Here is a 57,671-nt window from a genome sequence, read left to right as displayed (position 1 = left end):
ACTTGTGAATAATATGAAGGTTAATCCATTAATAACTATAACTGTGTTTGGTGAAGGAACTGTCTATGCCATAAACGGTAGTGCTGCTGTAAGGCAGGACCCGCTAGAGGATGTTCCCTTTAAGATGTGCTGTTTTGATGTTGAAATTAAAGCGGTCCGCAACGCGCTTTTTTACGGCGCGCAGCTTGACTCCGCCCCAAGATATGCGAAAGTTTATGATGGACGTGCCGCTGAGAAGTTGGACGGACAAGTATTTGCTGCCATGAAAAAAGCCTAGTGAAAATATCACTGGGCTTTTTTTGAATTCTAAGGACTTCTTTTTTCCTTTATCCACTACTGTGCATTTCTTTGCGGCTTGGTATCATCTGGCAGCTGTGGCATGATTCGTCCGATAATATCAGCCAGCTCGGATGAGAATCCGGAAATCGGATGTCCCTTGGAGATATGGCGGCTCATTTCCGCTAATCTGCTGGAGAGATCCATATCCGCTGTGACAAGCGCCCGTACACTTCTTGGGTCTTTGCGGATAGCTTCTGCTACAGAATATTTGATGCTTCCTACACGTGAGCGGCCTAGAGAACCTTCTACATCAAGACCAACAATGGCAACTTTGTTCATGACTACACAGTGTGCGCCATTTACACCGGGAACTCTTTTGGCCAACTGTTCAAAATGATCCTTAAGTGCAATTTCATTTTCTCCATTAACATTGACGGCTTGACCAGCTTTTGAGGTGGCTTTAGGATTAGTCGCACCATCATTGGACAATTGCCGAACCTCATGGTTCCCCGTACCCTTTACAGCATTCGCAGATTGTTTATTCTGAGGAGAGGGTGATGTCTTTTTATTAGCGATACCGCAGCTTGTCAGTAGCAGCAGTACCAGCAACAGACATATTGATTTTCTCATATGTGATTACTCCTTTCAGCCAATGAATCGTTTCTGTACCTTATCTTTTCCCTTGGCGGAAAGAGTTATGTATGATCAATCAAACCAGGCGCTGTGGAGGGGATAATATGAACAAGATATTTGTGCTAGATACCAACGTGCTTTTGCACGACCCCAATTCAATTTTCTCTTTCAAGGAGCATGAGGTGGTTATTCCGGCTGTTGTGCTGGAAGAAATCGACTCCAAGAAGCGCAATGCTGACGAAATCGGTCGGAATGCCCGTACGGTATCCCGATTGCTCGATGGACTCCGGGAACTAGGTCATCTGCATAGCGGTGTGGAACTGGAGCATGGAGGCAAGCTGAAGGTAGAACTTAACCATCGCAGTTTTGTGAAGGTACAGGAAATGTTTGGTGAGGTGTCTAACGACAATCGGATTTTGGCTGTTGCTCTCAATTATTTGAATGAAGAGAATGAGAAGCCTGATCCGCGTCCCGTTGTGCTTGTGAGCAAGGATGTACTGGTTCGTATTAAAGCGGATGTACTTGGAATTACGCCAGAGGATTATTTGTCAGATCGTACTGGAGACTTAAATGAACTATACACTGGTTACCAATCTCTGCAGGTGCATCCCGCATTGATTGATGAATATTATAGTCACCGCTCTCTGACGGTAAAACAGCTCGCGTTGTCGTATCCGTTGTACCCTCATGAATTTGTGATTCTCAAGGATGAGATTGGCACTGGCAAATCAGCTCTTCTCAAAGTGAATAGTGATGCCACACGTCTGGAGCCACTCTATCTGGGCAATGATTCGGTTTGGGGGATTAGCGCCCGTAATGCTCAACAACGAATGGCACTGGAGCTGCTGCTAAATGATGAAATCCCGCTCGTAACGATCACGGGTAAGGCTGGGACAGGGAAGACGTTATTGGCGCTTGCAGCCGGACTATTCAAAGTGGAGGATGAACATAAATACAAAAAATTGCTTATCGCCCGTCCGGTTGTTCCTATGGGTAAGGACATTGGTTACTTGCCCGGTGAGAAGGATGAGAAGCTTAGACCCTGGATGCAGCCTATTTATGATAATCTGGAATTCCTGTTCGATACCAAAAAAGCTGGCGATATCGATAAAATCTTAATGGGGTTAGGCAGTATACAGGTAGAAGCCTTAACCTATATTCGCGGCCGTTCAATCCCATCACAGTTCATTATTATTGATGAGGCGCAGAACCTTTCCCGTCATGAGGTGAAGACCATTGTCTCCAGAGCGGGAGAAGGAAGTAAAGTCATTCTAATGGGCGATCCGGAGCAAATCGATCATCCATATCTGGATGCTGCGAGCAACGGACTGAGCTATATCGTCGAGAAGTTTAAGCAGCAAGGGATTAGCGGACATATTACTTTGGAAAAAGGTGAACGTTCCCGCTTGGCGCAATTGGCCGCGGATCTACTCTAGCCGTTCATGAATCCAATTTTCAGCCGGGAGAAGCAAACACTCCCGGCTTTTTCCTGCCCGCCCGGAAACGGCAGAGGAATTTAAAGTTGGTTGTGGTGATTAGAGCCATGGAAAGAAAGTTTGGAACTGTAGAAGCGAAGCGTTCGCCTTTATCCTCGGATTTTAACCGCATGATGCGGTAATTAAATCAGGAAATCTGAGGATAACAGCGATCGGAAGTCCAAAGCTTTCTTGTAATGGCGGTCAGATCACCTTCCTATTTTTAATGCCTCTGGCGTTTCACCCATATAATAGAAAGAGAACGGTTTCACAAACTAAAGACAAGCACCGGAGGGTTTGGTAAAATAGGGGAGACCAATCAAAAGGGAAGGTGGGAAATCGTGCTGAAACGCAAAAATTATTGGCTGCTTTTTGCAATTTTACTACTATCGCTGACAAGCCTGTCGCCCAGTATGGAATTGAGTACCAGTAACGATCCACGTCCTATGAAAAGACCGCAAAGTCAGTCGACCAATCCCTCTTCCGGAGATGAGGGAACTATAGATAGCTTACATATAAGAGTATCGTTAAATAGCGAAGAATTTAGTGAACTGGAGCTCCTTAGCAACCGTTATACCTTAGAAAGTGGAGTAAAGGTTATTTTAAGCAATGTAAATATTGAGGATGCCGATGAGGTATTGAAGCATGATTTAACGATCGGGGACAGCCCGGATATAGTCATGGCAGATGGACGAAGCATACTGGACTGGGCCACACGTGGATATTTATTGCCGATGGATGTGTATCAGAGCGTTCCGGGGAGTGCACCGTTAACACAGTTGATCCCCTTGATGCAGTGGAATGGATATAATTGGGGAGTCCCGTTAGATATAGATCCTTACGTGCTCGTTTATTCCCCACAACGGCTGGCGGAGCTGGGTTTTAATGCATTACCCAAAAGCCTCGAAGAGTGGAATATCCTGCTTCAGAATGTGCTTAAAGAGCAAGGAAAGTATTTACTCGCGATGGATACCCGTAATCCTTATGGATTGTCAGCGGTAATGGAGAGCATGAATAGCAGCTTGTTAGCAGATAACCAAGAAGTGTTGAATTGGACTCAGAACGCCCGCAGTTATTTTTATCTCACCAGCCGCTACAATAAAGATGTCTGGGATATGCTACAAGGAGGTAGTGTCGCGGTTGCTTCTTTACCGTTATCCGAGTGGCAGAAGCATGGTAATTCATCCCTTGCTGCTGTTCCGGCGCTGACTGCCAATAACGGAGGTGGGTTTGAATCCTGTTACAGTCGATCTTTTGCCCTTCCAGCTCAATCTCAAAGTCCAAAGGAAGCTGTGAATTGGCTGACTTTTATCACCTCAGAGGATGCTCAGTTGGATTGGTTGGAGAATACGGGGAGCTTGCCGGCGCTTGATGTTCTTTATCGTTCGGAGCATGCTTTTAAATACAAACTTCCTTTCGAGGTTGAGCTATTGCTGACAGAAGAAACCGCCCCGGAGGATGAGTCACAGGGCGGCTGGAGTAAGGTTGTTGAAGCTGTATCATTACTATTAACAGGGCAGATAGATGCGGAAGGCTACAAAGAATATCTAAAAGAAGGTCTAAAATGAAATGGAAAGCTTAACATGCAAGACGCCCTCTTGGCTATCTACTGCCGTGGCACGAAGGAAAGATACTATTTTTCCAGGATAAAAGCCTAAGTCAAATTCTTCTTCCAACGTTTTTCTTGTCGTGTCAGGCAATTCAAGACCATTAAATACAATATGATCGACTTGGAATATAAGGCCGTTGATCGGTTCTTCCTGAATGGTGTAGTGACCGGTCAGTGAAAGAGCTAGCGCTCCGCTTTTTCCAGTGGCAGTAATTGAACCGTCATTGAAATGAAAGGCGAAGTCTTTAAACAGCGAATTCTGTGATTGCAAAAATTCATTCAAATCCTCTTCCTTCAGGTTTAGCTCATAAGTCATTCCCTTTCGAGTCAGTACACCCTCTCGATTCTGAACAAACTGTGGTAGTTTATTCATTGCGGAGGATAACGCCTTGAAATATGTTTTTACCTCGTGCAGGCCGATATTCTCCCAATATAATGTGAATTCTTTAAGTAGAGTACTCATATTTTCAGGATCGCTGCTATTTTTAATCCCACCCTCAATTTCCTTGTTGAGCGCGTTTACCCGAACTTGCTGTTCCTCCAGAGCCGTGCGCAGCCGGGCGAGCTCTTCCGAGTTTCGCTTCGCAGTCTGAATGGTATCCTTCAAATCCTTATATTGTTCTTCATATTGTGAGAGAATATCGCGGTCATTCCCAATAATAATCTCATAATAATCGAACAGAGCCAGGAATCTGCTGATACTTTTTGCTGAAAAAAACGCGACCAGAAGATTATCTCTATCCCCCATATAATAAGAACGCACAACTGCACCTGCCCGTTCCTGTTGGTCCGCGATGGCTGTTTTTTTCTGGGTAGCTTGTCTGTTCAAGCTTTCTACCTTTTGTTCAAGCGCTTTTTGTTCGGCTGTAATCTTGATGATTTCACGTTCAATTTCTGCAGAAGACAAGGTCTGTTCAAGTAGTTTACGGGTTTCTTCATTATCTGGTATAGCAGAGTTGAAAAAATCACCGCTAGGATCGGCAGACAAGTACTTCACAGGTTGTAACGGAAACAAAGTACAGCAGAAGAGAATTAGTATGGTTGCAATCATGCGGCTTTGTAAATTGCGGGAGCGCACCACACCACCACCTTTTTTTTGAAATGATATATGTATGTACTAATAATATGTTTAACCCTTCTAAAATAGCATACAAACAAAAAAACGGAAGTGATCCTTATAAGATAAGGACCTCATCCGCTCCAAAAGAGTACTGCAATTTATAGTGGAAGACCCATTTGAAAGATCGTCCAATAACTAAATCCGGTGAAAGTCAGAATCATGTATGCCCAGAAGAGAAGAACATAAGTTTTTTCAGTAAATTTCATATAGCCAAGTATTACGAAAAATGCTGTTTGCAAAAAGAAAAGCAAGGCCATTTCTGTTAGACCTCCGGCGAAAGCCATCAATCCAATAGCTAATGTGAAAAAACCTAATACCCGAAACATGCGGTCCAAGAGAGAGTCCCCCTTCCAGTATGTATCTCACGAATATTCCTTCGATTTATTATACCCTCAACATAATTATGTGTAAACGAATTCATTGAAAAAAATGCACTAATCTTCAAAAAATGTGATTTTTATAATTGACCTGAGTGATTAGCGCTTTAAAAAAGAGAATTTATAGTTTTATGCGTATGATGTACGCAGATAATGGAAATACAAATTAGTATCAAATAGATTCTATGAACTCTATGAGAAGCATAGAAATGGAGTAAGCAGCTTTTATCCCTATTCACTACCCGGCAGAACTGCCGGTTATGGAGATGGTTATTTCATGACGTTGTTAGGAGGTTTGGCTTTATGACAGCCGTTAGACAGGACGCTTGGAGTGCAGAAGATGATCTAATATTGGCAGAAGTAACTTTGCGACACATTCGGGAGGGCAGCACACAGCTTGCCGCTTTTGAAGAGGTGGGCGAAAAAATCGGCAGAACATCGGCCGCTTGCGGATTCCGCTGGAACAGTTGTGTTCGGAAAAGTTATGAAGGTGCAATCGGTATTGCTAAAGGGCAGCGTCAAAAGCGTAGCTACCTGAAAAAGCAGCCGTCAGTAAGAGGAGCGCAAGTAGCTGGTCTGATTCTGGGTGATGTCGATGAGGAATTTGGGCGCGGTGAGGGATTAAGTGAAAACACATTATCCATTGATGCGGTCATTCGTTTCTTAAGACAATGGAAGGGTACGATCCAGGAAGCAGGACGTCAGCTGAAAATGCTGGAAAGAGACCTGCGCGAGAAGGAAGATGAATTAACAGAATTACGATCTGAGAATGAGCGGTTGTCTAAAGAGGTTAATCTTGCTCAAAGCGACTACCGGGTAGTTAACGATGATTACAAAGCTTTAATTCAGATTATGGATCGTGCTCGCAGGCTTGCTTTCTTAAATGAAGAAGAAGAAGAAATGAAGACTCGTTTCAAAATGGATGGTAACGGAAATTTAGAACGCATTGAATAAACGATAGGTTAACTAACAATCCCGCAAGTGGTCTGCTTTTTAAGCACCACTTGCGGGGTTTTTGGTATACTTAGAAAAATTGTGCTTAAGATCAGCAGGAGGGTTATATGAAAATTGATATAATTGGTGCAGGTTCACTCGGGCTGCTGCTGGCAGGGAGATTGATCCAAGCCGGGAATGATGTGAGACTGTGGTGCCGAGGGATAGAACAATGCCAACGATTAGGGCGTGATGGCTTAACGGTTACCTACGAGGATGAACGCGAGCCGATAACAATTTCGGAAGATCAGTTTGTATCCGCGCCAATAGGGGAGTTCGCTGGTGCTTATCTGGAAGAGCCGAGTGATTGGATCGTGGTGACGGTTAAACAGAATACTCTACATAATGATTTGCCTGAATTTCTATCCCTACTTAAGGAAGAGCAAGTACATATGATATGTTTTCAGAATGGTACAGGACATATGGAGATGTTGGGGGGCTTGTTGCCGGACGCCAATTTATATGTAGCTGTGACTACGGAGGCTGCGAAGCGCAAATCATTAACTGAGGTCATTCATGCAGGAGCAGGGGAGGTGTGGATAGGAAAATGGAGCTCAGGGGATGGACAAGCTCATAGCATACATAATGATTTAAAAGCGAATAATTTAATAGAAGTTCTCATAATGGCAGGATTCGCAGCCTTTTTGTCGAATGAAGTGGATACCATGATTTACCGGAAGCTCTTGATCAATGCCGTTATTAATCCACTCACGGCGATTTGGCGTATTCCAAATGGGGAGCTGCTGTCTTCAGAGCAACGCCTCCAATTAATGAAGGAAGTTTTTGAAGAAGCAACAATGGTGTATGATTTCTGTGAAATTACTTATGATAAGGATGCTTGGGATAACATCCTTCAGGTGTGCCGGTTAACGTCTGGCAATATTTCATCTATGCTGGCAGATGTACTTGCTTCAAGAACCACAGAAATTCGTTGGATCAATGGAAGTCTTGTAGAAATGGCAGAACGATCTGGAGTGTCGGCACCATTAAATCGCTGGCTCTGCCAATTAGTAGAAGGTATTGGGGTATGATCTCTGGGGAGAGGTGAAGCTATGGGACTGCTGATGGATTCGGTTATTACTTTAAGCGTTATTCCGATTGTGCCGTTTTTGATTGTTTTTTTCATTGGAAAAGGCTTAAAAAAAGATAAAAAGAAAACTTTTATGCTCGCTATGGACGTGACCACATTTTTTTTATTATTGTCGGTCTCCGCATTGTTTAATAACATCTTTAATTCCGGTTTTGGGTTTTACCTTATACTAATTATTGTATTAATATCCGCTGGACTGATTGGCGGAGCTCAAAATCGGATGAAAGGAAAGGTAGATGGGAAGCGGTTATTTCGGGCAGTTTGGAGACTTTCGTTCTTTTTTATGAGCGTCGGATATTTATTATTTATGTTTGTTGGGCTAATTACCTACATATCACAAGCGATGTAACGTTCCACTGCTTCGGTGAAGCGTCAACGTCACAAAAGTTTAAAGTTTTAAAAAAAAAATATTTTCTGAAAACATTGCACTAGATTTTTTTGACCACTGGTTGTATAATCATAAACCATATACCACATTCTATTTAGGGGGAACTGCTAGATGAAGAAGAGTAAAAGTCTATTGCTAATGATTGCATTAGTACTTGTTATCGGCACAGTGCTTGCTGGCTGCGGCGGAAACAATGCAAACAGCGGCAATAAAGGTAACAATGCTAACACTGGTAACACGGCAACTGGTAATGCAGCTACAGAAGAAAAATTGGCTGCTGACCAAACATTGAGAATTAACCTTAGTTCTGAGCCTCCAACATTTGACCCAGGATTGGCGCAAGATAGCCAAGCTAACACTGTCCTGAAAACAATGTACGAAGGTTTGACTCGCATGAATGATGAAACAGGTCAAGCTGAACCAGGTGTTGCTGAAAGCTGGGAAGTTTCCGCTGACGGTCTGGTATATACTTTCAAACTCCGTGATTCACAATGGAGTAACGGCGATCCTGTAACAACAGAAGATTTCGTTCGCGCTTGGAAACGCGTGCTCGATCCTGCTGCTGCATCTGCTGCGCCTTACGCTTATCAATTGTACTACATCAAAAATGCTGAAAAGTACTACAACAAGGAAATTACTGATTTCAGTCAAGTAGGTGTCAAAGCGATTGATGAGAAAACTCTTGAAGTTACTCTTGAATCCTCCACTCCTTACTTCCTTGGATTGCTTTCCTTCTACACTTATTACCCTGTACACAAATCCATTGAGAGTAATCCTAAATGGGCAACAAGCAAAGATTCTATGATCGTTAACGGTGCTTTCACTCTTACTGAGTGGACTACTGGTCAAACTCTTGTTGTAACTAAAAACGATAAATACTGGGATAAAGATTCCATTAAACTTAGCGCTATCGATTTCTCCCTTGTAAACAGCGGTGCAACTGAACTGCTCAGCTACAAGAACGGTGAATATGATCGTGCGGGCGGACCAACTGGTGAAATTCCATCAGAACAAATTCCAATCGTACAAAAAGAACTTCCTAACGAATTCAGCCGTAAAGGTATTGCTTCCGTATATTACTACGAATTCAATATCACTGAAAAACCATTTACAAACGCTAAAATCCGTAAAGCTCTTGCAATGGCGCTTAACCGCCAAGCTTTGATTGACAATGTAGTTCAAGGTGGACAATTCCCAGCATTCGGTTTTGTACCTCCAGGTATCGCTGGTGCTGATGGTGAATACCGTACAGCAGTTAAAGATAGCTACTTCACTGAAGATCTAGAACAAGCTAAAACATTGCTTGCTGAAGGTCTGAAAGAAGAAGGTATGGATAAACTGCCTACATTCTCCCTGACTTACAACACAAGTGAAGGTCACAAGAAAATCGCTTTGGCGATTGCTGATATGTGGAAAAACAATCTTGGTATCGACGTACAAACCGTTAACCAAGAGTGGGCTGTATTTATTGAAAACCGTCAAAACCTGAACTACCAAGTTGCTCGTGCTGGTTGGACTGCGGATTACAATGATCCAATGACTTTCCTTGATATGTGGGTAACAGGTGGCGGTAACAATGATACTGGTTACGCTAACCCTGAGTATGACAAATTGATCAGCGAAGCTAAAACAAGCACTGACTTGGCAGTACGTCAAGAAAAGTTTGCTGCAGCTGAAAAATTGCTCATCGAGCAAGATATGGTTCTGATTCCTTTGTACTACTACACTAACAACTCCCTGACTAAAGAGTACCTTAAAGGTGTTACTCTTGACTTTAGTGGTGCAATTGACTTGACTCGCGGATACTTGCTTGAGCACTAAGATATTGCTTTAGTAATTACAACAGAATAGTTAGTTGACTGAAGTTGCAGAATACTTCGGGATATATATGTGGAATTCCATATATATCCCTTTTTTTTGTACTCCTGTCTATTTGTTAATTAATGTTATTAATAACATATATAGAAAATAGACAAAAATCCGTTTTTTTCATAAAATCATTATTATGTGTATCAAAAATTGTCGGAGGAGGTGTGATGGGGATGGTTCGTTATGTCGCAAATAAGTTTTTCTATATGTTGGTTTCTCTATTTGTATTGATTTCAGCTACCTTTTTCTTGATGAAAGCTATTCCGGGGGATCCGTTTACTTCTGAAAAGAAGGTACCGCCAGAAATTAAAGCACGTCTGATGGAACAATATGGTCTGGACAAGCCGCTCTCTCATCAGTATTTTAAGTATTTAGGTGATATTATCCAAGGTGACCTAGGTGTCTCAATGAAACGCCTAAATCAAGATGTATCACATTTGATCAGTCAAACCTTTTCAGCGTCGCTGAAGCTGGGACTCGTCGCAATCGTTGTGGCGGTTATTGTCGGAGTATTTCTCGGCATGTTGGCGGCACTCTATCACAGAAAGTTTATTGACAGCGCAGCTATGGTGCTGGCAGTTCTGGGGATTGCGGTTCCGAGCTTTGTAGTCGCGTCATTACTGCAGTACGTATTTGCTTTCAAACTGGGTTGGGTACCGGTTTCAGGTTTTAAAGGGCCAATCTATTATTTCTTACCCGTGGCCGCGCTCTCGGCACAGCCGATCGCCTTTATCGCCCGCTTGACCCGTTCAAGCATGCTTGAAGTTTTGAATGCGGATTATATCAAAACGGCTAAAGCAAAGGGATTGAGCTGGATGGCTATTCTGAGCCGTCATGTACTTCGTAACGGAATTCTACCTGTTGTTACTTATATGGGTCCAATGACAGCTAACATCGTAACTGGTTCGGTTGTTATCGAGCAGATCTTTGGTGTTGGGGGTATTGGTAAACAGTTCGTGGAAGCGATTGGTGTCCGTGACTATACCGTTATTATGGGGATAACCATTTTCTATGGTGTATTACTCATGGTTGCCCGCTTTATTACTGATATTGCTTATGTATTGATTGACCCACGTATGAAATTAAGTGGAGGAAAGGAGGGCTAAAGAGTGGCTACTGAAAATAACTTGCTAAATCTAAAACCGGAAGATTTTCAAAAAGTCGGTGTGGATGAAAAAGAAGCCGAAGTTATCCAGCGTGAGAGTCTCTCTGCTTGGAAAGACTCTTGGCAACGGTTGCGTCAAAATAAAATGGCGATGACTGCGCTCGGTATCCTGGGTTTGATTGTACTTGCAGCGATTTTTGCACCTTTTATCTCGAAATATAACTATTATTCTAATGATTTGATGAGCACCAACAAGCCCCCTTCCTCCGATCACTGGTTTGGAACGGATGATCTTGGTCGTGATATCTTTGTTCGTACTTGGTACGGTGCACGGATCTCCTTGATCGTTGGTCTTGCTGCGGCAGCCATCGACTTGTTCATCGGTGTTATCTACGGAGGCATTATGGGCTTCTTCGGCGGCCGTGTAGATAATATTATGAATAAATTCTCTGAGATTTTGTATTCTATTCCATATTTGCTGGTTGTAATCTTGCTCTTGGTCGTTCTTGAGCCAAGTCTTGGAACAATCATCCTAGCTCTAACCATTACAGGCTGGATTACGATGTCGTGGATTGTGCGTGGAGAAATTATGCAGCTCAAGAATCGCGAATTCGTATTGGCGTCCCGTTCCATGGGTGCTGGTTCTGCGAGACTGTTGTTCAAGCACCTTCTGCCGAACGCGGTTGGTCCGATTATCGTAACCATTACACTGTCTGTACCAAATGCTATCTTTGCTGAGGCCTTCCTAAGCTTCTTGGGTCTTGGTGTACAAGCTCCTGTTGCTTCACTTGGATCGATGATCAATGACTCACTCACCGGCTGGCTGTATTATCCATGGCGCTTCTTGTTCCCTGCGATCCTAATCAGCTTAACAATGCTTTCTTTCAACATTTTCGGTGATGGTCTTCGTGACGCGCTTGATCCTAAGCTGAAGAAATAGGAGGAATATGGATGGAACCTATTTTACAAGTCAAAGATTTGCATATTTCCTTTTTTGTTAAGGGCGGAGAAGTACAAGCTGTCCGTGGTATGAATTTTGAAATTGGCAAAGGCGAAACGGTTGCCATCGTCGGCGAGTCCGGCAGCGGTAAGAGTGTAACTGCTCAATCGATTATGCGTTTGATCCCTTCTCCACCTTCTAAAGTGAAAAAGGGAGAAATTATTTTTCAAGGACAGAATCTGCTAGACAAAAGCATGAAAGAAATGGAATCTATTCGCGGTAAAGATATTGGCATGATTTTTCAAGACCCGATGACTTCTCTGAACCCAACCATCAAAGTGGGCAAACAGATCACTGAAGTTTTGATTAAACATCAGAAAATGTCAGCGGCCGAAGCGAAAAAGCAAGGTATGGAGATGTTGAAATTAGTAGGCATCAAAAATGCGGAGGCTCGCTTTAACCAATATCCCCACGAATTCTCAGGCGGTATGCGCCAGCGTGTAATGATCGCAATCGCGTTAGCTTGCCGTCCGGCTTTGCTGATAGCGGATGAGCCTACAACGGCTCTAGATGTAACCATTCAGGCGCAGATCATGGAAGTTATGAGAGAGATGCAGCAAAAACTAGGTACCTCCATTATTCTGATTACACATGATCTCGGCGTAGTTGCTGGCATGTGTGATCGGGTGATTGTAATGTATGCAGGTGAGGTTGTGGAGACCGGAACAAGATGGGAAATCTTTAAAAATCCACAACATCCATACACCAAAGGTCTGCTGCGCTCAATGCCGCGTCTGGACCAAAAGAAAGGCGAGCCGCTTATTCCGATCATCGGCACACCGCCAGATCTGATCAAGCCGCCGATCGGCTGTCCGTTCACTGCTCGTTGCAATGAAGCGATGCATGTGTGCGAACAAATCGATCCCGGCGCCACAGAATTCAGCGAAACGCATATGGCGCGTTGCTGGAATCTGCATTCGATGGCCAAGGAGGTGCAGTACTCTTGAGTAAGAACCTAATAGAGGTAGAAGGTCTTAAGAAATATTTTAATGTAGGTAAAGGTAAGGTTCTTAAGGCTGTTGATAATATTAACTTCACGATCCGTGAGGGCGAGACACTTGGGATGGTAGGTGAGTCCGGTTGTGGTAAGACTACTGCTGGACGTACGATTCTTCGCTTGTATGAGCCAACTGCTGGAAGTGTGAAATATAATGGTACAGACATTTATAAATTACCTGGAAATCAAATGAAGGCTATGCGCCGTGACATGCAAATGATTTTCCAAGATCCGTACGCATCGCTTAACCCGCGGTTTACGGTTTCTGATATCATCGGCGAGGCACTGGACATTCACGGAATGGCTGGCAGCCGTGCAGAACGTAAGAAACGGATTGAAGAACTGCTGGATATGGTTGGTCTTAATCATGACCATGCAACCCGTTATCCGCATGAATTCTCCGGTGGACAACGTCAACGTATCGGGATTGCCCGTTCGTTAGCGGTTAATCCTAAGTTCATCGTTTGTGATGAGCCGATTTCCGCACTTGACGTATCCATTCAAGCTCAGGTCGTTAACTTGCTTAAAGAATTGCAAGATCGTCTGGGATTGACTTATCTTTTCATCGCGCATGATCTGTCCATGGTTAAACATATCAGTGATCGCGTAGCAGTTATGTACTTGGGTAAAATGGTTGAGTTGGCGGAAAGTGAAGAGCTATATGCAAATCCTATCCACCCTTATACTAAATCCCTATTGTCGGCTATTCCAGTTCCGGACCCGGAAATTGAAGTTAACAAAAAACGTATTCACTTGCATGATGAGCTTGGCAGCCCTATTTATTCTGCTAACGATAAGACCAATGACAGTGACTTTGAATTAGTAGAAGTATCTAAAGGCCACTTTGTCAGCAAAAAATTCGCATAATTTATACTTAGGTTTTCAAAGGCGGGAGCATTATGCTCTCGCCTCTTGTATGTATTTAGGATATTATTTAATGATTTTATAGTATAATTGAACAGTTGGCTGTACCTGTGTTGCTGATATCAAGACATGTTTTGCTTTGACGCGGCTCCTGACTTTGGATACAATCATAGAGAGTTTTTACGAACTTGGATTTACATATAACTGCTTAGTAGAACTGGAGGCACTAGCGAATGAATATTGTAACGGAACCGCTCAAGGGTGGATCTGCACTCTCGCGCGACTATATAGATCATTTTGAAAAGGTTAGTCATTTGTACGGTGGGGATTTCCGCAATAAAGAAAGTAGAAGTAGACGGGCCGATTGGCTAGATAGCAGAGAAAGCCTTCGTGCCGACCGGACTCAGATTGCTGGGTGTCTACGACAATATAATGAAAAGCATAATTCGCATGATGCGGTGATGGCTTCGCTGGCGCTCTTAGAGCAGCCGGGGACATTAGTGGTGACAGGTGGGCAGCAAAGCGGACTATTTACTGGACCCCTGTTAGTGGTATATAAAGCTGCAACTACCATTATGGCGGCAAAAGAAGCAGCTGAACAACTCGGCCGACCTGTAGTTCCTTTATTCTGGATTGCAGGTGAAGATCATGACTGGGATGAAGTGAATCATACGTATGTACTGAATCGTACGCAGGAGATTACTAAGATTAAGATAGAAAAGTCAGAAGAGAAACGCTCCTCAGTAAGTGATATTCGTGTAGAAGAGGAAAGCTGGCAGCAGGTAGTAGAACAGTTAGACGGTCTGCTTCAGGAAAGCGACTTTAAGCCGCAGATCATGGAATTCATTCGCACTTCTTCTTTTAGAGCTGATAGTATGACGGATGCATTTGCCAAGCTGATGGGTTCATTATTTGGTAAATTTGGTCTGATTCTGCTTGATTCTGCTGATCCCAACTTACGTAAGTTAGAACAGCCATTTTTCACTTCGCTAATTATGCAGAATGATGCACTGGAAACAGCGTATATGAATTCTGCTTCTGATATTGTGGGCGCTGGATATGAGCTTCAGGCTGATGTTACAACTGGCAATGCCAACCTCTTTTATATTCATGAAGGTACACGGCTTCTGCTTCACAAGAAGGACGGAATCTTTACGGATCGCAAGGGTCAGGTATCCTTTACCCGTGATGAATTACTTGAGGAGGTGCAGGCACATCCGGAACGCTTTAGCAACAATGTGCTGACACGTCCACTTATGCAGGATTATGTGCTGCCTGTTCTGGCAACGGTGCTGGGTCAAGGTGAGATTGCTTACTGGGCCATTCCGCGCCGTGCGTTTGAGACCATTGGGGGAGAAATGCCGTTAATTATCCCTAGAATGTCTTTTACTGTCGTAGAAGGTACGCTGCACAAGCATATGGACAAATATCAACTTAGCTTTGAGGATGTAAGACAAGGACTGGATCATAAAAGACATGAATGGCTGGCCGCACAGGATGAGCTGGGGATTGAACGTCGTTTTGAAGAAACCAAAACCTCATTCGCCGCCATGTACGAACCGCTGATTGAGCAGCTTGGAACGGTTCAGGCAGGTCTGCTTAAGCTGGGGAATAACAATAAAGAGAAGATTCTAGATCAGATTACTTTTTTACAGGCGAAAGCCCAAGATGCAATGGCAAAACAGAACGAAGCTGCAATCCGGCAATGGGAGCGAATCGAGCTGTCATTAATGCCACTGGGTAAACTGCAGGAAAGAGTGTACAATATCATGTATTACTTGAACCGGTACGGGCTTGCTTGGCTGGATGAGCTAATGACGGTTGAACCGGATTACAGTGGAACACATCGCATCATTTATATGTAATGGAAGTATCGCTTTCCACAAAACTAAGCTTATGCTTACGAAGTGAGTTTTGTACGAAGTAGATCAATGTAGTAACGCTCACAAAACAAAGCGTATGCTTACGAAGCAAGTTTTGTACGAAGTAGATTCAATGTAGTAACGCTCACAAAACTTTTAGGAGGTTTCATAATGAGTTCATCTAAACAAAATAGTATCGTGGCTGATATGTCACTCGCACCGGAAGGGCATTTGAAAATCGACTGGGTTCGCCAGCATATGCCGGTACTGAACCGTATTCGTGAGCAGTTTGAAGCAGAACAGCCATTTAAAGGTCTGAAAGTATCGATCACATTGCATTTGGAAGCTAAAACCGCTTATTTGGCGAAGGTTGTCAAAGCTGGTGGTGCAGATGTAACCATTACAGGTTCGAATCCACTTTCTACACAGGATGATGTATGTGCAGCGCTTGTGGAGGATGGAATCACAGTATTTGCTAAATACAATCCGTCTCCTGAAGAATTTAAAGCCCTTAATATCAAGGCACTGGAGAGCAAACCGGACTTGATTATTGATGACGGTGGGGATTTTGCTACATTGCTGCATTCGGAGCGTTCTGATCTGATGGAGAATATTCGCGGGGGTGCTGAAGAAACAACTACCGGGATTATTCGTCTAAAAGCTCTGCAAAAGCAAGGCGTATTGAAGTTCCCAATGGTCGCGGTTAATGATGCCTACTGCAAATATTTGTTTGATAACCGTTATGGCACTGGCCAATCGGCTTGGGATGGAATTATTCGCACAACCAACCTTATCGTAGCGGGTAAAACAGTAGTTGTTGTCGGTTACGGCTGGTGTGGTAAAGGTGTTGCCATGCGCGCCAAAGGGCTTGGAGCAAAAGTGGTTGTCACAGAAGTTGATGCGATTAAAGCCGTTGAAGCACATATGGACGGTTTTGAAGTAATGCCAATGCTGGAAGCAGCTAAGGTTGGTGATTTCTTCGTTACAGTAACTGGTAACCGTTATGTAATTCGCGGTGAACATTATGATGTGATGAAGGATGGCGCAATCATGTGCAACGCGGGCCATTTCGACGTTGAAGTGAATAAGCCTGAGCTGTCGGAAAGATCCGTATCCCAACGTACCGTTCGCAAAAATATCGAAGAGTACCAGCTTCGTGACGGACGTAAATTATATCTGCTTGCCGAAGGCAGACTTGTAAATCTGGGTGCTGCTGATGGTCACCCTGCTGAAATTATGGATACAACCTTTGCGCTCCAGGCGCTGTCGCTGAAATATGTAAATGATAATTATAAGAGCATTGGCGTAAAAGTTGAAAATGTTCCTTATGAGCTGGATGAGCAAGTAGCACGTTATAAGCTGGAAAGTCTGGGCATTAACATCGATAGCCTGACTCCGGCGCAAGTGGATTATTTGGACAGCTGGAATTTGAACGATTAATAACTGAACGCATAACAATAAAGTGTATTAACCAGTGTACCTTGAACTGAAGCAACTTTTTTAACAAAGCCATGCAACGGACAAGATTCCGATTGTATGGCTTTTTTCTGTGGAGAAATGTTTTTCGGGAAACGAGCTATCTGATTTAGGAAAAATTTCCTTGGCCAGAAAAAGGTTTTTGATTTTTAATGGCGAATCTATTATGCTTAAGTGGTGAAAAGTGGGGTAAAGTGGGGATTCGGGGATTAGGGGTGGGAAAAAGGATGTTCATGGGAGAGTATCAACACAGCATTGACGACAAAGGCCGAATCATTATTCCGGCTAAACTCCGTGAATTGCTCGGAACCTCCTTCGTGACGACCCGCGGCCTAGACTCCTGCCTGTTTGTTTATCCCATGGAAGAATGGGCAATCATGGAACAAAAGCTTAAAAGCCTTTCGCTGATGAAATCAGATGCCCGCGCATTTAGCCGCTTTTTTTTCTCAGGTGCAACTGAATGTGTTTGGGATAAGCAGGGAAGGGTAAATCTGCCGGCTAATTTACGGCAGTATGCCAAACTGGACAAAGACTGTGTCATTCTGGGCGTTTCGAACCGGGTGGAAATCTGGAACAAAGAGCTTTGGGAACAGTACTTCGAACAGTCCGAGGAATCGTTCAACGAAATCGCTGAGAAATTGGTGGATTTCAATTTTGATCTATAAAACACAATAACGAATACTGTCCTGGAGGGATGCAGCTTGTTTCACCACATCACGGTGCTTAAGGAAGAAGCGACAGAAGGGCTGCACATCAAAAAAGACGGAATCTATGTAGATTGCACTCTCGGTGGAGCGGGACACAGCTCACTTATCGCTTCCAAGCTTAGCGGCGAAGGCCGTTTAATCTGTTTGGATCAAGATGATTGGGCTTTGGAGAACGCAAAAGAAAGATTAGCGGAATACGGAGACAAGGTTGTGACTATTAAGACTAACTTCCGTGATCTGGAGAGTGTACTTAAGGATGTGCCCTTTGTGCCACAAACAGATGGTATTCCCCAAGTAGATGGAGTGCTCTTTGATCTTGGCGTATCCTCTCCCCAGTTTGACGAAGGGGAACGAGGCTTTAGTTACAATCATGATGCTCCGCTGGACATGCGCATGGATCAGTCAGCACTTTTGACGGCTGCTGAAATTGTGAATACATGGTCCGAGCAGGAGATTGCCCGTGTTCTTTTCCAATATGGAGAAGAGAAATTCTCGCGGAGAATCGCTAGAAAAATTGTAGACAGAAGAGAAGAAGCTCCTATTGAGACAACAGGAGAATTAGCAGAACTGATCAAGGAAGGTATCCCGGCAGCTGCTCGAAGAACAGGAGGGCATCCCGCTAAACGTAGCTTTCAAGGATTAAGGATTGCTGTGAATGACGAATTGGGTGCTTTTGAAGAAGGGCTACATAGTGCAGTACGTTGCCTTGCACCAGGAGGCAGAGTATCCGTCATCACCTTTCATTCGCTCGAAGACCGAATTTGCAAGCAAATTTTTAGCAGCTATTTAAGCAGATGTACATGCCCGCCTGACTTTCCGTTTTGCGTATGCGGCGCGAAAGGCACGCTTAAGTTAATCAATCGTAAACCGCTTGTGCCTTCTGAAGAAGAGCTTGAGCTTAATACCCGAGCCCGCTCAGCTAAGCTGCGCATTGCAGAAAAATTGTAATTGACGATAAAGGAGAGTCAGAGATGGCCTATACCCGCGGCAATTTAGCAGTTCAGCCCAAAAGAAAAGAAGAGGTAAACCCCCTTTACCGCGAGAAGACAAAAGTAGTTACCAGACGAAGAGTACTTCCGCTGCAAGAGAAACTTTTGTATATGCTGACGCTAGGAGTATGCGTTCTGGTGGCGATCACCCTGATTTCACGTTACGTCCAAATTTATGATTTGAACTTGCAGGCTCAGAAATTAGATCAGGATATTGCAACAGCCAAGAAGCAGATTTCTACGTATCAGATGGAAAAGCAGAATCTAGAGCAGAAAGTCGCCCAAAAAGCACGGGATCTTGGTTATGTGTCTCCGGATGAGAATGCAACAATCTATATTCCGGCAAGCTCGGCAACGACTCCAGGTGATAATTAGTGAGCGATTGGCAAGATCGCAATAAAAAAAGTTGTGAGGTTCGCTTATGCTGAAAAGAATAAAACTTCGCACGCTGTTTATAGGAGGGTGTATTACCCTCTTTTTTCTTGTTTTGATCGTTAGAGTGTTCTGGATTCAAGTTATGCAAGGTGAGGAATGGCAGGAAAAGGCCGCCACACTTTGGGCACATACCTCAACTATCAAAGCGGAGCGAGGTACGATTTCTGACCGTAACGGGAGTGTGCTCGCTAGCGATGTCCCTGCTTATACCGTGGTGGTGAATCCTGAAGTGATTCAACAACAAGGCATCGGGGAAGAGGTCATCACAGGATTACACGAATTGCTAGGCAAACCAGAGGATGAGCTGCGTAAGCTGGTTGAAGCCAAGGACGAAAAGACGGGTGCTTACCTCAAGAACCGTGAAATACGTAATGAAGGCTGGAAGATTGATCAGGAGCTTGCCGATAAGGTGAAAGAATTTTATGTAGCCCTAGGTAAAGAACATAAAATTCAAGAGACCGGTATTGGGCTTGTTAGAGAGCAGAAACGATATTATCCAAAAGATGAATTAGCTGCACATATCTTAGGTTATACAGATAGGGACGGCAATGCTATCATGGGACTGGAAAAATACTTTGATACGGAGCTTAAGGGTGCCGATGGCAAGCTGCTTTATCAAAGTGACGGTCAAGGGGTAAAATTGCCGGATTCACAAGATACCTATAAGCCAGTAGTAAATGGAAGTAATTTCAAGCTTACAATCGATAGTACGATCCAGCATTATATAGAAGAGGCCATGCAAAAGGCGTATGCGCAATATAAGCCAAAAAGTATGAGTGTCATTGCTGCTGATCCGAACACGATGGAGATTTTGGGATTAGCCAACATGCCTACCTATAATCCAAATGAATTTTGGAAGACCGGGGCTGAAGGGGCAGGATTCTATAATCATGCTATTAAATCTACTTATGAGCCTGGTTCCACCTTCAAAATTGTAACGCTTGCCGCCGCAGTAGAAGAGAAGCTTTTTGATCCTGTTGCGACATTTTTGTCCGGGTCCATCCGGATAAAGGGATATAGTAAGGCACTGCATGATATTAATCATGCTGGATGGGGGCAAATCAGTTTTCTTGAAGGTGTGAAACGTTCTAGTAACGTTCTATTCGTTAAGCTATATGAAATGCTCGGACAGGACAAGCTATTACAGTATATCAATGATTTTGGCTTCAATGAGAAAACGGGAATCGATCTGCCAGGAGAAGCAAGCGGGGTCGTTAACCCTAATGTTGGACGTCCTATAGAAATTGCGACACTCGCATATGGACACGGAAAAGTGCTAGTAACCCCACTTCAGCAGCTCGTTGCCGTATCTGCTATCGCTAATGGGGGGAAGTTGATGACTCCGTATGTAGTTAAGGAGGTCACAAACCCTAACACTGGTGAGACAAAGGTTACTCAGCCTAGTGTAGTGCGTCAGGTGATTGATGAGGAAAGCGCCAAGAAAACGGGTGAATATTTGGAGCAGGTTGTTGCTGACCAAGTAAAAGGAACAGGGCGTAACGCTTATATTGACGGCTATCGCGTGGCAGGAAAGACAGGAACGGCTATCAAGGTTGAAGGTAAGGATTATGTGAAATCCAAAGTACTTGTCTCCTTTATTGGTTATGCTCCTGTTGATGATCCAAAGATCGCTGTTATTGTCATTATTGATGAACCGAACGTTGAGGTTGGCGGCGGTAAGGCAGCTGCTCCAGTATTTAAAGAGATTGTATCCCAATCTCTGCAATACATGGGAGTACCTAAGCTGGCGTCTGAGGCTAGTGATAGCAGCAGCAAAAAGCCGGCTAAGACTGAAACAGTCGCACTTCGGACTACACCAGATCTAACAGACAAGACGATGAAGGAAGCAAGAGAAGCACTTTTGGATCAAGGCTTCGATTATGTAGTGGTCGGAGAAGGATCTGCTGTAGAGAGTCAATATCCTGAGGCAGGTACGAAGCTTGCTACAGGGCAACGGATCTATTTATTAAGTCCGCAGGGGGCTCAGCCTACCATTCCAGATTTAAAAGGGGAATCCCTGCGTGATGCACTTGAAATTCTAACTCTACTAAAAGTAGAGATTGCGGTAGACGGAGAAGGTTACGTCTCAGAACAGATTGTAGGAACGCAAAATGGCAAGACCTTGGTCACTTTGAAAATGAAGCCATTAAATGATTATGGCGAAGATATTCCCGTGGCCCCGCCTGCTGATGAGGGGACAGATTCCGAGAGCGGAACATAGCTTGTTCTAACCCCTGTTTGTCCCGAATAGTCATGAAGATAAGAGCTCATGTCTATTGTTGAAAGTGGGGGAGAACGGAATGAAGGTTTCCAAAGTCGTAACACGGCGGAGAATGCTGTGGACATTGCTGGGACTGGCAGTGTTATTCGGTTCGCTGGTCGTGCGTCTTGCGTATGTGCAATTATCTCAAGGCGAGGAATTGACTGCGAAGGTAGAAGATTCCTTGCGCCGCAATATTCCTTTTACCGCTAAACGTGGTGAAATTATGGATCGTGAAGGTGTGCCGCTCGTTTCTAATATCACCACACCTACAGTGTATGCAGTACCGGTGCAGGTAAAAGAGAAGCAAAAGACAGCACAGCAATTAGCTCCACTGCTTGGGATGACTGAGGAGAAGCTGATGACATTGCTGTCCAAAAAAGAAATGTCGGTGAAACTTCAGCCCGGCGGCCGCAAAATTACGATGGATCTTGCCGCGAGCATCCGTGATTTGCAGCTGCCGGGCATCGTTGTCGCTGAGGATAGCAAAAGATATTACCCTTACGGCGATTTAGCCGCGCATATTTTAGGCTTCACAGGTATAGATAACCAGGGTATTACAGGAGTAGAGAGTATATATGACAATCTGCTCAAAGGCATAGCCGGCAATATTTCTTATTTGTCTGATGCAGGCGGAAGACTTATGCCTGGCTCATCTGAGAAATATTCTGCCCCTCAAGACGGACTTAATCTGGAGCTGACGATTGATAAACAGATCCAGTCCATTATGGAACGTGAGCTGGATCAGGCTATGGTAAAATATCAGGCGCAGGGTGCTTGGGCTATAGCTATGAATCCGAAGAATGGTGAGATACTAGCCATGGCTAGCAGACCGGGGTATGAACCAGCATCATACAAGGAATATGATGCGCAGATTTACAACCGGAATCTGCCTATCTGGATGACCTATGAACCTGGTTCAACGTTCAAAATCATTACTCTGGCTGCTGCGCTGCAGGAAGGTAAAGTAGATCTTCAGAACGATCATTTCTATGATCCGGGTTTTATCGAGGTAGCGGGCGCAAAGCTGCGCTGCTGGAAAAAGGGCGGCCACGGTAGTCAAACCTTTTTACAGGTAGTTGAGAACTCCTGTAACCCTGGGTTTGTCGCCTTAGGGCAACGGCTGGGAAAAGAATCACTTTTCAAATATATTCGTGATTTTGGTTTTGGCAGTAAAACGGGAATTGATCTGAATGGGGAAGCTAATGGCATTCTGTTCAAGCTCAGTCAAGTAGGTCCGGTAGAGCTTTCGACTACAGCCTTCGGCCAAGGGGTTTCGGTTACGCCTATTCAGCAGATAGCTGCGGTATCCGCAGCTATCAATGGTGGCAATCTCTATAAACCACATGTAACAAAAGCATGGGTTAACCCGGTTACGGGAGAGACTGTATCAGAGGTGAAGCCAGAGCTTGTGCGGCAGGTCATTTCGGAGGAAACATCCAAGAAGGTGCGGGCAGCACTTGAGAGCGTGGTTGCCAAAGGCACAGGACGGCCGGCTTTTATTGACGGCTATCGTGTAGGTGGCAAGACGGGTACTGCACAGAAGGTTGTAAATGGACGTTATTCTCCAACAGAGCACATTGTTTCTTTTATTGGCTTTGCGCCAGCGGATGATCCTCAGATCGTTGTGTACACTGCCGTGGATAATCCGAAAGGGATTCAATTTGGGGGTGTGGTTGCAGCTCCAATCGTGCAAAATATTTTGGAAGACTCACTGCACTATATGAAGGTTCCGGAGCGCAGTGATCAGCTTCCCAAAACTTATAAGTATGGCGAAACTCCGATAGTGACCGTACCTGATCTTACCGGAGCAACGGTGCAGGATATCTATGAGGATTTAAATATGAATTTTAATCTTGCACGTTCAGGCACAGGAAATACGGTCATCAATCAAGCTCCTAAGGCTGGGGCCAGAGTAGAACAGGGCTCAACCATCAGGATTTATATGGGAGCATCTAGTGAATAATGATTAAGGTATAAGGTTTCAGCTCGTATCCGAAAATGTAGAGTGAGGGATTACTATGAAAGTTAACGAATTATCTGCTTGTCTTGCTACTTCGCAACTATACGGGGATGGAGATGTGGAGATTACTGATCTTCAGACGGATTCCCGCCGTGTAGGCCCGGGAGATCTATTCATCTGTTTGCCTGGCCACACCGTGGACGGGCACAAATATGCGCCGCAAGCAGTAGCCTCCGGAGCGGCGGCTATTGTATGTGAGCACAAGCTGGAGCTTGATATCCCGCAGATTGTTGTGGATGACTGCCGGTTTGCGATGTCTGTCATGTCGAATGCTTTCTTTGGCTCACCTAGCAGCCGGATGAGAATGATCGGGGTGACGGGCACAAACGGCAAAACAACAACGACTTATCTCATTGAGCGGATTATGCAGGATCAGAATATGAAGACAGGTCTGATTGGAACGATTCAAATGCGCTATGACGGCAAAAGCTACCCTATGTCAGGCACAACTCCGGAGTCGCTAGATCTGCAGCGGTCCCTTCATGATATGGCTTCCAAAGGTGTGGAGTGTTGCGTAATGGAAGTATCCTCTCACGCACTTCAGCAAGGACGTGTGAAGGGTGCGGACTTCCGTACGGCAATTTTTACGAACTTAACCCAAGATCATCTGGATTATCATCATACAATGGAGGAGTATCGGGCGGTTAAAGGGCTCTTTTTCTCCAGATTAGGAAATGTGATCTCTCCGTGGAAGGAAGAACGCAAATATGCGGTGTTGAACGCGGATGATGAAGCAAGTCACTATTTTGCAGCCCAAACTGCGGCGGAAGTGATTACATATGGCATTGATAACAACGCTAATGTCCGAGCTTCGCAAATATCGATCACTGCAAAAGGAACTTTTTTCCATGTTGATACGTTTAAGGGGAAGACGGACATTTCGCTCCGTATGGTTGGAAAGTTCAATGTCTACAATGCACTCGCGGCGATTACAGCTGCTTTATTGGAAGATGTCTCTCTGGCTGATATCAAGACTAGTCTTGAGGCAATCGATGGTGTAGCTGGACGGGTGGAGTCAGTGGATGAAGGTCAGGAATTTGCTGTTATCGTTGACTACGCACATACACCAGACGGGCTAGAGAATGTATTAAAGACGGTCTGCGAATTTGCTACCGGCAAAGTGCTTACAGTGTTTGGCTGTGGCGGAGACAGAGACCGGACGAAACGTCCATTAATGGGGAAGATCGCTGCACGATATAGCGACATGGTATTCGTAACTTCTGACAACCCTCGGACTGAGGACCCTCAACTAATCTTGAAGGATATAGAAGCAGGACTAGTAGAGGATGGAGTCACCTCTGACCGGTATCATATGATTGTTGATCGCCGAGAAGCTATCGGGAAGGCTATTGAAATGGCAAGCCCTGGCGATGTAGTATTGATTGCGGGGAAAGGTCATGAGACCTATCAACTGATTGGCGGAGTGGTTCATGATTTCGATGACCGCATCGTCGCTAAAGAAGTTATAAGGGGCCGAAACTATTGATTACAAGAACGCTTGAAAATATTGCTGCCATGTGCGCAGGGGAACCTGCTGCTGTCGAAGCTATGAATACAACCCTTACGGGAGTCGTTACCGACTCCCGTAAGATCACACCCGGCTGCCTGTTTGTGCCTCTATCTGGAGACAAATTCGATGGTCACCACTATGCTGCCGCAGCACTGGCTGCTGGTGCTGGCGCAACCTTGTGGCAACGCGATAAAGGACCGGTACCTGAAGGTGGCGGAGTTATTATTGTTGAAGATACGCTGGAGGCTCTCCAGAAGTTGTCCGCTGCTTATCTGAAGGAAGTGGCTCCGCAGGTTGTCGCTGTTACGGGCAGCAACGGGAAAACAACAACAAAAGATATCATTATGTCTCTGCTTGAAGTGCAGTTCAAAGTGCACAAGACAGCGGGGAATTTCAATAATCATATCGGTCTTCCGCTTACTATTTTATCCATGGCTGAGGATACAGAGATCGCTGTACTTGAAATGGGGATGAGCTCGCGGGGAGAAATTGCTCTGCTGGCTTCTTTGGCTGAACCTGACGTAGCGGTAATTACTAATGTAGGCGAGTCGCATTTACTGCAGCTGGGGTCACGTAAAGAAATAGCCCGCGCCAAGCTGGAGATTGCTGAGGGGCTGAAGCCGGGGGGACTGCTGATTTATAACGGTGACGAACCGCTGCTGACTGAGGTAATGCAAGAGTCCACTTTTAAGGCTCCAGAAGGGATGAGAACCTTCCGTTTTGGTCTAAATGAGGATAATGATGATTATCCAACAGGGATGATGTCCCATACTGGTGGCATGACGTTCACGTCAAGCCGTCATAAGGAACATGCTTTTACATTACCGCTGCCAGGTCAGCATAACGTTGTTAACGCTCTGGCTGCACTAGCGGTTGCTCGTCATTATGGGGTTACGGAGCAGAATATGAAGGACGGTCTAAGCAAGCTCAAGTTGACGGGCATGCGGATTGAAGTGATTCGAACTTCTTCCGGACTTACGCTTTTAAACGATGCTTATAATGCCAGCCCTACTTCTATGAAGGCGGCTATAGATGTCCTGCAATCTATGAAATGCAGTGGCAATAAAATCGCTGTGCTCGGGGACATGCTGGAACTTGGGCCGGAGGAAGTAGAATTTCATCAAGAAATAGGCTACTACCTTGACCCTTCATTAACTGATTTTGTATGTACTTACGGACCATTATCCGTTCATATTGCCAAAGCAGCAGAAGAGAAATTCGGCAAAGAGCGCGTAAAAGCTTTTACAGATAAAGCGGAACTAACCGCTGTCCTTCTAGAGAAATGCAGTGCTAAGGATATTGTTCTATTTAAAGGATCAAGAGGAATGAAGCTCGAGGAAGTGCTTCAGAGCCTAAATAAAGATATTCAACAGACCTAAATCATTGGAGGGGGTGTACCCATGGATTATCAACTATTGTTATTGACTATTGCTGTTTCCTTTATCCTTGCGGTCATTGCCGCTCCGCTCTTCATTCCGCTTCTGCGCAGGATGAAATTCGGACAGCAGGTGCGAGATGACGGACCGCAAACCCATTTGAAGAAAGCGGGAACGCCGACTATGGGCGGTATCGTGATTATCGTAGCTTTTACCTTGTCTTATCTGAAATTTTCTGTGGTGAATACAGATTTTTACGTACTGCTCGTAGCTACGCTTGGTTTTGGATTGATCGGGTTTTTGGATGACTATATCAAAATTGTATTTAAGCGTTCCTTAGGGCTCACAGCACGTCAAAAGTTATTTGGACAGCTGCTGGTTGGTGCTCTGATGTGCGGTCTTCTGATTTATGCCGGACACAGTACAAGTATCAGCGTACCAGGTACTGATTTCAGCTTTGATTGGGGTGGCTGGTTCTATTATCCATTCATCATTATTATGATGATGGCAGTGACGAATGCCGTTAACTTTACAGATGGAGTCGATGGACTGTTGTCTGGTGTCAGTGCCATTGCCTTGGCCGCATACGCGGTGGTGGCAATGCAGGCTACGTCTATTGCGGCAGGTGTATGTGCTGCGGCAATGATTGGTGCTGTATTAGGCTTTCTTGTGTTCAATGCCCACCCTGCTAAAGTGTTTATGGGGGATACGGGTTCGTTTGGTATTGGTGGTGCTATAGGTGCTATTGCTATTGTCACGAAGAGTGAGCTGCTGTTTCTCATCATAGGCGGTGTCTTTGTAATTGAAATGTTATCCGTTGTGATTCAAGTGGTTTCATTTAAAACCCGTGGCAAACGTGTATTCAGAATGAGCCCGATTCACCATCATTTTGAGCTTGGTGGCTGGTCGGAGTGGCGTGTGGTAATTTCGTTCTGGGCGGTTAGCTTGGTGTTGGCTGCTGTGGGACTATTTATTAGCAAGGGGTTGTAGAGAATGAAACATCCAGATATGTATCATGGTGAAGAAGTTGTGGTTCTTGGGCTTGCTAAAAGCGGTGTCCAGGTGGCTAAAGTGCTGCATGAACGCGGCGCTATAGTTACGGTTAACGACAAAAAGGAAAGAGATCAAAGTCCCGAAGCTTCCGAATTGGAATCTTTGGGAATTTGTGTTATATGCGGCGGGCATCCGGAAGGACTTATTCATGAAGGTGTAAGTCTGGTAATCAAAAATCCAGGCATTCCTTATTCTGCGCCCCCTGTACAAAAGGCAATTGAGCTTGGAATTGAAGTGGTCACAGAGGTAGAGGTGGCTTATCGACTTTGTGCAGCGCCGATGATCGGCATCACAGGCTCCAATGGCAAGACGACAACGACGACCTGGGTAGGCCATATGCTGGAAGCTGCGGGAATGAACCCTATAGTTGCGGGCAACATTGGTACGCCTCTTTGTCAGGCTGCACAAGAGGCTACAGAGGATAACTGGATGGTGGTCGAGCTTAGCAGCTTTCAACTCAAAGGTACGGAGACCTTCCGGCCAAAGATAGGCTGTCTGCTGAATATTGCAGAGACTCATCTGGATTATCATGGAAGCATGAAAGATTATGTGGATTCCAAAACCAAGCTGTTCGCTAATCAATTAGCTACGGATACAGCAGTGCTGAACTGGGATGATCCTGTCTGCCGGGAACTTGTGCCCTATGTGAAGGCTTCGATTCTTCCATTCTCCTTGTTTGAGGAGCTGCCTCATGGAGTATTTGTTAGCCCGTCCTATATTACGGGGCAAGATGATGAGCTGAAGCGCCACATTATCTATCGCGAATCTGCGGACAAGGAAACGATAATCGCGGATGTGGATTCCATCGCTCTTCCGGGTCGCTTTAATGTGGGGAATGCGCTGGCTGCCTGTGGAATTGCTATTGCCGCTGGAGCTGACCCCTCTCTATTAAGCGAAGTGCTTTCTTCTTTTCGTGGTGTGGAGCACCGCCTGGAGTATGTAGCTGATAAGGCTGGAGCCGCTTATTACAACAATTCCAAAGCAACGAACTCCAAAGCGACAATTACGGCTTTGACATCGTTTCAGCGTCCGGTGGTATTGATCGCTGGCGGATTAGACCGTGGCTCCGATTATATGGAGCTGCTGCCTGTCCTGAGCGGACGCGTCAAAGCTTTGGTGGCGTTAGGACAAACCAAGGACAAGCTAATAAATGTAGCACAGCTGGCAGGATTAAAGCAGATTATCTCCGTCGATAATGGGGAGAGCGCCGCCGCCGTGCTGCAAGCAGCTGTGCGGGGAGCTTCCGCTCTGGCGGAAGAAGGAGATATCGTTCTCCTGTCTCCTGCATGTGCTAGTTGGGATATGTTTACATCCTATGAAGAGCGCGGGTGTATTTTTAAAGAGGCGGTGCATAACCTTTAAGTAGGGGGGTGGATAAGCCCCTACTACGGATGCAAGAGGTGTGCTCCTGATGAACAAAACTCGTCATGCTCCCGATATTTGGTTGCTGATTCCCATTCTTTCTTTGCTGGTAATCGGCATGGTGATGGTATACAGCGCCGGATCTGTCTTGGGCTTCCGCAATTATGGAGATTCGTTTTACTTTGTAAAGAGGCAGCTTTTGTTTGCAGGACTGGGACTTGTTGCAATGTTTGTTACAGCGAATACAGACTACAAAGTGTTAAAAAAGCTGGCTAAGCCGGCACTGATTGTCTGCTTTATCCTGCTCGTTATGGTGCTTATTCCCGGCATTGGTGTAGTTCGCGGGGGAGCGCGCAGCTGGCTCGGAATCAGCTCCTTCGGGATTCAACCCTCCGAGTTCATGAAGATGGGGATGATTCTATTTCTGGCGAATTGGCTGGGAAAAGAAGAGTATGATATCACCTCCTTCACTCGTGGCTTACTTCCACCGTTAGCGCTTATCGGATCAGCCTTTGCACTGATTATGCTCCAGCCGGATCTGGGTACAGGTACCGTTATGTTTGGCGCAGCCTTGATGATGGTCTTTACAGCTGGGGCAAGAATGAAACATCTACTCTCACTAGGAGTAGCTGGCGTGGCTGGGTTTGTTGCTTTGGTTGCCGCAGCACCTTACCGGCTGCAGCGGATAACTGCTTTTCTTGATCCTTGGTCCGATCCCCTCGGTGCAGGCTACCAGATTATTCAGTCGCTATACGCGATTGGCCCTGGAGGGCTCGGGGGTCTCGGACTTGGAATGAGCCGGCAGAAGTACAGTTATGTACCTGAGCCGCAGACCGATTTTATTTTTTCTATATTGGCCGAGGAACTGGGGTTTATCGGTGGTTTGGCTGTGTTGATCCTGTTTCTTATTCTAATCTGGCGCGGAATGAAGGTGGCGATGAGTCTGCCTGACCGTTTTGGAAGCTATTTGGCCGTTGGCATCGTCTGTATGGTGGCTGTGCAAGTCATTATTAATATTGGTGTGGTCATCGGTCTAATGCCTGTAACAGGCATCACACTTCCTCTGATTAGCTATGGAGGTTCTTCGCTTACACTGATGTTAACCTCCCTGGGCATTCTATTGAACTTATCCCGTTATGCGAGGTGAAAGACATGCGTATCGTATTAAGCGGCGGAGGCACGGGTGGTCATATCTATCCCGCAGTCGCTGTTGCTAGACAACTGGAAGCAGAAGATAGTGAATCTACCTTCCTGTATATTGGTGGAACGCGTGGCTTAGAGAGCAAGCTTGTTCCCCAAGAGAATATCCCTTTCAAATCTATCGACATCACTGGCTTTCGGCGCAAGCTGTCCATGGACAACGTCAAGACGGTGATGCGTTTTTTAAAGGGCGTTAAGGCTTCCAAAGAAATGTTAAGAGAGTTTAAGCCTGATGTTGTAATTGGTACAGGCGGTTATGTATGTGGTCCGGTCGTTTACGCTGCATCCCGGCTAGGTATCCCAACCTTGATCCATGAGCAAAATGCTATCCCTGGTTTAACAAATCGTTTTTTAAGTCGTTACGCGAGTACAGTGGCCGTAAGCTTTGAAGGGACAGAATCTGCTTTTCCGGGGAGCAAGCACGTAATCTACACAGGTAATCCTCGGGCAACGACGGTTACTACGGCTAGTCCACAACGGGGGTTTGCCTCGCTGGGCATTCCGGATAACAGCACGGTTGTTTTGGTTGTTGGCGGCAGTCAAGGGGCTAAGGCTATTAATAAAGCCATGATTGAAATGGCCCCATTTGTGGGTAAGGGTAATGGTGTTCATTATGTTTACGTTACAGGTGAGCCTTATTTTGAGGATACCCGTGCTGAATTGCGTCAGAAGCTGGGTAGCACACCGAACTGGCTGCATGTCCTACCTTATGTTCACAATATGCCGGAGGTCTTGGCTTGTACCTCCTTAATCGTAAATCGGGCGGGGGCATCCTTTCTCGCTGAGATTACAGCGCTGGGTATTCCTTCTGTACTTATCCCTTCTCCTAATGTGACGAACAATCACCAAGAGGCGAATGCAAGACAGCTGGAACGCGAAGGGGCCGCTGTGGTGCTGCTTGAGAAGGATTTGAATGGTAAGGCGCTTTATGAAGCTGTGCAAGCAATCATTGGAACTGAAGCTGTACGCCAAAAAATGTCCGAGGCTTCCAAACGACTGGGCAAAAGGGATTCTGCTGCCATTGTCACTAACGAACTCCGAAGACTAGCCGGTAAACAGTCTTAAGCCATTTACCTTTGAGAGGTATTTTCCTTATTGGCAGCTCTCTGTCACACACTTGGAGGAACGAACATAGGATAATCCTATAATCGTGACAATCACCCAGAACACTTCCTAACCTGAAAGGTAGTGCAGGATAATCTTGTACATTTCATATGACCTTGTATCGGAAGTGTTTGTGGTGGGTGAGCGGTAATCTCGGAGGTGATACATTGGACAAATTGGTGATTGAGGGTGGAAGTCCCCTGTCAGGCACCATTCGTATCCATGGAGCAAAAAATGCGGCGCTGCCGATTCTAGCGGCAAGCCTGCTGGCCGAAGGAGTTCACTCACTGCATAATGTGCCGAAGCTGCTGGACATCGAGACTATGCTAGACATCTTGGATCGGCTGGGCTGCAGGTGCGTGCATCAAGAGGATACGGTGACGATAGATACGTCAGCCGTGGGGACATCTCATGTACCTGAGGATTTGATGCGGCAGATGAGATCTTCCATTTTTTTAATGGGACCGCTGTTATCCAGATTTGGTGAGGTAACGATCTATCAGCCTGGTGGCTGTGCGATCGGGGAGCGTAAAATCGATCTTCATTTGCAGGGTCTTAAAGCACTGGGGGCGGAGATCGAGGAAAGCAACGGACGAATATCCTGTCGGGGCTCAAAGCTTGTAGGGAGTGATATTCATCTCGACTATCCAAGTGTTGGAGCCACGGAGAATATTATGATGGCTGCCGCCAAGGCAGAGGGGACAACGACGATATCGGGAGCAGCAAGAGAGCCGGAAATACAGGATCTACAGCAATTTTTGAATAGTATGGGTGCTCAGATTATCGGTGCAGGCACGGATACCATTACGATCCAGGGTGTCAAAAACTTATATCCCTGTACGTACGAGGTAATCCCAGACCGGATAGTGGCTGGAACTGTAATGATTGCTGCGGCAGCTACACGTGGGAATGTGACCTTGACACATACGAACGCCGGGCATCTGACTTCGCTTATTCATGTGCTTAAGCGGGCTGGTGTTCAAATCACAGTATGCAATGATATAATTAATGTCAGCTGCATGGGACGTCCGCGTGCGGTTGAGAGAATCGTAACCTCTCCTTATCCTTCTTTCCCGACGGATCTGCAATCTCAGGTCATGGTGCTGCTGTCGCTCGCCGATGGTTTTAGTGTGATCAAGGAAACGGTGTTTGAGGGACGGTTCAAACATGTGGAAGAAATGGCCCGGATGGGTGCTGACATCTCTATCGATTTGAATCGTGCGTTTATTCGCGGCGTTCAGAGATTGTATGGTGCTACTGTGGAAGCTACTGATTTGAGGGCGGGTGCAGCTCTGGTCATTGCCGGGCTTGCTGCACAAGGGACTACGGTCGTTGAGCAAGCGCATCACATTGACCGTGGTTATGATGGAATAGAGAAGCTGTTTCAGAAGCTTGGCGCGCGTATAAGCCGTAAGGTGCCTGTAACGGATCCACTTGATTTGGCCAATTAAAGCTCCCTGTCTCCTTCCAGATCTCTCAGAGAAGGAGACAGGGCCTTATTACGGAGATATGAGAATGACTACAACCCGATTACCTCTTCTTAAAGAGGACAAGCCTAAGAAAAAAATGAGCCGTAAGATTACGGCGATCCTGCTGCTGCTGTTCACTGCGCTTCTTGCTGTGATTTTTTTCAGATCGTCTATTAGCCATATTACAGTGATAGATTTTCAAGGTAGCAAGTATTCTACTAGTGAAGAGTTACTCTCACAAAGTGGAATTAAAATAGGTGGGCAATTCTTTGCTGTATCAACTAAAGCTGTGGAAGAATCTCTGCTGAAGCTTAAGACGATTAAAGACGTCAGCGTGCAGAAGAATTTCCCCGGGGTGATCACAGTAAAGATTGAGGAATTCCCTGCGGTAGCTTATGAACTGGAACAGGGAGGCCTCTTAAAGGCGATTCTGTCCAGTGGAGCTGCAGTGCCTGTTAATGAGACTGGAATTGCTGTTGAGAAACCTATATTAACGAACTGGGACCCGGAAGATCCGAATAAGGCTAAGCTTTGTCAAGCATTAGCAAGCATTCCTAATGAATTGACAAGTGATATCTCTGAGATTGTTCCCTCGCCAACCTTGTCTTTTCCAGACCGGATCAAGCTCTATACTAGATCCCGTTTTGAGGTGATTACAGCCATCTCTTTGCTAAAGAGCAAGGTGTCCTATTTGAATCAGATTATAGAGACTGAACAGCCTGGACTCATTAAAATGCTAGAAGCCGATTCATATGTTCCTTTTCAGGTGGAAAGCGATGAAGAAGATGTTGCGCAAGATTAGTGTGGAGGTAAATAGTCCCTACTAATAGAGTTAAAAAAATGCTACAATCGGAGTTACGGGCAAGAAGCTATATCCCTCTTTTTTCTTCGATTTTTTTGAGATAGTACTATATTTGGTTGAAATGACCAATTAGGCCGATATTTCTTGTGATAATTGCTATTTTTACAATAACATATGAGTAACTATTCACATTTGGGGATGTTGGAATATTATTCCGTTCAAAAAATTTGTAGAAAAAAGAGGGAAAGGATTAGGTATGTTGAATATGTACAGAGAAGTTTCCCGGGACCGGGATAAGGTAATGCAATTAATTATGATTATAACAGGAGGTGCCATAGGACTTGAGCAACAATGACATCATTGTTAGTTTGGACATCGGTACATCCAAAGTTCGGGCAATAATTGGGGAAGTTACCAATGGAACCTTTAATATTATTGGCGTTGGATCTGCTGATTCGGAAGGAATACGTAAAGGCGCGATTGTAGATATCGACCAAACTGTGCAATCGATCAAAAGTGCTATAGATCATGCAGAGCAGATGGTGGGTATTCAAATATCAGAGGTTTATGTAGGCATTTCCGGTAATCATATTGGCCTGCAATCCAGCCACGGTGTTGTGGCCGTTCAGAATGAGGATCGTGAAATCGGCGATGATGATATCGATCGCGTAATTAAAGCTGCGGAAGTCATTGCTATGCCTCCGGAGCGTGAAGTGATTGATGTTGTTCCCAAACAATTTATCGTCGATGGTCTTGAAGGAATTCAAGACCCGCGCGGAATGATTGGTGTTCGTCTGGAAGTTGAGGCAACAATCATTACGGGTGCTAAGACGCCAATACATAATCTACTACGCTGTGTTGAGAAATCAGGGCTGAAGGTAAAGGATCTTGTGCTGATGTCTCTTGGAGCTGGTGGATTGGCGCTGTCCAAGGACGAGAAATCGATGGGATCTGTTCTGGTTGATATTGGTGCGGGCTCAACAACAATAGCCATATACGAAGAGGGTTCTCTTAGTGCAACCTCCACGATTCCGATCGGAGGAGAATTCGTAACCAATGATATTGCCTACGGACTTCGGACACTTACTGATCAAGCGGAGAAGGTAAAACTTAAATATGGTTGCGCATGGATTGACGATGCAGCCTCAGACGTTGTCTTCAAGGTATTGCGCATTGGCAGTAACGTGGAGAAGGAATTTAACCAAGAGGATCTGGCGGCAATTATCGAGCCAAGGGTGCAAGAAATATTCCACCTGATTCGTCAAGAAGTTAAACGGCTTGGTTACAGTGAACTGCCTGGAGGTTATATACTTACAGGTGGGACTGTCTCGATGCCGGGTGTATTGAAAGCTGCTCAGACCGAGCTGGCTGCATCTGTACGCATCGCCGTGCCGGATTATATCGGTGTACGGGACCCTGGGTTTACCGGCGGTGTCGGTATTCTGCATAATGTTGTCCGTAGTTTCCGAGCAAGAAACAGTGGTGGAAGCAGCAACAAAAAGACGGTCAACCGGAGCAAGCAGAACGCCACTCCGAGTCAGGAAACTGTTCAGAAGCCCGGATTTGTGGAGCGTCTAAAAAATATGTTTAGCGAGTTTATATAAGTGTAAGTCCAGATATACTTGGACCGGCCATCCAAGCACATTGAGGGGGAGATGGAACAATATGTTAGAATTTGATTTTGAAATGGAGAGCTTGGCGCAAATAAAAGTCATCGGCGTGGGCGGCGGAGGTAGTAATGCTGTCAACCGGATGATTGAAAACGGCGTTCAGGGTGTAGAATTTATTACGGTTAATACAGACGCCCAAGCGTTGCATATGGCCAAATCGGAGCACAAGCTGCAGATTGGGGACAAGCTGACCCGTGGTTTGGGTGCAGGCGCCAACCCTGAAGTCGGTAAGAAAGCAGCGGAGGAATCCCGTGATCTGATTTCGAATACCCTTAAAGGTGCAGATATGGTATTTGTTACTGCAGGAATGGGTGGCGGTACAGGTACAGGGGCGGCGCCAGTTATAGCTGAAATTGCTAGAGAATGTGGAGCCCTGACTGTGGGTGTAGTTACTCGCCCGTTCACTTTTGAAGGAAGAAAACGTTATAACCAGGCAATGCTTGGAATCGAAGCTTTGAAAGAAAAAGTCGACACGCTAATCGTCATTCCAAATGACCGTTTGCTTGAGATCGTTGATAAGAAAACACCGATGTTGGAAGCTTTCCGTGAAGCAGATAATGTTCTCCGGCAGGCTGTTCAAGGTATCTCTGACCTAATTAAGGTTCCTGGTCTGATTAACCTTGACTTTGCGGATGTAAAGACGATCATGACAGAGCGCGGTTCAGCGCTTATGGGAATTGGTATAGCAAATGGTGAGAACCGTGCGTCTGAAGCAGCACGTAAAGCCATCATGAGCCCACTCTTGGAAACGTCTATTGAAGGCGCCCGCGGCGTAATCATGAATATTACGGGAGGATCTAACCTCTCCCTATACGAAGTCAATGAAGCGGCTGAGATCGTTACATCCGCCTCTGATCCTGAAGTGAATATGATCTTTGGTGCGATAATTGATGAAGGCCTGAAGGATGATATCAAAGTAACAGTAATTGCTACTGGCTTTGAACATAAACCATCACCTGAAGCACCAGGACGCCGTCCGGTCTCGACGAATAACGAGCCAGCGGCAGCACCGGATAAGAACGCTGCTAATCTGCGTCCGTTCGGGAATCAGAATACGTCAGATCAATTAGATATTCCGACGTTCCTGCGTAACCGTAATCGTGGCAACAATGACTAATTAAATATTTTTATTAAGAGATATGAAGCAGCGTATTCCCCAGCTAATAGAGCTAGGGCAATGCGGTGCTTTTTTTTATGTGAAATGTTGTTCAGTAGGAATAAAACCCTCCCGCGCTATAACTCGACAAAAAAACCTTAAGAATGCCCCCCAAGTTTAGACAGACTTTGAAAGCGAGACTTTTTATACTAATCATATCGTCCAAAAAAACAGAGCCTGATCCATTTTGGCTACAGGATAGATTCCGCCATAGTAAGCAGGTGAATGCACTGGTTGTTTATATTGACTTGATATTCGCCGCCAATCTAGTGATCGACGGAATTCTTTTGTGGCTGACAGGCTGGATGGTCAAGCTGAGGATATCATGGTGGCGGCTAGTCCTCTCAGCTCTGGTTGGTGCGCTCTATGTGGTGATGATGTTTGTGCCGGAGTTGTCTTTCATGTATACCTTCCTCATTAAGTTTGGATTGTCGGTGGTTATGCTATGGATTGCCTTTGGTTTTGGGAGTCTGCAAAGCTACCTTCGCACTATGGGAGCTTTTTATATTATCAACTTCGCAGCTGCTGGTGGGATTGTAGGTATTCACTATTTGCTGCAGAGCTCCGGTGATATTTGGAATGGTATTATGTTCACTGCTTCAGGAGGGCATGCTTACCGCCTAAAGATTGGTTTTTGGTTTGTAATTGCAGTATTTCCCCTGGTGTTAATCTGCTTCAAGGCAGTGCACTCCTCACGAATCAGAAGGGAGCAGCTTGAAACCTATATCGGTGAGGTGGTAGTAGAAATTGATGGAGTGACTGTTTCCTGTCCCGGCCTGCTAGACACAGGTAACCGGCTTTGTGATCCTTTGACCCGCATACCGGTGATGGTTATGGAATCTTCGCTCTGGGAGGGACATCTGCCTGAAACATGGAAAGGTAGACTCACTCAGGACGGAGCGGACAAACTTTTACTAGAAACGGACGGGCAGTCGTTTGCTTGGCAGGACAGGATGCGACTGGTGCCTTACAGGGGAGTTAACCGGGGGGCATCATTTATGCTTGCACTGAAGCCTGATCAGGTGACGATAAAGCTTGGTGAAGATATCTTTTATTGTAAAAGAGTCTTGATCGGGCTGGATGGTGGGACATTGTCGGGGGATGGAGCCTATCGGGCTGTAATACATCCTGATTTGACTCAAAAAGAGAGCGCTATTGATGCAGCACTGCCTTCCTAATCTTTAAAGCTAGCTGAACCAAACTTCTGATGGCTGAAAGCGGGATTTGAAAGCTTCACACGCGAACCGTGCACTTCTTGGAGGAGGAACAAATAATGGTCAAATGGAAAATTGCTCTGCAGCTGCAATATTACCGCATGCTGTTTCTACTAGGGCTGAAGAGTCAGGAAATCTATTATATTGGCGGGAGTGAGGCACTTCCTCCACCGCTGACACGGGAAGAAGAAGAATATCTGCTTCAGCGGCTGTCTAGCGGCGATGCAGCTGTTCGTGCGATGTTGATTGAGCGCAATCTTCGCTTGGTAGTATATATCGCTCGTAAATTTGAGAATACCGGCATTAATATCGAGGATCTGGTTTCGATTGGCGCTATTGGCTTAATTAAGGCTGTGAACACTTTTGATCCTGAGAAAAAAATAAAACTGGCTACTTATGCATCCCGCTGCATAGAGAATGAAATCTTGATGTATCTGCGGCGGAACAGCAAGACACGGAGTGAGGTTTCTTTTGATGAGCCGCTTAATATTGATTGGGATGGCAATGAATTATTGCTTTCTGACGTATTAGGAACGGAAAATGATACCATTTATCGGAACATAGAAGAACAGGTTGATCGCAAGCTGCTGCAAAAGGCACTGGAAAAGCTGAGTGACCGGGAAAGACTCATTATGGAGCTGAGATTTGGCCTGCGCGGAGGCGAAGAAAAGACACAAAAAGATGTGGCCGATCTGCTTGGCATCTCCCAATCTTATATTTCGCGGCTGGAGAAAAGAATTATCAAGCGGCTGCGCAAGGAGTTTAACAAGATGGTGTAAGGTGAAATTAGCAAGGAATAAAATGGCGAGCCCGGGAGATAATGTACAGTAATGTTTCTCCTTGGGAGGTAAATCATCATGACCCGTAATAAAGTCGAGATTTGCGGTGTGGATACTGCTAAGCTGCCTGTTCTAACGAATGTGGAAATGCGGCAACTGTTCACTTCGCTGCAGCAGCAGGGCGAGCGATCCGCCAGAGAGAAATTGGTAAACGGTAATCTTAGACTTGTTCTAAGCGTTATCCAGAGGTTCAATAATAGGGGAGAATTTGTTGACGATTTGTTCCAGGTGGGTTGCATCGGTCTGATGAAAGCCATCGATAATTTCGATTTATCACAAAACGTTAAATTCTCCACATATGCAGTTCCGATGATTATCGGTGAGATTCGGCGTTACCTGCGTGATAACAACCCGATTCGGGTATCACGTTCTCTCAGAGATATCGCCTACAAGGCGCTCCAGGTACGTGATAGTCTGACCAATCAGAACTCACGGGAACCGACGATATTCGAAATATCAGAAGCGCTGGGTGTGCCGAAGGAAGATGTTGTTTTTGCTCTTGATGCCATTCAGGATCCAGTGTCCTTATTCGAGCCGATCTATCATGACGGCGGCGATCCTATTTATGTAATGGACCAGATTAGCGACGATAAGAATAAGGATGTGTCGTGGATCGAAGAAATTGCATTACGTGAAGCGATGCGTAAGTTAGGACAAAGGGAGAAACGAATTTTATCCATGCGGTTTTTCGAAGGGAAAACACAGATGGAGGTCGCAGATGAGATTGGCATTTCACAGGCACAGGTCTCACGTCTGGAGAAATCTGCGATTCAGCAAATGCAAAAACACGTGAAATCTTAGAGCAGTAGCCATGAGGAGATATTCCAGAATCCGGGTTAAGGATTTTGGGTTGTCTCCTCTTTTTAATGCATGTTGACAAGCTTCCGGATCATATATTGGACTATAGGTCGGATTGTACAGGGGTGGTGAGATGAACGAGGATTATCAAGGGTCTGCCAAAAAAATGAAAATCTCAGATTTTCAGACGAAGGATGTTATCAACATTGTAGATGGCAAGCGGCTGGGGCAGATTAGTGATCTGGAGCTTGATTTGCGCCGTGGTGTCATTGATGCCATCGTTATACCCGGATACACTCGGTTTATGGGATTGTTCGGAGGCGGGACAGATCTGATTATTCCATGGCGGAATATAGTTAAGATCGGGTCCGATGTAGTACTCGTGAAGATTGAAGAGTCGCGGATGTCTCCGGGACAGGAAGAGCGTGAAACGATGTATCTGGAACGGGGAGATCGCAGCGAACGGCGCACTTATTAATTAGGTGCGTTTTTTGTTTTTTTATTTAAGAATTTAGGCGATCAGGCTTAACCGTCACTTTGTACGGGTATTTACATGTGGTACACTAAGGCGGAGGTGAGGAAATGGAACCGTTTGTGCAGGGGAAAGAAATGCTTATGCTGCTCCATCTGGAGCCTTGGCGAGTGGAGCATAACGAAATTACAGCGGGGTTTACTGGTAGACAGGGAGGGGCTAGCAAGGCGCCCTATGACAGCCTGAATTGTGCGTTTCACGTTGGGGATGCTCCTGAAGATGTCCTGAGCAATCGGAGAGCGCTTGCCGAAGCTCTTGATTTCAAGCCGGAAGCATGGACCTGTGGAGAACAAACTCATGGGGCAGAGATAGCTGTAGTAAGGGAAGTAGACCGTGGGCGGGGACAACAGGACAGAGCATCGGCATTTCAAGCTACGGATGGTCTGCTGACGGATGTGCCTGGGGTTTTGTTGACTTCTTTTTATGCGGATTGTGTGCCCCTTTATTTTTATGATCCCGTGCGTAGAGTCGTCGGTCTTGCGCATGCAGGCTGGAAAGGAACGGTGGCTCAGATTGCCGCAGCTATGGTGAGTAAGCTGCAAACGGTATACGGCAGCCATCCACATGATATTGTGGCAGCGATCGGTCCATCCATTGGCGACTGCTGTTATGAGGTGGATGATTATGTGATGGAGCATGTTCGGCAGCTGGAGGGCAGCTTGAATGAGGGGATAGAAACTTTCGATGCTGTGGAGCTTTACAGAGCCTCAGAGACTGATCAGAGTAAATACTTGCTAAACTTGAAAGAAATGAATCGACGCATTATGATAAAAGCAGGAATATTGCCGACTCATATCGAATGTACAACATGGTGTACAAGCTGTAATCGTGATTTGTTTTTTTCTTATCGCAAAGAAAACGGTATTACAGGCAGAATGACGAGCTGGATCGGAATAAAGGAGAGTTGAAAGTTGTCTTTAACACTGCAGGAGAGGATTGCTGAGGTAGAGGAACGTGTAGCACGTGCCTGCGCGGCAAGCGGCCGGGATCGTAATGACGTCAAGGTAATTGCAGTGACGAAATATGTTTCTCTGGAAATGGTATCCTCCGTATTGGAGGCAGGCCTAGAGCATGTTGCTGAGAGTCGCTGGCAGGATGCTGAGCACAAATGGAAGGTTTTAGGGGACAAAGGGACATGGCATTTTATCGGGCATTTGCAAACCAATAAGGTTAAAGACGTTATTGGCAAATTTCAATATATACACTCTTTGGACCGGATGTCTCTGGCGCAAGAATTACACAAAAAGGCGCTTGCTGCTGATCAGGAAGTGAATGTGTTTCTTCAAGTGAATATCTCTGGCGAAGATACGAAGTTTGGTCTGTCACCTGAGGCAGTACCTGGATTTTTACGTGAAATCGCTAGTTTGGACCGCGTTAAGGTAATTGGACTTATGACGATGGCACCTTTAGAAGGTGATCCGGAGCTTACCCGTCCTGTATTTCGCGGACTTCGTGAGCTGCGCGATGAGCTTAATCAACTTGCTTTGACACCTGAGCCGATTACGGAGCTGTCCATGGGAATGTCGAATGATTTTGAAGTGGCGATACAGGAAGGAGCCACCTGGGTACGCCTGGGTACGGTGTTAGTAGGCCATTAGGAGGGATCGTGATGAGCGTTATGAACCGATTTATGAGTTTTTTGGGCTTGCAGGAGGAAGAGGAAGTTGTGGAGCGGGAGCAAATCCACGAAGAGGATGAGTATGAGCCGGCCCCTGTAGAAACCCGCAAAAATCAGAGGGGCAACGTTGTCAGTATCCATTCGCAAAAAAATGTCAAGGTTGTATTATATGAACCACGTTCATATGATGAGGCACAGGAGATTGCTGATCATCTCCGTTCGCATCGGACGGTAGTAATTAACCTGCAGCGTGTTCGCAATGATCAAGCAATGCGAATTATTGATTTTCTCAGCGGAACTGTTTATGCCCTTGGGGGAGGAATCTCTAAAATTGGGGGCAATATATTTATGTGCACTCCAGATACTGTTGAAATTCAAGGCTCCATTACAGAAATCCTAGGTGACGATCAAGACTATAACAGAATGAGGTGAATGGGCTTTGCTTCAAATTGATTACATTATCGATATTTTGTTTAACATTTATTTTTACATGATTATTTTCTATGTGCTAATGTCCTGGTTACCCAACGTTCGTGATAACTTCATTGGAGAACTGCTAAGCAAACTCGTAGAGCCGTATTTAACACCTTTCAGACGGTTTATTCCACCGCTCTTCGGTACACTTGATATCTCTCCAATTATTGCATTACTTGTCTTGGAATTCGCTGCAGGCGGACTTAAATCTATCCTGCATTTGATTTTTTAGGCAATTGTGATGAAGAACGAAGTTTACGGGCATTTTCATCCCGATGAACGTCAATTTGTGGACAAGGCCTTCGAATGGGTTACCAACGCTGGAGAATATCATGAGACTAAATTAACTGAATTTCTCGATCCCCGCCAAGGTTTTATTCTGCAAACTTTAGTTAACCGCCATCCTGATGTGATTGTTAAATGGGAAGGTGGACATGCTGAGGCAGAGCGGAAGCGAGCGCTTGTCGCTCCTGATTATCGTGACCTGGATCAGGAAGACATGGAGCTGAAGGTGCTTGCAATAACCTCAGGGGAGCAGAAGTTTCTGGCTCTGGAGCATGGGGACTACATGGGTTCTATTCTGGGGCTGGGCGTTAAACGAGGCAAAATCGGTGATATTCATGTTCTGGACGATGGTTGTCATGTTGTAGTCGCTGCTGATATTGCAGATTATTTAGCTATGAATTTAACTGGAGTGCACCGGATACAGGTAAGTACGGAAGTATTACCCCTTTCCGCCTTGCGTAATAGTGAGGTTAAGCTGGAATTGATGGATTTGACTGTAGCATCCCTGCGATTGGATGGCATTGCCGCAGATGTAACACGGCTTAGCCGAAGCAAAATTCTTGCTCCCATCAAGGCTGGACGTGTTCGGGTAAACTGGAAAGTGGAGGAAGACCCATCCTGCGGTCTTAAGGATGGTGACATGGTATCTATTCAAGGCTTTGGTCGCTTCAAGGTTCTAGAGGTCGGCAGTTTGACGAAAAAGGGCCGATACCGTGTTCAGATTGGTAAATTTGTGTGAATCCCTTGCAGGAATACGGTCTTACTTGTCGAAATTGATTATTTCGAGGGAATCAAACATTTTTTAAGCTGGACGCCGATACTTTTAAGAAGAGGCGGACCATGAATGGCAGGCGGAACACAGGAACACCTTCTGCCTTTACTTGAAGTACAGTCTTTCTTCTTTGTCTGCCGCTTAGTTGCGATTTAGAGATAAAGAAGGTCCGAAATTTCTAGGAGGTGCACAGCATGCCATTAACACCGCTCGATATACATAACAAGGAGTTTTCTCGGAGACTTCGCGGTTATGATGAGGACGAGGTCAACGAATTTCTGGATCAAGTGATCAAGGATTACGAAAGCGTCATCCGTGAGAACAAGGAACTGCAGAATCAGCTTTTGTCTATTCAAGAGCGTCTGGATCATTTTGTGAATATTGAAGAAAGTTTATCGAAGACGATCTTAGTCGCTCAGGAAGCGGCGGATGATGTGAAGAACAACTCCAAGAAGGAATCCCAGCTCATTATCAAGGAAGCGGAGAAAAACGCCGATCGTATTATTAACGAAGCGTTATCCAAATCCCGTAAGGTTGCTATTGAGACTGAAGAATTGCGCAAGCAAGCTTCGATCTATCGCACTCGTTTCCGGACATTAGTGGAAGCTCAGCTGGAGCTGTTATCACAGGATGACTGGAATGCCTTAGAGAGTCGTGAGGCGAGCGAGAACGTAGCTTTCAAGGATGATGTTCTTCATCGCATCTAAAGGTTTCAGACGATAATTGGCTAAATAGAGGGAGCTATTCCCTCTATTTTTATTTTCCGATAAAATAGACCATAATAAAGTGAACTCCATGTGCAAGTACGCTCATAATAGCTAGATTGGGCGAATGGTTGTTGACATTTAGATTCAAAAAGTCTATAAATAGAACATATCTGTATAATGTTTATATGTATTCGATGACGGGACAAGTACGACAAGGTAACGTTCTCCAGAGAGTCGGCGATTGCTGCGAGCCGATTGTTCGAACCCTGCCGGAAGATCTTCCCCTAGAAGTTAAGCTGAAGCGTTGATCGTGCGTAAGCCTAACCGTCTGCCGGACGTTACACCGGACCTGTGCACAAGATTTACGCGCAGGACTGAGATTGTGCTGAATACACTCCCCTTAAGGATGTGCTCATGCGCAGAATTAGGGTGGTATCGCGAGCGTCGTCTCGCCCCTTTGGGGGTGGGATGACGCTTATTTTGTTGTTCCGGGGCGGCCATCCCCCTAAATCCCCCTTTCTAAGGGGGACCCCAAGGGCTGCCGCCCTCTGGACACCCGCAAAGTAAAGCCTCGTGCAAATAGGTACGGTGGTGGAAACAAACGGACTCATGTGGCTGAACGAGCGGCCCTTCTTAGGCTCCCCTGGCGGGTTCGCCTGCGGGGCCTTAACGGCAAGAGCGGTGCGCGACCAGCTGCGCAAGGTCGCGAAATGGCGCCCCGAGCGATTGCTGCCCTGCGGGATCGCGGCTCGGGAGCCAGGGCAAGAGCGGTGTGCGACCAGCTGCGCAAGGTCGCGTATGGCCCCGAGCGATTGCTGCCCTAACGGGATCGCGGCTCGGGTGCCAGGGCAAGAGCGGTGAGCGGCCAGCTGCGCAAGGTCACTCATTGGCGCCCCGAGCGATTGCTGCCCTGCGGGATCGCGGCTCGGGAGCCAGGGCAAGAGCGGTGAGCGACCAGCTGCGCAAGGTCGCTCATTGGCGCCCCGAGCGATTGCTGCCCTAACGGGATCGCGGCTCGGGAGCCAGGGCAAGAGCGGTGCGCGACCAGCTGCGCAAGGTCGCGAAATGGCGCCCCGAGCGATTGCTGCCCTACGGGATCGCAGCTCGGGTGCCAGGGCAAAGAAGTGGCAGCTGCTGCCAGGATCGCCCAAGGATCGAAAAGAGCTTTATAGACTAATCCATGAAAGGATTGACCATCACATGCAAAAAGTAGATGTCAGAGAAAAGGCGCGGGCAAGAGATGTCCGCATATTGAAGAAATGGAACGAAGAGAATACGTTCCGCAAGTCCATGGAGAACCGTGAGGGACGTCCAAACTATGTATTCTATGAAGGTCCGCCAACAGCAAACGGTGCGCCGCATATCGGACACGTGCTGGGACGGGTAATCAAGGATTTCATCGGTCGTTACCAGACAATGAAAGGTTACCGCGTAGTACGTAAAGCAGGCTGGGATACACACGGTCTGCCAGTAGAACTAGGCGTACAAAAGAAGCTTGGCATCTCCGGTAAACAAGAGATTGAGGAATATGGCGTAGAAAAATTCATCCAGGAATGTAAAGACAGCGTCTTCGGTTATGAGAAGCAATGGCGTGAATTTACAGAAGCGATTGGATACTGGACAGATCTAGATAATCCTTACGTAACCTTGGATAACACCTATATCGAAAGTGTATGGAACATCTTGGCTACAGTGCATGAGAACGGGTTGCTTTACCGCGGACACCGTGTTAGCCCGTATTGCCCGAGCTGCCAGACTACATTAAGCTCGCATGAAGTTGCCCAAGGCTACAAAACCGTTAAGGATCTCAGTGCAACTGCGAAGTTCAAGCTGGATGACAGCGGAGACTACGTATTGGCTTGGACGACAACACCTTGGACCTTGCCAGCCCATATGGCGCTAGCTATGAACCCGGACATGGATTATGTACGTGTGCAACAAGAAGATGGTGTGTACATCGTTGCTAAAAACTTGGTCGAAGAAGTAATGAAAGGCGAGCACACAGTCCTTTCTACACATAAAGGTTCCGAGTTTATCGGTAAAACTTACGCACCTCCATTCGGATATATTAAGGCAGAGAAAAGTAATGTTATCGTAGGTGCTTCTTTCGTTACAGATTCCAGTGGTACAGGGATCGTACACATGGCACCAGCACATGGTGAAGATGACTACAAGACTTGCCGTGAGAATGGCATCAGCTTCGTAAATGTGGTTGATAATTCCGGTAAGTATACGGATGTAGTTTCTGATTTTGCGGGACGTTTTGTTAAGGATTGCGATCTGGATATCATTAAGGTTTTGTCTGAAAAAGGATTGCTTTACGGTAAAGAGAAATACGAGCATAGCTATCCGTTCTGCTGGCGTTGTGATACACCACTTTTGTATTACGCAACAGACAGCTGGTTCATCAACACTACAGCGATCAAAGATCAGCTGATTGCTAACAACAACAGTGTGGCTTGGTACCCTGAGCATGTACGTGAAGGTCGTTTCGGGAAGTTCTTGGATGAACTGGTTGACTGGAATATCAGCCGTAACCGTTATTGGGGTACACCCCTCAACGTCTGGGTATGTCAAGAAACGGGCAAAGAGTTTGCACCACACAGCATTGAAGAGCTAAGAGCGATGGCGATTGGTGATGTTCCGGAAGATATCGAGCTGCATAAACCTTTCGTGGATAAGATCAAGCTGCGCAGTCCGTTTAGCGAAGGTGCAGAGATGGTTCGCACATCGGAAGTGATCGACGTATGGTTCGACAGTGGCTCAATGCCTTTTGCACAAAGCCATTATCCATTTGAGAACGAGGATAAGCTGAATGATCAGTACCCGGCAGATATGATCTGTGAAGGGATCGACCAGACCCGCGGATGGTTCTACAGCTTGCTTGCAGTATCCACCTTGTTTAAGGGTAAAGCTCCATATAAAGCAGTTATTGCTCACGGTCATATCCTCGATGAGAATGGTCAAAAAATGTCCAAATCCAAAGGCAATGTTATTGATCCTTGGGAAATCATGAACGATTACGGCACGGATGCATTCCGTTGGGCTATTTTGTCCGACAGTGCACCGTGGAATAATAAACGTTTCTCGCGTGGTCTTGTAGGTGAGACAAAATCTAAAGTAGTGGATACGCTGGTGAACACACATGCCTTCTTAACGCTTTATGCGGGCATCGATGGATACGACCCAGCCGATCATCCTTTTAAGGTATCAAAACATAAGCTGGACCGCTGGATCCTGTCCCGTCTGAACAGCTTGATTCTTTTGGTGGATAAAGGACTTGCGGTAAATGACTTCGTGAATACGTCTAGAGCGATTGAGAACTTTGTGGATGAGCTGAGCAACTGGTATATCCGTCGTTCCCGTGACCGTTTCTGGGGGAGTGGCCTAGGTGAAGATAAACTGGATGCTTACCGTACGTTGACTCATGTGCTTTTGGCGACAGCAACTTTGATGGCTCCATTTACACCGATGTTGTCCGAAGATATCTTCACGAACCTTGGCGGCGGAGAAAGTGTGCATTTGGCAGACTACCCGGTTGCTGACGAGAACTTGATCGATAAAGAGCTGGAAGAGGATATGGAAAGTGCAAGACAGATCGTTGAGTTGGCGCGTAACGTACGTAACGAAACAGGCATTAAGAATCGTCAACCGCTGTCCGAGCTGATCGTTTCGATGAACCGTGACTTCCATTTGGCTGAGTATGAAGAGATCATCAAAGATGAGATCAACATCAAGAACATCGTGCTGGAGAACAGTGACAGCGGATTTGTTGATTTCACACTCAAGCTGAATCTTAAGGTAGCCGGTAAAAAATACGGTAAAAATGTAGGCTTCCTGCAAGGCTTCCTGAAAAGCCTCGACAGTGATTCTACCCGCAAAGCGGTACAGGACGGTAAAATTGCAATTGCGACACCTGAAGGTGAAGAGCTTGTAATCACTTCTGAAGAGCTGCTTGTTGAAAAACAAGCCAAAGCAGGTTTCGCCGCAGCTTCCGGATATGGAGTTACGGTTGCGCTCAATACCGAAATCACGCCTGAGCTTGAACAAGAAGGCTGGGTTCGTGAGATCATTCGTGCGGTTCAAGATTACCGTAAACGTCTGGATCTGCCGATCGAGAAACGGATCGCACTCACTTTGAAGTTAGACGATGAGCTAAAAGCAGCTGTTACAGCATTTGACAATGTATTGCGAGACAATGTTCTTGTGACTACGGTTGATTTTGATGGAGAACATGCTTTTGAGACGGTAGAAGTCGGTGACAAATCCATCGGTATCCATATCGAAGCATAATTCTGCATTACCTGTCCCAAAACAGCATATACTAGCGGCATAAGTGTAAACGGAGATCTTCCGTTTATGCGGGAAATATAGTCTTTATATTTCGGCGCAAAACTAACGAGTCCCGAGCTTAAGGAGATGAATTCTCTTTGGCCGGGCTCGTTTACTTTGTAGCGAAGGAAAGACATATGAGAGGAGCCGTAGCTGTGGAGGGAAATAAGAGGAGAATCTCCATTAAGACATCCGGCAATAAGAATAACCCAGACAAGGAAAAGGAGAATAAGGCTTTTCCTGAAGTTAATCCTGAGTATCTAACAGCAGATCCGCGTAATCCCGAGGATATTCCGCTGGAAGAAAAAATGAATACGATGTACCGTTTGACCTTTGAGTGGGCTCATATTTTGGAAAAATCCCGAATTTATCAATATACGGATCTGCTATATTCACCTTGGCGGTTGATTTGGAGAAATATTTTATTTGGAGCAGCTCGGGGAGTTGGGATTGCACTGGGTTTTACTTTTTTTGCGGCAACGATTATTTATATCCTTCAGGGACTAGGCGCGCTCAATCTACCGATCATTGGTGATTATATTGCGGATATTGTGCGGATCGTACAACGTCAGCTAGAGTTCAAATAGCCATCGAAACGTTAAGATTAAAAACAGCGAACCATTCCTCAAAACTGGAACAGTACGCTGTTTAAATGTTTTTGTGTTGAGGACATCTGTGTTTAGTCTTCGTCGAGAGGATCTAGGCTATGGGTTGCCTCGTCACTGTCCAAATAACGCTGGTAGCTCCGTCCAGGTACTACAATTAGATTGTTGCCCGTGATATCAGTGGCGATAAAGTTCTCCCAAGGCTCTACGCAGCCTTCCAGCTCATCGGCTTCAATCTCCATATCATTATAAGAATCAATATTGTTGCCCTCCGCCATGGCGGGAGAATTCGAGGTACCCCAGCTTTCAACAATCTGCCAGGCATCCTCACCGTCAAAACCGTTTTGATCGTCGCGTTCATCCAGACTGGTTCGTCCAAAAGGTGGAGATAACAGCTCCTCTTCCACTGGACGAGTGAAAGGTGCGTTTTGCCGCGGGTTGTGCTCTTTACAATAAAGTGTGGAAGGGATGGCAGATAAACGTTCAAAAGGGATCGGCTCACCACTAGCCTTGCATATCCCATAGGTGCCATTATCCATAGCGGATAAAGCAGCTTCAATATCGTCCAGCTCATGCTCGTCCCGCTCTAACAGTGAAATGTCCATGGAGCGATTATACAAATCGGTGGCTGCATCTCCTGGATGGTTGTCATTCTCGGAAAGTTCTCCGGAGCCATCCCGCATGGATTCATCTAAGCCGTAATGTTCATTATTCTGAAGCCTGTGCTGAATCGTATCCCGATCTTTTTCCAATCGTGCGCGTAGCTCTGAGAGCTGCTGTACTGTCAGGTGCGTCATAATGAGAAAGCTCCTTTCTGTACCTTTTATAAGAATCATTCCGACTTGCCGGATAACACCGGATGGTTCTCTGTTAGGTTGACCGGAGAGCAGGGATTTTAGCGCTGGAAAATAGTCCCCAAGATTGAACTTAGCGGCTGTCCCGCAATAGACGATTCTTTAAGGGCTGTGCTACAATATACAAGTCTTTAAACAGTATTCGTACCGCATTTAGCGGGAAAAATAAGAACGGAGTGACAACTTCTGTGGTGTACTATTTGATTGCTCTTATTGTATTTTTGGTGGATCAAGGGACAAAGTATCTCATTGCTACACGTCTGGAGATCGGAGAACAGATTTCTGTTATCGGAGATTTTTTCCTGATTACCTCTCATCGCAATCGCGGGGCTGCTTTTGGGATTCTCGAAGGTCAGCAATGGTTCTTCTTTCTAGTTACGGTTGTAGTGGTTAGTGGTATCGTTTGGTATTTGAACAAGACTAGACACTCGCGGAAGCTGTTATCTGTTGCCCTAGGGCTTGTACTGGGTGGAGCTATCGGTAACTTCCTGGACCGGATAATCAATGGTGAGGTTGTTGATTTCCTTCTGTTCAATTTTGGGAGCTATAGCTTCCCGATTTTTAACGTGGCGGATTCTTGTATTGTCATTGGGGTTGGATTGATTCTTCTGGATTCTTTTCGTGACCTTAAGAATGGCGAAGAAATTACGGAAATAAAAGATGTGAAAGAAGCAAAGGAAGTAAGAGAAGGGAATGAATGATTTGAATAAAGACGTCAATCACCAAGCGGCATCTACGAGCGAAGAAGAGAGGGACGTCACGGAATGGACCGTTTCGGCAGAGAACGCGCGGGAGCGAATCGATAAATATATTACGGAATCATGGGAAGAAGAAATTTCCCGTTCTCAGGTGCAGCTGTGGATCAGCGGCGGTAACGTTACGGTTAATGGCAAGCCAGTGAAAGCCAACTATAAGTTATCGGAAGGCGACGTGGTTAGCGTTGTTGTCCCTGAAGCAGAAGTAACGGATTTGATCGCGGAGAACATTCCTCTTGAAGTTGTATATGAAGACAGCGATGTCATTGTGATTAATAAACCCCGGGGCATGGTTGTGCACCCAGCTGCGGGACATCCGTCAGGCACCTTAGTAAATGCGCTGATGTATCATTGTAAGGATCTGTCCGGCATTAACGGTGAGATTCGTCCAGGTATTGTACATCGGATCGATAAGGATACCTCTGGTCTTATCATGGTGGCTAAGAATGATGCCAGTCATGCCTCGCTTGCCGCACAGCTTAAAGAGCATAGTGTTACGCGCCGATATATTGCAGTCGTACACGGCAACTTGTCGCATGATAAGGGCACTGTTGACGCACCGATTGGCAGAGATCCACATGATCGCAAGCTATACACAGTAACCGAAAAGAACAGCAAGAAATCCGTAACCCATTTTACAGTAATGGAACGCTTCGGAGATTGTACACTGCTGGAGCTGCAGCTGGAGACTGGCCGCACGCATCAGATCAGGGTACATATGAAGTTCATTGGCCATCCACTTGTAGGCGATCCGATATATGGACGCAGCAAGGGCACTACGATGAATGGACAAGCGTTGCATGCGGCGGTGCTCGGATTTATTCATCCTACTACAGGTGAATATAAAGAATTCAGCAGACCTATTCCGGAGGACATGGAAGAAGTCCTGTTCACACTACGCAGCAGATAAGTACAAATGAAGTGATAATTAGTCTATGGTATTGAACACTACTTTACGGCATATTTAAAAACATAAGGATAAAGAAAGGGTAATGCCTTATTCTTTATCCTTATTTTTATAATGAAACGGATATCCGGAAACATACGCCATCCAAGGGACGGCGAAGCCGTTTCTTTCAAAAGTAGAATAGATATTCAGGAGATGAGATGACAGTATGAGTATTGAACAATACCAAGATAGCTTCATTCAGACTAATTTTGCAGACCGCATCGGCGGTGCCAATTATGGCAAAGACACTTCGATTTATAAATTCGAGAAAATCAAACGTGCTAAAGCATCCGCAAAACAGGATTTTCCTAACATTGAACTAATTGATATGGGCGTAGGCGAGCCGGATGAGATGGCTGATGCGGGTATCGTAGCTAAGCTTGCTGAAGAAGCAGCGAAGGAAGAAAACCGCGGATATGCGGACAATGGAATTGCCGAATTCAAGACTGCTGCTGCTGAATATTTGCGGGAAGTTTTCCGGGTGGAAGGAATTGATCCAGACACGGAGGTAGTTCACTCCATCGGATCGAAGCCTGCGCTGGCTATGTTGCCATCTTGTTTCATCAATCCAGGTGATATCACGATTATGACCGTGCCGGGTTATCCAGTCTTGGGTACACATACTAAATATTTGGGTGGACAAGTATTTACAGTGGAGCTGAAGAAGGAGAACAAATTCCTTCCAGATCTGAATGAAATTCCGGAAGACATTGCTCGTAAAGCTAAGCTTCTTTATCTAAACTATCCAAACAATCCAACGGGCGCTAGTGCCACTCCTGAGTTTTTTGCTGAGGTCGTTGCATGGGCGAAAAAATACGATGTAGTGGTTATTCATGACGCACCTTATGCTGCCTTGACCTATGACGGTTTGAAGCCACTTAGCTTCCTCTCCGTTCCAGGTGCAAAGGATGTGGGTGTGGAGCTGCATTCTCTTTCTAAGTCTTACAATATGACGGGCTGGAGAATTGGTTTTGTGGCTGGTAATCCGCTAGTGGTTAAAGCCTTCAGCGATGTGAAGGATAATAACGATTCCGGCCAATTTATCGCGATTCAAAAAGCAGCGGCTTATGGTCTTGCTCATCCGGAGATTACTGAAGCGATTGCGGATAAATACTCCCGTCGTCACAACCTGCTGGTTGATGCACTGAACAGCCTCGGCTTTAAAGCTGAGAAGCCAAAAGGCTCTTTCTTCCTGTATGTCGCTGCACCTAAGGGAATCAAAGACGGCCGTCGCTTTGAATCCGGTGAAGATTTCTCCCAATTCCTGATTCGTGAGAAGCTGATCTCCACTGTGCCTTGGGATGATGCAGGTCCGTTTGTTCGTTTCTCCGTTACCTTTATTGCTAAAGGTGAAGAGGAAGAGAGACGTGTCATCTCTGAAATTCAAAGACGTCTTAGCGATGTGGAATTTGAGTTTTAAGCATTGTTATTGAAATTAATGAGGCTGTCTCAAAAGTAGTGAATTCTACTTGGGGGCAGCTTCTTTTTTATGGAATAGGAAATGTGGATGTTGCTGTGCCTTATGACTATAAGCCGCGTGTCGTGTTCTGTACTATTGGGGTGGGTGGTGGATGAATGCTGTGTGTGATTTTCGTACAGCTTGCAGTAGATGATTTGTGGTAGCTGTGACGGTGGACTTTGTGCGGTGGACTTGTGTGGTGAGTGATATGTGTTCTGAGTTTGTGTGGAAGTAAAGAGTGGGTTTTAAACTAATTAGGGAAAATCTCCCTGAAATTAGCCGATATTCGCTCTAAATGAACGAAATCAGGGAAAAGTTCCCTAATAATCAGGGGGTTTTCTGTATTATTTACTGTACTGGCTTATAATTAGGGAAGTTTTCCCTAATTACAAGTCTGATGAACAGAAATCACTGACTTTCAGGGAGAAATTCCCTAATTACTATATAAGAACCTCACCAATTGCATCATTTTCAGCATTACTAGGTGCGCCTCTTGAACCATTTGGACATCAAGTAGTGTTAAGAACATAAACGAGGTTGTCCCAAAAGCCATGAAACGGCTATTTGGGTTCAGCCTCGTTTTTTATGCAGATATACTGAGTACCGCTTTCCCCTTGTTGTTAATAGAAGTAAGGAAGAGAAGTGCAAAAGTTTAGGCAGAGAAAGTTGACATGAGGGGGTTGTTCTGTCATAATTCTTGTTAAATGAATAGCGCCTTTAATTCAGTCCTGTGAGGCTGGCAAGGTAACGTGAATCGAGGTTCGCGACTCTTAGAAAGGTATCCGTGTGTAAATACGGAACTGTCTTTTTATGCGCGCGGCCGTCATCTTCCTCATCTGCGGATTTCACTCCTTGCCTGTTATAGGCAAGGAGTTTTTTGATTTCCGGGAACTTGAATAGGCGAACAAGCTGGAGGGTGACAAGATTATGGTTACTGAGAAAAATGTCATTATGGATGAAACGGCGATCCGCCGGGCCTTATCGCGTATTGCTCATGAGATTTTGGAGAAGAACAAAGGTATCGAAAATTGTCTGCTGGTCGGCATTCGGACACGAGGTGTGTATCTGGCACAGCGTATCGCTGAGCGCATCAAGGAGATTGAAGGCGTCGAGATTCCATACGGTGAGCTGGATATCACACATTACCGGGATGACCGTGAAGTGGAAGGCAGTGAAGCAGTAGTGAAGAGCAACGTTGTTATTACTTCAGGAAGTGCTGGCATCCATGATCAGAAAGTCATTTTGTTCGATGATGTACTTTACACCGGACGCACCATCCGCGCGGCGATGGACGCTTTGATGGATTGCGGACGCCCACGAATGATTCAACTGGCAGTACTGGCTGACCGCGGACACCGCGAGCTGCCGATCCGGCCGGACTACATCGGTAAGAATGTACCTACCTCAAAGCACGAGCAGATTGAAGTGGCGCTGAAGGAATACGACGGCAAAGATGAGGTCTACATTATTTCAAACCGGGAGGAACGATAACATCATGACACTTACCAAGGTAAAGGAACGTAGTCTACTGGGAATCAAAGAGCTTGACCGGTCGGAAATTATCCAACTGCTTGACAGAACAGCATTTTGGGACAATCAAAGTGAAAAGCTGACGCCCATCTTGAACTCCCATTTTATTTCTAACATGTTTTTTGAGAACAGCACACGCACACGCTTCTCTTTCGAGATGGCAGAGAAACGACTAGGTGCGCAAGTACTTAATTTTACGGCTGCAGCTTCTAGTGTAGAAAAAGGGGAGTCGATCTACGATACAGTGCGCACACTGGAATCGATGGGGATCGATGCCGGAGTTGTGCGTTTGAAGCCTGCAGGTGTGCTGCAGCAGTTAGCTGAGAAGGTGTCCATACCGCTTATCAATGCGGGCGACGGCAACAATGAACATCCTACGCAGGCGCTGCTTGATTTATACACCATGACCAAAACCTTTGGGGAACTAAAGGGCCTGACAGTCTCCATCATTGGGGACATTATGCATAGCCGCGTAGCGCGTTCTAATCTCTGGGGGCTTACGAAAATGGGAGCCAAGGTGCAGTTCTGCGCACCGGATAATATGAAGGCTCCTGAGCTTATGGAGTATGCGCCGTACGTAACTATGGAAGAAGCTCTTAAAGCAGACGTAGTAATGATGCTTCGAGTACAGCTTGAGCGCCACACTTCCGGCATTAAGCTGTCTGCTGAAGATTACCGTAGCCACTACGGTCTAACAGAAGAGCGGGCAGCTAAGCTGGCCAAAGACACAATCATTATGCATCCAGCTCCGGTTAACCGGAATCTAGAGATTGATGATGCAGTAGTTGAGTGCAGTCAATCGCGGATTTTCCCGCAAATGTCTAATGGCGTACCGGTCCGGATGGCGGTTCTCGAAAGAGCTTTACTATAAGCTTACAGAATGCTAACGTATAGAGACTAATAAATATACACAAAGATGAATTTTTATTATATAATAACGAGAGGGCCCGCAGCTGTGATCTGAGGGTAAAGGTAGAATCATGACAGTGATTATTAGAAACGCCAGCGTATTGAATAAGGAAGGCTTGCTTGAGCGCAAACACATCGAACTACAGGATGGTGTGATCTCGGCTATAATCGACGGAAATGAAGCTATCGGAGAAGCCACGGAGATCATTGATGCTGAAGGTAAGCTGCTCATTCCGGGACTCATTGATATGCATGTGCACTTGCGTGAACCGGGATTTGAACACAAGGAAACAGTGGAAACCGGAAGTCGCTCAGCTGCTAAAGGCGGATTTACAACCATTGCATGTATGCCAAATACTCGTCCGGTGACAGATAGCCCGGAGATCGTGCAATTTGTGAAAGACAAGGCGCGTGAAGCAGGACTAGTTAAAGTGCTTCCTTATGCAGCCATTACGAAAAATGAGCTCGGACGTGAGTTGACGGATTTTGCGGCGCTCAAAGAAGCTGGAGCTATTGGTTATACAGACGACGGTGTGGGCGTACAAAGTGCTCAAATGATGAAAGATGCAATGAACATCGCAGCATCGCTCGATATGCCAGTCATTGCTCACTGCGAAGATAACTCGCTGGTTGAGGGCTGCTGTGTAGCTGAAGGTGAGTTCGCTAAGAAGCATGGCCTCAAAGGAATTCCGAATGAGTCAGAAGCGATCCATGTTGGGCGCGATATTTTGCTGGCAGAAGCGACAGGCGTTCATTACCATGTATGCCATGTCAGTACTGAACAGTCGGTGCGGCTGATTCGCCAAGCAAAAGAGATCGGCATTAAAGTAACTGCTGAGGTATGTCCGCATCACTTGCTTCTTGCTGAAGACGATATTCCAGGCCTTGACGCCAATTGGAAAATGAACCCGCCGCTGCGCTCCCGCCGCGATGTTGAGGCGTGTATCGAAGGGTTGCTTGATGGCACACTAGATATGATTGTTACAGATCATGCGCCACATAGTGAGGAAGAGAAAGCAAAAGGAATGCAGCTGGCACCTTTTGGTATCGTTGGATTCGAGACAGCTTTCCCACTCTTATACACGGCGTTTGTAGAAACCGGAAAATGGGATTTATCCTTACTAGTACAAAGAATGACTGCCGATCCTGCACGGGTATTCAGATTGAACACCGGGGTTATGGAGATCGGAGCTCCTGCAGATTTGACACTCATCGATCTGGAGCAGGAAAAAGAAGTAGACCCAGGTTCCTTCGCAAGCAAAGGACGCAACACACCTTTTGGCGGCTGGAAGCTTAAGGGTTGGCCAGTAAAAACTTGGGTGGACGGCAAAGCCGTATGGACTGAGAAAAACTAGCGGACTGGTGAGGCGAAATTGCTGATCTTTGCGGATCAGCAATTTGAGCGCGTACACTCCGGAAGGCATGCAAGGCATACGTATCAGACTACAGAACATGAAGGAGTGGAAGGGAATGCAGGCGAGATTGCTGCTTCAAGACGGAACTTTATTTACAGGTACCGCATTTGGCGCTGAAGGTGAAAAGACAGGCGAGGTTGTTTTTAACACAGGAATTACAGGATATCAAGAGGTGCTGTCTGACCCTTCATATTGCGGACAAATCGTTACCATGACGTACCCATTGATCGGGAACTACGGGATTACGCGGGATGATTTCGAATCTGTTCGACCTTTCGTACACGGTTTTGTAGTGCGTCGTCATGAAGAAGTTCCAAGTAACTGGCGCGCAGAATACAGTGTGGACGACCTGCTGAAAGAATACGATATTCCTGGAATCAGCGAGATTGATACCCGGATGTTGACGCGGATTATTCGCCACTACGGAACAATGAAGGCGATCCTGACTACCTCTAACAAACGGGTAGAGGAATTGATGGAAATGATGGGCGACACTTCAATTGAAGAACTGCGCAATCAGGTAGCTCGCACATCTACTCCAAGCATGTACAATAGCCCGGGAACTAAAGAACGCATCGTGCTGGTAGATTACGGAGCGAAGGCTGGTATCTTACGCGAGTTGAACAATCGCGGTTGTGATGTTGTAGTTGTACCTCATGACGTAACTGCTGATGAGATTCGTCGCCTCAATCCAGATGGTATCCAGCTGTCCAACGGCCCTGGGGACCCGAAAGACGTTCCACACGCAGTGAAGACGATCTCAGAATTGCTTGGCGAATACCCAATCTTCGGTATCTGCTTAGGTCACCAGCTGTTTGCACTGGCTTGTGGCGCGGATACAGAGAAGCTGAAATTCGGACACCGTGGCGGTAACCATCCGGTTAAAGAATTGGAGAGCGGACGTTGCTTCATTACTTCTCAGAACCATGGCTACACAGTGAATGAAGACTCTGTGAAGAGCACGGATCTAGAGGTTACTCACATTAATAATAATGATAAGACCGTTGAAGGACTTAAACATACCCGTTATCCTGCGTTTTCAGTACAGTACCATCCAGAAGCAGCACCGGGACCTCATGACAGCAGCTACTTATTCGATCGTTTCTTACAGATGATCGCTGATCATAAAGCTAACACACCTGTAAGCTCGCGCCAGGCGCAGCTTGCGGCAAACGCCAGAATCACGGCGCCAAAACCTACAGTAAAACAGCTTGAAGCCGTGAAAGGAGCTCTATAACATGCCTAAGAATGAAAAGCTTAAAAAAATATTAGTAATCGGTTCTGGACCGATTGTTATCGGGCAAGCCGCAGAATTTGACTATGCCGGAACGCAGGCCTGTCAGGCCCTGAAAGAAGAAGGCGTCGAAGTTG

52 protein-coding genes and 1 other annotated feature (2 of these 53 cut by a window edge) are annotated in these 57,671 nt (G+C 45.9%); of the genes, 48 read left to right on the top strand and 4 right to left on the bottom strand.

Translation table 11 applies throughout. From position 1 onward, the window contains the following. Positions 1-277, top strand: partial view of a pyridoxamine 5'-phosphate oxidase family protein gene (locus NSQ50_RS23660; protein WP_076222918.1) — the 3' portion only. Its footprint begins 176 nt before the window's first position; only the last 277 of its 453 coding nucleotides appear in the window; the start codon falls outside the window, past its left edge; it ends in the stop codon at positions 275-277. A 56-nt stretch (positions 278-333) separates the two neighbouring features. Here NSQ50_RS23660 and NSQ50_RS23655 read toward each other — a convergent pair whose 3' ends face one another. Then, positions 334-909, bottom strand: a complete 576-nt coding sequence (locus tag NSQ50_RS23655; protein ID WP_076222915.1) for a YhcN/YlaJ family sporulation lipoprotein — start codon at positions 907-909, stop codon at positions 334-336. Between the two features lie 107 nt (positions 910-1,016). Between NSQ50_RS23655 and NSQ50_RS23650 the strand changes: the two genes are divergently transcribed. Together NSQ50_RS23650 and NSQ50_RS23645 are read left to right on the top strand one after the other, a co-directional pair. Then, positions 1,017-2,348, top strand: a complete 1,332-nt coding sequence (locus tag NSQ50_RS23650) for a PhoH family protein (protein WP_036683710.1) — start codon at positions 1,017-1,019, stop codon at positions 2,346-2,348. Between the two features lie 380 nt (positions 2,349-2,728). Then, positions 2,729-3,955: an extracellular solute-binding protein gene (locus tag NSQ50_RS23645; RefSeq protein WP_076222912.1), complete on the top strand. Its 1,227-nt coding sequence runs from the start codon at positions 2,729-2,731 to the stop codon at positions 3,953-3,955. Here the strand turns inward: NSQ50_RS23645 and NSQ50_RS23640 are convergent. Further along, positions 3,947-5,074: a coiled-coil domain-containing protein gene (locus tag NSQ50_RS23640; protein ID WP_235219499.1), complete on the bottom strand. Its 1,128-nt coding sequence runs from the start codon at positions 5,072-5,074 to the stop codon at positions 3,947-3,949. The genes NSQ50_RS23645 and NSQ50_RS23640 overlap by 9 nt on opposite strands. 140 nt (positions 5,075-5,214) lie before the next feature. Beyond that, complete coding sequence (locus NSQ50_RS23635) at positions 5,215-5,451, bottom strand: DUF2626 family protein (RefSeq protein ID WP_036683705.1); 237 nt, start codon at positions 5,449-5,451, stop codon at positions 5,215-5,217. 345 nt (positions 5,452-5,796) lie between these two features. Here NSQ50_RS23635 and NSQ50_RS23630 point away from each other — a divergent pair, with 345 nt between their 5' ends. The 37 genes from NSQ50_RS23630 (at position 5,797) to NSQ50_RS23450 (ending at position 48,411) form a co-directional block, all read left to right on the top strand. Further along, positions 5,797-6,447, top strand: a complete 651-nt coding sequence (locus NSQ50_RS23630; RefSeq protein WP_036683702.1) for an RsfA family transcriptional regulator — start codon at positions 5,797-5,799, stop codon at positions 6,445-6,447. A gap of 107 nt (positions 6,448-6,554) precedes the next feature. Further along, a complete protein-coding gene (locus NSQ50_RS23625) occupies positions 6,555-7,517 on the top strand; it encodes a ketopantoate reductase family protein (RefSeq protein ID WP_076098542.1) in 963 nt (320 codons plus the stop codon). 21 nt (positions 7,518-7,538) lie between these two features. Further along, positions 7,539-7,925, top strand: coding sequence for a DUF3397 domain-containing protein (locus tag NSQ50_RS23620; RefSeq protein ID WP_036683696.1), 387 nt, complete (start codon positions 7,539-7,541; stop codon positions 7,923-7,925). 150 nt (positions 7,926-8,075) lie between these two features. Further along, positions 8,076-9,785, top strand: a complete 1,710-nt coding sequence (locus NSQ50_RS23615) for a peptide ABC transporter substrate-binding protein (RefSeq protein WP_036683694.1) — start codon at positions 8,076-8,078, stop codon at positions 9,783-9,785. Positions 9,786-10,006: 221 nt separating this feature from the next. Further along, the gene (locus NSQ50_RS23610; protein ID WP_036683691.1) at positions 10,007-10,939 is read left to right on the top strand and encodes an ABC transporter permease; all 933 of its coding nucleotides are present in this window, start codon (positions 10,007-10,009) and stop codon (positions 10,937-10,939) included. A gap of 3 nt (positions 10,940-10,942) precedes the next feature. Continuing rightward, positions 10,943-11,878, top strand: a complete 936-nt coding sequence (locus tag NSQ50_RS23605) for an ABC transporter permease (protein WP_036683689.1) — start codon at positions 10,943-10,945, stop codon at positions 11,876-11,878. Between the two features lie 11 nt (positions 11,879-11,889). Then, positions 11,890-12,885 (top strand): ABC transporter ATP-binding protein, encoded by a 996-nt coding sequence (locus NSQ50_RS23600; RefSeq protein ID WP_036683686.1) that lies wholly within the window; start codon positions 11,890-11,892, stop codon positions 12,883-12,885. Continuing rightward, the gene (locus NSQ50_RS23595; protein WP_036683682.1) at positions 12,882-13,802 is read left to right on the top strand and encodes an ABC transporter ATP-binding protein; all 921 of its coding nucleotides are present in this window, start codon (positions 12,882-12,884) and stop codon (positions 13,800-13,802) included. The genes NSQ50_RS23600 and NSQ50_RS23595 overlap by 4 nt, the downstream gene beginning before the upstream one ends. 230 nt (positions 13,803-14,032) lie before the next feature. Beyond that, positions 14,033-15,664 (top strand): bacillithiol biosynthesis cysteine-adding enzyme BshC, encoded by a 1,632-nt coding sequence (gene bshC, locus NSQ50_RS23590; RefSeq protein WP_076222910.1) that lies wholly within the window; start codon positions 14,033-14,035, stop codon positions 15,662-15,664. 165 nt (positions 15,665-15,829) lie between these two features. Next, positions 15,830-17,101 carry an adenosylhomocysteinase gene (locus NSQ50_RS23585; protein ID WP_179087734.1) on the top strand — a complete coding sequence of 424 codons (1,272 nt, stop codon included), beginning with the start codon at positions 15,830-15,832 and terminating at the stop codon, positions 17,099-17,101. 263 nt (positions 17,102-17,364) lie between these two features. After that, entirely contained in the window at positions 17,365-17,802 is a 438-nt protein-coding gene (mraZ, locus tag NSQ50_RS23580; protein ID WP_036683674.1) for a division/cell wall cluster transcriptional repressor MraZ, read from the top strand. A gap of 36 nt (positions 17,803-17,838) precedes the next feature. Beyond that, positions 17,839-18,792: a 16S rRNA (cytosine(1402)-N(4))-methyltransferase RsmH gene (gene rsmH, locus NSQ50_RS23575; protein WP_036683671.1), complete on the top strand. Its 954-nt coding sequence runs from the start codon at positions 17,839-17,841 to the stop codon at positions 18,790-18,792. 23 nt (positions 18,793-18,815) lie between these two features. Further along, positions 18,816-19,208, top strand: coding sequence for a septum formation initiator family protein (locus tag NSQ50_RS23570; RefSeq protein ID WP_036683668.1), 393 nt, complete (start codon positions 18,816-18,818; stop codon positions 19,206-19,208). A 46-nt stretch (positions 19,209-19,254) separates the two neighbouring features. Continuing rightward, positions 19,255-21,489, top strand: coding sequence for a penicillin-binding transpeptidase domain-containing protein (locus tag NSQ50_RS23565; protein ID WP_076141838.1), 2,235 nt, complete (start codon positions 19,255-19,257; stop codon positions 21,487-21,489). Positions 21,490-21,568: 79 nt separating this feature from the next. Beyond that, positions 21,569-23,494, top strand: a complete 1,926-nt coding sequence (locus NSQ50_RS23560; RefSeq protein ID WP_036683661.1) for a stage V sporulation protein D — start codon at positions 21,569-21,571, stop codon at positions 23,492-23,494. A 55-nt stretch (positions 23,495-23,549) separates the two neighbouring features. Beyond that, complete coding sequence (locus tag NSQ50_RS23555; RefSeq protein ID WP_036683658.1) at positions 23,550-25,037, top strand: UDP-N-acetylmuramoyl-L-alanyl-D-glutamate--2,6-diaminopimelate ligase; 1,488 nt, start codon at positions 23,550-23,552, stop codon at positions 25,035-25,037. Next, entirely contained in the window at positions 25,034-26,440 is a 1,407-nt protein-coding gene (locus NSQ50_RS23550) for a UDP-N-acetylmuramoyl-tripeptide--D-alanyl-D-alanine ligase (protein ID WP_038572862.1), read from the top strand. Before NSQ50_RS23555 ends, NSQ50_RS23550 begins: the two co-directional genes overlap by 4 nt. Before the next feature lie 21 nt (positions 26,441-26,461). After that, complete coding sequence (mraY, locus tag NSQ50_RS23545; RefSeq protein ID WP_036683653.1) at positions 26,462-27,427, top strand: phospho-N-acetylmuramoyl-pentapeptide-transferase; 966 nt, start codon at positions 26,462-26,464, stop codon at positions 27,425-27,427. 3 nt (positions 27,428-27,430) lie between these two features. Continuing rightward, on the top strand, positions 27,431-28,852 hold the full coding sequence (gene murD / locus NSQ50_RS23540; protein ID WP_076141840.1) for a UDP-N-acetylmuramoyl-L-alanine--D-glutamate ligase: 1,422 nt from the start codon (positions 27,431-27,433) through the stop codon (positions 28,850-28,852). A gap of 49 nt (positions 28,853-28,901) precedes the next feature. Continuing rightward, complete coding sequence (gene spoVE / locus NSQ50_RS23535; protein WP_036683647.1) at positions 28,902-29,999, top strand: stage V sporulation protein E; 1,098 nt, start codon at positions 28,902-28,904, stop codon at positions 29,997-29,999. A gap of 5 nt (positions 30,000-30,004) precedes the next feature. Continuing rightward, positions 30,005-31,117, top strand: coding sequence for an undecaprenyldiphospho-muramoylpentapeptide beta-N-acetylglucosaminyltransferase (gene murG / locus NSQ50_RS23530; RefSeq protein ID WP_036683645.1), 1,113 nt, complete (start codon positions 30,005-30,007; stop codon positions 31,115-31,117). A 206-nt stretch (positions 31,118-31,323) separates the two neighbouring features. After that, a complete protein-coding gene (murA, locus tag NSQ50_RS23525; RefSeq protein ID WP_036683642.1) occupies positions 31,324-32,607 on the top strand; it encodes a UDP-N-acetylglucosamine 1-carboxyvinyltransferase in 1,284 nt (427 codons plus the stop codon). A gap of 64 nt (positions 32,608-32,671) precedes the next feature. Further along, positions 32,672-33,427: a cell division protein FtsQ/DivIB gene (locus tag NSQ50_RS23520; RefSeq protein WP_036683639.1), complete on the top strand. Its 756-nt coding sequence runs from the start codon at positions 32,672-32,674 to the stop codon at positions 33,425-33,427. Positions 33,428-33,768: 341 nt separating this feature from the next. After that, a complete protein-coding gene (gene ftsA, locus NSQ50_RS23515) occupies positions 33,769-35,031 on the top strand; it encodes a cell division protein FtsA (RefSeq protein WP_036683637.1) in 1,263 nt (420 codons plus the stop codon). 61 nt (positions 35,032-35,092) lie between these two features. Further along, on the top strand, positions 35,093-36,214 hold the full coding sequence (gene ftsZ / locus NSQ50_RS23510; RefSeq protein ID WP_076129065.1) for a cell division protein FtsZ: 1,122 nt from the start codon (positions 35,093-35,095) through the stop codon (positions 36,212-36,214). A 269-nt stretch (positions 36,215-36,483) separates the two neighbouring features. Further along, positions 36,484-37,431 carry a sigma-E processing peptidase SpoIIGA gene (spoIIGA, locus tag NSQ50_RS23505; RefSeq protein ID WP_036683940.1) on the top strand — a complete coding sequence of 316 codons (948 nt, stop codon included), beginning with the start codon at positions 36,484-36,486 and terminating at the stop codon, positions 37,429-37,431. A 92-nt stretch (positions 37,432-37,523) separates the two neighbouring features. Continuing rightward, complete coding sequence (gene sigE, locus NSQ50_RS23500) at positions 37,524-38,246, top strand: RNA polymerase sporulation sigma factor SigE (protein WP_036683937.1); 723 nt, start codon at positions 37,524-37,526, stop codon at positions 38,244-38,246. Between the two features lie 78 nt (positions 38,247-38,324). Continuing rightward, positions 38,325-39,107, top strand: a complete 783-nt coding sequence (gene sigG / locus NSQ50_RS23495; RefSeq protein ID WP_036683631.1) for an RNA polymerase sporulation sigma factor SigG — start codon at positions 38,325-38,327, stop codon at positions 39,105-39,107. 130 nt (positions 39,108-39,237) lie between these two features. Then, positions 39,238-39,582: a YlmC/YmxH family sporulation protein gene (locus tag NSQ50_RS23490; protein ID WP_036683628.1), complete on the top strand. Its 345-nt coding sequence runs from the start codon at positions 39,238-39,240 to the stop codon at positions 39,580-39,582. 104 nt (positions 39,583-39,686) lie between these two features. After that, positions 39,687-40,544, top strand: a complete 858-nt coding sequence (gene pgeF, locus NSQ50_RS23485; protein WP_036683625.1) for a peptidoglycan editing factor PgeF — start codon at positions 39,687-39,689, stop codon at positions 40,542-40,544. A 3-nt stretch (positions 40,545-40,547) separates the two neighbouring features. Beyond that, a complete protein-coding gene (locus NSQ50_RS23480; protein ID WP_036683622.1) occupies positions 40,548-41,234 on the top strand; it encodes a YggS family pyridoxal phosphate-dependent enzyme in 687 nt (228 codons plus the stop codon). 11 nt (positions 41,235-41,245) lie between these two features. Beyond that, on the top strand, positions 41,246-41,686 hold the full coding sequence (locus tag NSQ50_RS23475) for a cell division protein SepF (protein WP_036683619.1): 441 nt from the start codon (positions 41,246-41,248) through the stop codon (positions 41,684-41,686). A gap of 7 nt (positions 41,687-41,693) precedes the next feature. Further along, positions 41,694-41,960: a YggT family protein gene (locus NSQ50_RS23470; RefSeq protein ID WP_036683616.1), complete on the top strand. Its 267-nt coding sequence runs from the start codon at positions 41,694-41,696 to the stop codon at positions 41,958-41,960. 9 nt (positions 41,961-41,969) lie between these two features. Further along, positions 41,970-42,752 (top strand): YlmH family RNA-binding protein, encoded by a 783-nt coding sequence (locus NSQ50_RS23465; RefSeq protein ID WP_036683613.1) that lies wholly within the window; start codon positions 41,970-41,972, stop codon positions 42,750-42,752. Between the two features lie 227 nt (positions 42,753-42,979). Then, complete coding sequence (locus tag NSQ50_RS23460; RefSeq protein ID WP_051491297.1) at positions 42,980-43,492, top strand: DivIVA domain-containing protein; 513 nt, start codon at positions 42,980-42,982, stop codon at positions 43,490-43,492. 185 nt (positions 43,493-43,677) lie between these two features. After that, positions 43,678-43,952: a binding site (T-box leader), on the top strand. Between the two features lie 740 nt (positions 43,953-44,692). Then, positions 44,693-47,785 (top strand): isoleucine--tRNA ligase, encoded by a 3,093-nt coding sequence (gene ileS / locus NSQ50_RS23455; protein WP_076222908.1) that lies wholly within the window; start codon positions 44,693-44,695, stop codon positions 47,783-47,785. A 335-nt stretch (positions 47,786-48,120) separates the two neighbouring features. Continuing rightward, the gene (locus NSQ50_RS23450; RefSeq protein ID WP_282579970.1) at positions 48,121-48,411 is read left to right on the top strand and encodes a DUF5665 domain-containing protein; all 291 of its coding nucleotides are present in this window, start codon (positions 48,121-48,123) and stop codon (positions 48,409-48,411) included. Between the two features lie 92 nt (positions 48,412-48,503). On the opposite strand, the gene NSQ50_RS23445 is transcribed toward NSQ50_RS23450, so the two are convergent. After that, positions 48,504-49,226: a TraR/DksA C4-type zinc finger protein gene (locus NSQ50_RS23445; protein WP_076098553.1), complete on the bottom strand. Its 723-nt coding sequence runs from the start codon at positions 49,224-49,226 to the stop codon at positions 48,504-48,506. 245 nt (positions 49,227-49,471) lie between these two features. On the opposite strand from NSQ50_RS23445, the gene lspA reads away from it, so the two are divergent. From lspA to carB, 8 genes are all read left to right on the top strand, one after another. After that, positions 49,472-49,984 carry a signal peptidase II gene (lspA, locus tag NSQ50_RS23440; protein WP_076222906.1) on the top strand — a complete coding sequence of 171 codons (513 nt, stop codon included), beginning with the start codon at positions 49,472-49,474 and terminating at the stop codon, positions 49,982-49,984. Then, the gene (locus NSQ50_RS23435) at positions 49,977-50,948 is read left to right on the top strand and encodes an RluA family pseudouridine synthase (RefSeq protein WP_038572843.1); all 972 of its coding nucleotides are present in this window, start codon (positions 49,977-49,979) and stop codon (positions 50,946-50,948) included. The genes lspA and NSQ50_RS23435 overlap by 8 nt, the downstream gene beginning before the upstream one ends. 205 nt (positions 50,949-51,153) lie before the next feature. Continuing rightward, positions 51,154-52,407, top strand: coding sequence for an LL-diaminopimelate aminotransferase (locus tag NSQ50_RS23430; RefSeq protein ID WP_076098555.1), 1,254 nt, complete (start codon positions 51,154-51,156; stop codon positions 52,405-52,407). 966 nt (positions 52,408-53,373) lie between these two features. Next, a complete protein-coding gene (gene pyrR, locus NSQ50_RS23425) occupies positions 53,374-53,937 on the top strand; it encodes a bifunctional pyr operon transcriptional regulator/uracil phosphoribosyltransferase PyrR (RefSeq protein WP_036683379.1) in 564 nt (187 codons plus the stop codon). Positions 53,938-53,941: 4 nt separating this feature from the next. After that, positions 53,942-54,847 (top strand): aspartate carbamoyltransferase catalytic subunit, encoded by a 906-nt coding sequence (locus tag NSQ50_RS23420; protein ID WP_036683376.1) that lies wholly within the window; start codon positions 53,942-53,944, stop codon positions 54,845-54,847. A gap of 109 nt (positions 54,848-54,956) precedes the next feature. Beyond that, a complete protein-coding gene (locus tag NSQ50_RS23415) occupies positions 54,957-56,240 on the top strand; it encodes a dihydroorotase (RefSeq protein ID WP_038572839.1) in 1,284 nt (427 codons plus the stop codon). Between the two features lie 115 nt (positions 56,241-56,355). Beyond that, positions 56,356-57,537 carry a glutamine-hydrolyzing carbamoyl-phosphate synthase small subunit gene (gene carA, locus NSQ50_RS23410; RefSeq protein ID WP_051491286.1) on the top strand — a complete coding sequence of 394 codons (1,182 nt, stop codon included), beginning with the start codon at positions 56,356-56,358 and terminating at the stop codon, positions 57,535-57,537. Between the two features lies 1 nt (position 57,538). Continuing rightward, positions 57,539-57,671: the start of a carbamoyl-phosphate synthase large subunit gene (gene carB, locus NSQ50_RS23405; protein WP_036683372.1), read on the top strand. 3,095 nt of this gene lie beyond the right edge of the window; the window shows 133 of its 3,228 coding nt (coding positions 1-133); its start codon is at positions 57,539-57,541; its stop codon lies beyond the right edge, outside the window.

The organism is Paenibacillus sp. FSL R10-2788 (assembly GCF_038003885.1).
GTDB lineage: Bacteria > Bacillota > Bacilli > Paenibacillales > Paenibacillaceae > Paenibacillus_AQ > Paenibacillus_AQ odorifer.
The sequence above is the reverse complement of the archived record's forward strand: the minus strand, read 5'-3'. Positions and strand labels throughout refer to the sequence as shown.

Coding starts and splice junctions, on each gene's coding strand:
- NSQ50_RS23655 (WP_076222915.1), bottom strand. CDS start 909: ATGAGAAAATCAATATGTCTGTTGCTGGTACTGCTGCTACTGACAAGC.
- NSQ50_RS23650 (WP_036683710.1), top strand. CDS start 1,017: ATGAACAAGATATTTGTGCTAGATACCAACGTGCTTTTGCACGACCCC.
- NSQ50_RS23630 (WP_036683702.1), top strand. CDS start 5,797: ATGACAGCCGTTAGACAGGACGCTTGGAGTGCAGAAGATGATCTAATA.
- NSQ50_RS23625 (WP_076098542.1), top strand. CDS start 6,555: ATGAAAATTGATATAATTGGTGCAGGTTCACTCGGGCTGCTGCTGGCA.
- NSQ50_RS23620 (WP_036683696.1), top strand. CDS start 7,539: ATGGGACTGCTGATGGATTCGGTTATTACTTTAAGCGTTATTCCGATT.
- NSQ50_RS23615 (WP_036683694.1), top strand. CDS start 8,076: ATGAAGAAGAGTAAAAGTCTATTGCTAATGATTGCATTAGTACTTGTT.
- NSQ50_RS23610 (WP_036683691.1), top strand. CDS start 10,007: ATGGTTCGTTATGTCGCAAATAAGTTTTTCTATATGTTGGTTTCTCTA.
- NSQ50_RS23600 (WP_036683686.1), top strand. CDS start 11,890: ATGGAACCTATTTTACAAGTCAAAGATTTGCATATTTCCTTTTTTGTT.
- bshC (WP_076222910.1), top strand. CDS start 14,033: ATGAATATTGTAACGGAACCGCTCAAGGGTGGATCTGCACTCTCGCGC.
- mraZ (WP_036683674.1), top strand. CDS start 17,365: ATGTTCATGGGAGAGTATCAACACAGCATTGACGACAAAGGCCGAATC.
- NSQ50_RS23570 (WP_036683668.1), top strand. CDS start 18,816: ATGGCCTATACCCGCGGCAATTTAGCAGTTCAGCCCAAAAGAAAAGAA.
- NSQ50_RS23565 (WP_076141838.1), top strand. CDS start 19,255: ATGCTGAAAAGAATAAAACTTCGCACGCTGTTTATAGGAGGGTGTATT.
- NSQ50_RS23560 (WP_036683661.1), top strand. CDS start 21,569: ATGAAGGTTTCCAAAGTCGTAACACGGCGGAGAATGCTGTGGACATTG.
- NSQ50_RS23555 (WP_036683658.1), top strand. CDS start 23,550: ATGAAAGTTAACGAATTATCTGCTTGTCTTGCTACTTCGCAACTATAC.
- mraY (WP_036683653.1), top strand. CDS start 26,462: ATGGATTATCAACTATTGTTATTGACTATTGCTGTTTCCTTTATCCTT.
- murD (WP_076141840.1), top strand. CDS start 27,431: ATGAAACATCCAGATATGTATCATGGTGAAGAAGTTGTGGTTCTTGGG.
- spoVE (WP_036683647.1), top strand. CDS start 28,902: ATGAACAAAACTCGTCATGCTCCCGATATTTGGTTGCTGATTCCCATT.
- murG (WP_036683645.1), top strand. CDS start 30,005: ATGCGTATCGTATTAAGCGGCGGAGGCACGGGTGGTCATATCTATCCC.
- NSQ50_RS23520 (WP_036683639.1), top strand. CDS start 32,672: ATGACTACAACCCGATTACCTCTTCTTAAAGAGGACAAGCCTAAGAAA.
- ftsZ (WP_076129065.1), top strand. CDS start 35,093: ATGTTAGAATTTGATTTTGAAATGGAGAGCTTGGCGCAAATAAAAGTC.
- sigG (WP_036683631.1), top strand. CDS start 38,325: ATGACCCGTAATAAAGTCGAGATTTGCGGTGTGGATACTGCTAAGCTG.
- NSQ50_RS23490 (WP_036683628.1), top strand. CDS start 39,238: ATGAACGAGGATTATCAAGGGTCTGCCAAAAAAATGAAAATCTCAGAT.
- pgeF (WP_036683625.1), top strand. CDS start 39,687: ATGGAACCGTTTGTGCAGGGGAAAGAAATGCTTATGCTGCTCCATCTG.
- NSQ50_RS23475 (WP_036683619.1), top strand. CDS start 41,246: ATGAGCGTTATGAACCGATTTATGAGTTTTTTGGGCTTGCAGGAGGAA.
- NSQ50_RS23465 (WP_036683613.1), top strand. CDS start 41,970: ATGAAGAACGAAGTTTACGGGCATTTTCATCCCGATGAACGTCAATTT.
- NSQ50_RS23460 (WP_051491297.1), top strand. CDS start 42,980: ATGCCATTAACACCGCTCGATATACATAACAAGGAGTTTTCTCGGAGA.
- ileS (WP_076222908.1), top strand. CDS start 44,693: ATGCAAAAAGTAGATGTCAGAGAAAAGGCGCGGGCAAGAGATGTCCGC.
- NSQ50_RS23445 (WP_076098553.1), bottom strand. CDS start 49,226: ATGACGCACCTGACAGTACAGCAGCTCTCAGAGCTACGCGCACGATTG.
- NSQ50_RS23435 (WP_038572843.1), top strand. CDS start 49,977: ATGAATGATTTGAATAAAGACGTCAATCACCAAGCGGCATCTACGAGC.
- NSQ50_RS23430 (WP_076098555.1), top strand. CDS start 51,154: ATGAGTATTGAACAATACCAAGATAGCTTCATTCAGACTAATTTTGCA.
- pyrR (WP_036683379.1), top strand. CDS start 53,374: ATGGTTACTGAGAAAAATGTCATTATGGATGAAACGGCGATCCGCCGG.
- NSQ50_RS23420 (WP_036683376.1), top strand. CDS start 53,942: ATGACACTTACCAAGGTAAAGGAACGTAGTCTACTGGGAATCAAAGAG.
- NSQ50_RS23415 (WP_038572839.1), top strand. CDS start 54,957: ATGACAGTGATTATTAGAAACGCCAGCGTATTGAATAAGGAAGGCTTG.
- carA (WP_051491286.1), top strand. CDS start 56,356: ATGCAGGCGAGATTGCTGCTTCAAGACGGAACTTTATTTACAGGTACC.